The sequence below is a fragment of the Pseudomonas sp. BF-B-30 genome, assembly GCF_019956305.1.
GTDB lineage: Bacteria > Pseudomonadota > Gammaproteobacteria > Pseudomonadales > Pseudomonadaceae > Aquipseudomonas > Aquipseudomonas jessenii.
Window position 1 is genome coordinate 1 of sequence record NZ_JAHBDG010000027.1, and the last position, 57,671, is coordinate 57,671.

43 protein-coding genes, 1 tRNA gene and 1 pseudogene (1 of these 45 running past the window's edge) are annotated in these 57,671 nt (G+C 59.6%); 25 read left to right on the forward strand and 20 right to left on the reverse strand.

Annotated features, from left to right (window positions below; all coding sequences use genetic code 11):
• Window positions 1-177: 177 nt before the first annotated feature.
• The 4 genes from KGB29_RS15455 to KGB29_RS15470 form a co-directional block, all read right to left on the reverse strand.
• A complete protein-coding gene (locus KGB29_RS15455) occupies window positions 178-1,599 on the reverse strand; it encodes an efflux transporter outer membrane subunit (protein ID WP_150812991.1) in 1,422 nt (473 codons plus the stop codon).
• Window positions 1,599-4,778 (reverse strand): efflux RND transporter permease subunit, encoded by a 3,180-nt coding sequence (locus tag KGB29_RS15460; RefSeq protein ID WP_150812992.1) that lies wholly within the window; start codon window positions 4,776-4,778, stop codon window positions 1,599-1,601. Before KGB29_RS15460 ends, KGB29_RS15455 begins: the two co-directional genes overlap by 1 nt.
• A 12-nt stretch (window positions 4,779-4,790) precedes the next feature.
• Window positions 4,791-6,044, reverse strand: coding sequence for a multidrug efflux RND transporter periplasmic adaptor subunit MexE (gene mexE, locus KGB29_RS15465; RefSeq protein ID WP_150812993.1), 1,254 nt, complete (start codon window positions 6,042-6,044; stop codon window positions 4,791-4,793).
• Window positions 6,045-6,364: 320 nt separating this feature from the next.
• Complete coding sequence (locus KGB29_RS15470) at window positions 6,365-7,282, reverse strand: LysR family transcriptional regulator (RefSeq protein WP_150812994.1); 918 nt, start codon at window positions 7,280-7,282, stop codon at window positions 6,365-6,367.
• A gap of 270 nt (window positions 7,283-7,552) precedes the next feature.
• Here KGB29_RS15470 and KGB29_RS15475 point away from each other — a divergent pair, with 270 nt between their 5' ends.
• The 4 genes from KGB29_RS15475 to pgm all read left to right on the forward strand — a co-directional run bounded on the left by KGB29_RS15475 (window position 7,553) and on the right by pgm (window position 13,814).
• Window positions 7,553-8,575 (forward strand): zinc-dependent alcohol dehydrogenase family protein, encoded by a 1,023-nt coding sequence (locus tag KGB29_RS15475; protein WP_057714783.1) that lies wholly within the window; start codon window positions 7,553-7,555, stop codon window positions 8,573-8,575.
• Window positions 8,576-9,122: 547 nt separating this feature from the next.
• The gene (locus tag KGB29_RS15480) at window positions 9,123-10,613 is read left to right on the forward strand and encodes a hypothetical protein (RefSeq protein ID WP_150812995.1); all 1,491 of its coding nucleotides are present in this window, start codon (window positions 9,123-9,125) and stop codon (window positions 10,611-10,613) included.
• A 40-nt stretch (window positions 10,614-10,653) separates the two neighbouring features.
• A complete protein-coding gene (locus KGB29_RS15485; protein ID WP_150812996.1) occupies window positions 10,654-12,054 on the forward strand; it encodes a PLP-dependent aminotransferase family protein in 1,401 nt (466 codons plus the stop codon).
• Between the two features lie 113 nt (window positions 12,055-12,167).
• Window positions 12,168-13,814, forward strand: a complete 1,647-nt coding sequence (gene pgm, locus KGB29_RS15490) for a phosphoglucomutase (alpha-D-glucose-1,6-bisphosphate-dependent) (protein ID WP_150812997.1) — start codon at window positions 12,168-12,170, stop codon at window positions 13,812-13,814.
• Between the two features lie 198 nt (window positions 13,815-14,012).
• Here the strand turns inward: pgm and KGB29_RS15495 are convergent, their stop codons facing one another.
• Window positions 14,013-14,708 (reverse strand): pirin family protein, encoded by a 696-nt coding sequence (locus KGB29_RS15495; protein ID WP_102670283.1) that lies wholly within the window; start codon window positions 14,706-14,708, stop codon window positions 14,013-14,015.
• A gap of 279 nt (window positions 14,709-14,987) precedes the next feature.
• Here KGB29_RS15495 and KGB29_RS15500 point away from each other — a divergent pair, with 279 nt between their 5' ends.
• The gene (locus KGB29_RS15500; RefSeq protein ID WP_150812998.1) at window positions 14,988-17,462 is read left to right on the forward strand and encodes a UvrD-helicase domain-containing protein; all 2,475 of its coding nucleotides are present in this window, start codon (window positions 14,988-14,990) and stop codon (window positions 17,460-17,462) included.
• A gap of 128 nt (window positions 17,463-17,590) precedes the next feature.
• Here the strand turns inward: KGB29_RS15500 and KGB29_RS15505 are convergent, their stop codons facing one another.
• Entirely contained in the window at window positions 17,591-17,863 is a 273-nt protein-coding gene (locus KGB29_RS15505; RefSeq protein ID WP_150813111.1) for a DUF1652 domain-containing protein, read from the reverse strand.
• A 266-nt stretch (window positions 17,864-18,129) separates the two neighbouring features.
• On the opposite strand from KGB29_RS15505, the gene KGB29_RS15510 reads away from it, so the two are divergent.
• From KGB29_RS15510 to KGB29_RS15525, 4 genes are all read left to right on the forward strand, one after another.
• Window positions 18,130-18,945 carry a helix-turn-helix transcriptional regulator gene (locus KGB29_RS15510; protein WP_150812999.1) on the forward strand — a complete coding sequence of 272 codons (816 nt, stop codon included), beginning with the start codon at window positions 18,130-18,132 and terminating at the stop codon, window positions 18,943-18,945.
• A 50-nt stretch (window positions 18,946-18,995) separates the two neighbouring features.
• A complete protein-coding gene (locus KGB29_RS15515; RefSeq protein ID WP_218543863.1) occupies window positions 18,996-20,402 on the forward strand; it encodes an NAD(P)/FAD-dependent oxidoreductase in 1,407 nt (468 codons plus the stop codon).
• A 29-nt stretch (window positions 20,403-20,431) separates the two neighbouring features.
• Complete coding sequence (locus tag KGB29_RS15520; RefSeq protein ID WP_150813001.1) at window positions 20,432-20,773, forward strand: cupin domain-containing protein; 342 nt, start codon at window positions 20,432-20,434, stop codon at window positions 20,771-20,773.
• A gap of 75 nt (window positions 20,774-20,848) precedes the next feature.
• Window positions 20,849-21,934 carry a polyamine ABC transporter substrate-binding protein gene (locus KGB29_RS15525; RefSeq protein WP_150813002.1) on the forward strand — a complete coding sequence of 362 codons (1,086 nt, stop codon included), beginning with the start codon at window positions 20,849-20,851 and terminating at the stop codon, window positions 21,932-21,934.
• A 46-nt stretch (window positions 21,935-21,980) separates the two neighbouring features.
• Here KGB29_RS15525 and KGB29_RS15530 read toward each other — a convergent pair whose 3' ends face one another.
• The gene (locus KGB29_RS15530; RefSeq protein WP_150813003.1) at window positions 21,981-22,652 is read right to left on the reverse strand and encodes an MliC family protein; all 672 of its coding nucleotides are present in this window, start codon (window positions 22,650-22,652) and stop codon (window positions 21,981-21,983) included.
• Window positions 22,653-22,789: 137 nt separating this feature from the next.
• Window positions 22,790-23,014 (reverse strand): YgdI/YgdR family lipoprotein, encoded by a 225-nt coding sequence (locus KGB29_RS15535; protein WP_150813004.1) that lies wholly within the window; start codon window positions 23,012-23,014, stop codon window positions 22,790-22,792.
• A gap of 208 nt (window positions 23,015-23,222) precedes the next feature.
• Here KGB29_RS15535 and KGB29_RS15540 point away from each other — a divergent pair, with 208 nt between their 5' ends.
• The 4 genes from KGB29_RS15540 to KGB29_RS15555 all read left to right on the forward strand — a co-directional run bounded on the left by KGB29_RS15540 (window position 23,223) and on the right by KGB29_RS15555 (window position 30,196).
• The gene (locus KGB29_RS15540; protein ID WP_223616451.1) at window positions 23,223-24,875 is read left to right on the forward strand and encodes a VRR-NUC domain-containing protein; all 1,653 of its coding nucleotides are present in this window, start codon (window positions 23,223-23,225) and stop codon (window positions 24,873-24,875) included.
• Window positions 24,872-27,151 (forward strand): ATP-dependent DNA helicase, encoded by a 2,280-nt coding sequence (locus KGB29_RS15545; protein WP_223616452.1) that lies wholly within the window; start codon window positions 24,872-24,874, stop codon window positions 27,149-27,151. The genes KGB29_RS15540 and KGB29_RS15545 overlap by 4 nt, the downstream gene beginning before the upstream one ends.
• Window positions 27,152-27,276: 125 nt before the next feature.
• The gene (locus KGB29_RS15550) at window positions 27,277-28,179 is read left to right on the forward strand and encodes a zeta toxin family protein (RefSeq protein ID WP_150813007.1); all 903 of its coding nucleotides are present in this window, start codon (window positions 27,277-27,279) and stop codon (window positions 28,177-28,179) included.
• A gap of 100 nt (window positions 28,180-28,279) precedes the next feature.
• On the forward strand, window positions 28,280-30,196 hold the full coding sequence (locus KGB29_RS15555) for a PAS domain-containing sensor histidine kinase (protein ID WP_150813008.1): 1,917 nt from the start codon (window positions 28,280-28,282) through the stop codon (window positions 30,194-30,196).
• Here the strand turns inward: KGB29_RS15555 and KGB29_RS15560 are convergent.
• On the reverse strand, window positions 30,174-31,532 hold the full coding sequence (locus KGB29_RS15560; RefSeq protein WP_150813009.1) for a cation:proton antiporter: 1,359 nt from the start codon (window positions 31,530-31,532) through the stop codon (window positions 30,174-30,176). The two genes, KGB29_RS15555 and KGB29_RS15560, sit on opposite strands and share 23 nt — an antisense overlap.
• A gap of 199 nt (window positions 31,533-31,731) precedes the next feature.
• Window positions 31,732-32,886: a MalY/PatB family protein gene (locus tag KGB29_RS15565; RefSeq protein WP_057714808.1), complete on the reverse strand. Its 1,155-nt coding sequence runs from the start codon at window positions 32,884-32,886 to the stop codon at window positions 31,732-31,734.
• 298 nt (window positions 32,887-33,184) lie between these two features.
• Between KGB29_RS15565 and fdnG the strand changes: the two genes are divergently transcribed.
• The 7 genes from fdnG (at window position 33,185) to KGB29_RS15600 (ending at window position 42,279) form a co-directional block, all read left to right on the forward strand.
• Complete coding sequence (gene fdnG, locus KGB29_RS15570; RefSeq protein ID WP_150813010.1) at window positions 33,185-36,250, forward strand: formate dehydrogenase-N subunit alpha; 3,066 nt, start codon at window positions 33,185-33,187, stop codon at window positions 36,248-36,250.
• Window positions 36,251-37,186: a formate dehydrogenase subunit beta gene (fdxH, locus tag KGB29_RS15575; protein ID WP_057714811.1), complete on the forward strand. Its 936-nt coding sequence runs from the start codon at window positions 36,251-36,253 to the stop codon at window positions 37,184-37,186.
• Window positions 37,183-37,848 (forward strand): formate dehydrogenase subunit gamma, encoded by a 666-nt coding sequence (locus KGB29_RS15580; RefSeq protein WP_057714812.1) that lies wholly within the window; start codon window positions 37,183-37,185, stop codon window positions 37,846-37,848. The genes fdxH and KGB29_RS15580 overlap by 4 nt, the downstream gene beginning before the upstream one ends.
• A 3-nt stretch (window positions 37,849-37,851) precedes the next feature.
• On the forward strand, window positions 37,852-38,778 hold the full coding sequence (fdhE, locus tag KGB29_RS15585; protein WP_150813011.1) for a formate dehydrogenase accessory protein FdhE: 927 nt from the start codon (window positions 37,852-37,854) through the stop codon (window positions 38,776-38,778).
• Window positions 38,779-38,829: 51 nt separating this feature from the next.
• Window positions 38,830-40,260, forward strand: coding sequence for an L-seryl-tRNA(Sec) selenium transferase (gene selA / locus KGB29_RS15590; RefSeq protein ID WP_150813012.1), 1,431 nt, complete (start codon window positions 38,830-38,832; stop codon window positions 40,258-40,260).
• A complete protein-coding gene (selB, locus tag KGB29_RS15595) occupies window positions 40,257-42,164 on the forward strand; it encodes a selenocysteine-specific translation elongation factor (RefSeq protein WP_150813013.1) in 1,908 nt (635 codons plus the stop codon). Before selA ends, selB begins: the two co-directional genes overlap by 4 nt.
• 19 nt (window positions 42,165-42,183) lie before the next feature.
• Window positions 42,184-42,279, forward strand: a tRNA-Sec gene (locus KGB29_RS15600).
• A gap of 143 nt (window positions 42,280-42,422) precedes the next feature.
• On the opposite strand, the pseudogene KGB29_RS15605 reads toward KGB29_RS15600, so the two are convergent.
• The 3 genes and pseudogenes from KGB29_RS15605 to KGB29_RS15615 form a co-directional block, all read right to left on the reverse strand.
• A pseudogene (locus KGB29_RS15605) lies at window positions 42,423-42,518 on the reverse strand (type II toxin-antitoxin system RelE/ParE family toxin); the annotation flags it as partial.
• On the reverse strand, window positions 42,511-42,756 hold the full coding sequence (locus KGB29_RS15610; RefSeq protein ID WP_102670266.1) for a type II toxin-antitoxin system ParD family antitoxin: 246 nt from the start codon (window positions 42,754-42,756) through the stop codon (window positions 42,511-42,513). The pseudogene KGB29_RS15605 and the gene KGB29_RS15610, both read right to left, overlap by 8 nt.
• A gap of 170 nt (window positions 42,757-42,926) precedes the next feature.
• Window positions 42,927-44,246: an OprD family porin gene (locus KGB29_RS15615; RefSeq protein WP_150813014.1), complete on the reverse strand. Its 1,320-nt coding sequence runs from the start codon at window positions 44,244-44,246 to the stop codon at window positions 42,927-42,929.
• Between the two features lie 264 nt (window positions 44,247-44,510).
• Between KGB29_RS15615 and KGB29_RS15620 the strand changes: the two genes are divergently transcribed.
• Window positions 44,511-45,242 carry a hypothetical protein gene (locus KGB29_RS15620; protein ID WP_150813015.1) on the forward strand — a complete coding sequence of 244 codons (732 nt, stop codon included), beginning with the start codon at window positions 44,511-44,513 and terminating at the stop codon, window positions 45,240-45,242.
• Window positions 45,243-45,592: 350 nt separating this feature from the next.
• On the opposite strand, the gene KGB29_RS15625 is transcribed toward KGB29_RS15620, so the two are convergent.
• Together KGB29_RS15625 and KGB29_RS15630 are read right to left on the reverse strand one after the other, a co-directional pair.
• Window positions 45,593-47,083: a DUF1254 domain-containing protein gene (locus KGB29_RS15625; protein ID WP_150813018.1), complete on the reverse strand. Its 1,491-nt coding sequence runs from the start codon at window positions 47,081-47,083 to the stop codon at window positions 45,593-45,595.
• Window positions 47,084-47,193: 110 nt separating this feature from the next.
• Complete coding sequence (locus KGB29_RS15630; protein ID WP_150813019.1) at window positions 47,194-48,261, reverse strand: alpha/beta fold hydrolase; 1,068 nt, start codon at window positions 48,259-48,261, stop codon at window positions 47,194-47,196.
• A gap of 290 nt (window positions 48,262-48,551) precedes the next feature.
• Here KGB29_RS15630 and KGB29_RS15635 point away from each other — a divergent pair, with 290 nt between their 5' ends.
• Window positions 48,552-49,061 (forward strand): cupin domain-containing protein, encoded by a 510-nt coding sequence (locus KGB29_RS15635; protein WP_150813020.1) that lies wholly within the window; start codon window positions 48,552-48,554, stop codon window positions 49,059-49,061.
• 829 nt (window positions 49,062-49,890) lie between these two features.
• Here KGB29_RS15635 and KGB29_RS15640 read toward each other — a convergent pair.
• Together KGB29_RS15640 and KGB29_RS15645 are read right to left on the reverse strand one after the other, a co-directional pair.
• The gene (locus KGB29_RS15640; protein ID WP_223508081.1) at window positions 49,891-50,802 is read right to left on the reverse strand and encodes a 2-hydroxyacid dehydrogenase; all 912 of its coding nucleotides are present in this window, start codon (window positions 50,800-50,802) and stop codon (window positions 49,891-49,893) included.
• 25 nt (window positions 50,803-50,827) lie between these two features.
• Window positions 50,828-51,808, reverse strand: a complete 981-nt coding sequence (locus tag KGB29_RS15645) for an isopenicillin N synthase family dioxygenase (RefSeq protein ID WP_150813130.1) — start codon at window positions 51,806-51,808, stop codon at window positions 50,828-50,830.
• A gap of 192 nt (window positions 51,809-52,000) precedes the next feature.
• On the opposite strand from KGB29_RS15645, the gene KGB29_RS15650 reads away from it, so the two are divergent.
• The 3 genes from KGB29_RS15650 (at window position 52,001) to KGB29_RS15660 (ending at window position 55,664) form a co-directional block, all read left to right on the forward strand.
• Window positions 52,001-54,037 carry an NADH:flavin oxidoreductase gene (locus KGB29_RS15650; protein WP_150813247.1) on the forward strand — a complete coding sequence of 679 codons (2,037 nt, stop codon included), beginning with the start codon at window positions 52,001-52,003 and terminating at the stop codon, window positions 54,035-54,037.
• A 64-nt stretch (window positions 54,038-54,101) separates the two neighbouring features.
• A complete protein-coding gene (locus KGB29_RS15655; protein WP_150813131.1) occupies window positions 54,102-55,217 on the forward strand; it encodes an S-(hydroxymethyl)glutathione dehydrogenase/class III alcohol dehydrogenase in 1,116 nt (371 codons plus the stop codon).
• A gap of 63 nt (window positions 55,218-55,280) precedes the next feature.
• Window positions 55,281-55,664: a VOC family protein gene (locus tag KGB29_RS15660; protein ID WP_150813132.1), complete on the forward strand. Its 384-nt coding sequence runs from the start codon at window positions 55,281-55,283 to the stop codon at window positions 55,662-55,664.
• A gap of 69 nt (window positions 55,665-55,733) precedes the next feature.
• Here the strand turns inward: KGB29_RS15660 and KGB29_RS15665 are convergent, their stop codons facing one another.
• The 3 genes from KGB29_RS15665 to KGB29_RS15675 form a co-directional block, all read right to left on the reverse strand.
• Window positions 55,734-56,510, reverse strand: coding sequence for a pyrroline-5-carboxylate reductase family protein (locus KGB29_RS15665; RefSeq protein WP_150813133.1), 777 nt, complete (start codon window positions 56,508-56,510; stop codon window positions 55,734-55,736).
• Window positions 56,500-57,207, reverse strand: a complete 708-nt coding sequence (locus KGB29_RS15670; protein WP_150813134.1) for a TetR/AcrR family transcriptional regulator — start codon at window positions 57,205-57,207, stop codon at window positions 56,500-56,502. Before KGB29_RS15670 ends, KGB29_RS15665 begins: the two co-directional genes overlap by 11 nt.
• Before the next feature lie 225 nt (window positions 57,208-57,432).
• On the reverse strand, window positions 57,433-57,671 hold the final stretch of the coding sequence (locus tag KGB29_RS15675; RefSeq protein ID WP_191625410.1) for a mandelate racemase/muconate lactonizing enzyme family protein. The gene runs 883 nt beyond the window's last position; the window shows 239 of its 1,122 coding nt (coding positions 884-1,122); its start codon lies beyond the right edge, outside the window — the gene reads right to left on this strand; its stop codon occupies window positions 57,433-57,435.

Consider the following 57,671-nt stretch of genomic DNA (forward strand, 5'->3'; position numbering starts at 1 on the left):
GGCGGTATATCAGTAGACATATGTATTGCCTGACACACCGCCTTCGCGAGCAAGCCCGCTCCCACAAGGGGGATGTGTTGTTTTTGATAGGCAAAAAAAAGCCCCGCGACCGAATGAGACGCAGGGCAAGGAAATTGGTTGGTTGCGGCCAACCAAAGGAGCGCTTTAAAAACCGTACTACTTGCTCGCGACCGTCTCCGGCTGCCAGCCGCCACCGAGGGCCTTGTAGATCGCGACGATGCCGCGATACAGATCAACCTCGGCCTGGGCCTGGGTATCTTCGGCCGCCAGGCGTTCACGCTGGGCGTCGAGCAGTACGAGGAAATCGGACGTGCCTTCGCGGTAGCGGATTTGCGCCAGGTCGGCAGCCGAGCGGCTGGACTCGCTCTGGCGAATCAGCGAGATCAGGCGCTGTTGGCGTTTGCCGTAGTCGCTGAAAGCGTTTTCCGATTCTTCCAGGGCCAGCAACACTTGCTGCTCGTAAGTCGCCAGGGCGCCTTCGGCATCGGCGTCGGCGCCACGTATGCGGGCTTTTACGCTACCCAGGTCAAACGCGGCCCAGGTGATGCTCGGGCCCAGCGCCCAGGCGTTGGCCGCCGAAGAACCGATCTGCGAACCACGTCCGGCAGTCCAGCCGAGGAAGCCGCTGAGGCTGACCCGCGGGAACAGATCCGCCTTGGCCACGCCGATACGCGCGGTGGCCGAGGCCAGTTGGCGTTCGGCACTGCGAATGTCCGGACGGCGTTGCAGCAGTTCACCCGGATCGCCGATCGGCAGGGCCTTGGCAATCGCCGGCAAGTCTTTCGGGCTCAGGTCCACGGTCAGCTTGTCCGGACGCTCACCCAGCAGGGTGGCGATACGGTTTTTCTGCCGAACCTGTTCGGCCTGCAGCTGCGGCACGCTGGCCTCAACCGACGCCAGTCGCGCATCGGCGCGCTCCACATCGAGCTGGTCGCCGACGCCGGCATCACGCAGGCTGATGGTGATCTTGCGCGACTCCTGCTGGTTCTCCAGGTTGGCCAGGGCGATTTTCTCCCGCAACTGCGCACCGCGCAGTTGCCCGTAGGAGTCCACCAGTTCGGCAATCATGGTGACTTGCAGTTGGTACAAATCGGCCTCGAATGCCTGTTGCTCGGCGTTGGCCGACTCCAGGTTGCGCTGGATGCGACCGAACAAGTCAATCTCCCAGGCCATGTCCAGGCCCAGGTCGTAGCGTTCGCTGTTGACCCGGTCGGTGGTCTGGCCCGGAATCTGGCCTTTGCCCAGGTCACTGCTGACGCGGCTGGTGATGGTCGGCATGGCGTCGTTGCTGACGTCATCGCGGATCGCCCGCGCCGCTTTCCAGCGGGCGAAGGCGACGCGCAGATCACGGTTGCCTTGCAGGGATTGCGTCACCAGCTGGTTGAGGGTCGGGTCTTCGAACTGCTGCCACCAGATGCCTTCGAAACGCGAACGGTCAAAGTTCTTCTGGCCGGCGGCGCCATCGGTGGCGGCCGTGATGTTGGCCGCCTCGGTGGTTGGCGTCTTGTAGTCCGGGCCCACGGCACAGGCACCCAGGGCCAGTACCAGCAGGCTCGGCAGGAAGGCTTTCAAACTCATCAGTGCGACTCCAGCTTCAGGGTGGCCTTGGCAGCTTTGCGTGCCTGGCCGCGCTCGACAAAGTTACGGATCAGTACGTAGAACACCGGCGTCAGCAACAGACCGAAGAAGGTCACCCCAAGCATCCCGGAGAACACCGCGACACCCATGGCGTGGCGCATTTCGGCACCGGCGCCGCTGGAGAACACCAGGGGTACCACACCCATGATGAACGCGAAGGAAGTCATCAGGATCGGCCGCAGACGCAGACGGCACGCTTCCAGGACCGCCGCCAGCGGGCTCAAGCCTTCCTCCTGTTTGTCCTTGGCGAACTCGACGATCAGGATCGCGTTCTTGCAGGCAAGCCCCACCAATACGATCAAACCGATCTGGGTAAAGATGTTGTTGTCACCGCCGGAGGCGATTACACCGGTGATGGCCGACAGCAGGGTCATCGGTACGATCAGGATCACCGCCAGTGGCAGGCTCCAGCTTTCGTATTGAGCCGCCAGTACCAGGAACGCCAGCAGCACACAGAGCGGGAACACGAACAGTGCGGTGTTACCGGACAGGATCTGCTGGTAGGTCAGGTCGGTCCATTCGTAGGTCATGCCGTTGGGCAGTTCTTCCTTGAGCAGTTTCTCGATGGCTTTTTCGGCCTGGCCGGAGCTGTAGCCGGGGGCTGCCGCACCGTTGATTTCAGCGGTGATGAAGCCGTTGTAGTGCATCACGCGGTCCGGGCCCGAGGTGTCGCTGACCTTGATGAAGGTCGCCAGCGGGATCATCTCGCCCTTGTTGTTACGCACTTTCAGCTGGCCGATCTGGTCGGATTCGAGGCGGAACTGCTGCTCGGCCTGAACGTTGACCTGATAGGTGCGACCAAAGCGGTTGAAGTCGTTGGCATACAGCGAACCCAGATAGATCTGCAGGGTGTCGAAGATGTCGCTGACGGCCACGCCGTGGGTCTTGGCTTTTTCCCGGTCGATGGCGGCATCGACCTGGGGCACGTTCACGGTGTAGCTGGTGAACAGGCCGGCCAGTTCCGGCACGTTGTGGCTCTTGTTGATGATGTTCATGGTTTCCTTGTACAGCTCTTCGTAGCCCAGGTTGCCCCGGTCTTCGATCTGCAGGCGGAAACCACCGATGGTGCCCAGGCCTTGTACCGGCGGCGGCGGGAAGATCGCCATATAGGCTTCCTGGATATTCGCGTACTGGCCGTTCAAGGCACCGGCAATCGCACCGGCGGACATGCTCGGGTCTTTACGTTCGTCGAACGGTTTGAGGGTCACGAACACGATGCCGGCGTTCGGACTGTTGGTGAAACCGTTGATCGACAGGCCCGGGAAGGCCACGGCGCTTTCCACGCCGGGCTGTTTCAGCGCCAGCTCGGACATGCGCTTGATCACGTCTTCGGTACGGTCCAGGCTCGAGGCATCCGGCAATTGCGCGAAGGCCACCAGGTATTGCTTGTCCTGGCCGGGGACGAAACCGGTCGGGGTGCTGGAGAAACCGAAGAAGGTCAGGACCATCAGGCCGGCGTACAGCAGCAGGGCGATACCGCTTGAGCGGATCACGCGGGCAACGGTGCCGACATAACCATGGCTGGCCTTTTCAAAGAAGCGGTTGAACGGACGGAACAGCCAGCCACCGAAAATCTTGTCCAGCACCTTGGAGAAACGGTCCTTCGGCGCGTCATGGCCCTTGAGCAATACCGCGGCCAGCGCCGGCGACAGGGTCAGGGAGTTGAAGGCCGAGATCACCGTGGAAATCGCGATGGTCAGGGCGAACTGTTTGTAGAACTGGCCGGTCAGGCCGGAAATGAACGCCGCCGGAACGAATACCGCACACAGCACCAGCGCCGTGGCGATGATCGGGCCGGTTACCTCGCCCATGGCTTTTTTGGTCGCTTCAACCGGGGTCAATCCTAGTTCGATGTTCCGCTCGACGTTCTCCACCACCACGATGGCGTCGTCCACCACGATACCGATCGCCAATACCAGGCCGAACAGCGACAGGGCGTTGAGCGAGAAGCCAAACAGATGCATCACGGCAAAGGTACCGATCAGCGATACCGGCACAGCGACCAGCGGAATGATCGACGCGCGCCAGGTTTGCAGGAACAGGATCACCACGAGTACTACGAGGATCAGTGCTTCAAAGAGGGTGTGAACCACCGCCTCGATGGAGCCGCGCACGAAGATCGTCGGGTCATAGACGATGCTGAAGTCCATGCCTTCGGGGAAGCTCTTCTTCAGTTCGGCCATTTTCGACCGCACTTCGTTGGAGATTTCGATGGCGTTGGAACCCGGACGCTGGAAGATCGGGATCGCCACCGCCGGCTGGTTGTTCAGCAACGAACGCAAGGCGTACTGGCTGGAGCCCAGCTCGACGCGAGCGATGTCTTTGAGGCGAGTGATTTCACCGTTGTCGCCAGAGCGAATGATGATGTTCTCGAACTCTTCCTCGGAAACCAGACGGCCCTGGGTGTTGACCGACAACTGGAAGGCCGTGGCATTCGGTGCAGGCGGCGCACCCAAGGCACCGGCCGCCACTTGACGGTTCTGCTCACGAATCGCCGTGACCACATCGGTGGCGGTCAGGTTGCGCGAAGCGGTCTTGTTCGGGTCGAGCCAGACACGCAGGGAGTAATCGCCCATGCCAAACAACTGCACATCGCCAACGCCACCCAGACGCGCCAGCTCATCCTTGATGTTGAGCAAGGCGTAGTTGGACAGGTAGAGCATGTCGTAGCGTTTGTCCGGCGAGGTCAAGTGCACAACCATGGTCAGGTCGGGCGAAGCCTTGTCCACGGTGATACCGATGCGTGTCACTTCCTCGGGAAGTTTTGGCTCGGTCCGCGTCACACGGTTCTGCACCTGCACCTGTGCGTTGTCCAGGTCAGTGCCCAGGGCAAAGGTGATGGTCAGGGTGATCTTGCCGTCAGCGGTGGACTGCGAGGACATGTACAGCATGTTCTCGACACCGGTGATGGCTTGCTCCAGTGGAGCGGCCACGGTTTCACCGATGACTTTTGGGTTGGCACCCGGGAAGTTGGCACGAACCACAACGGTCGGCGGTACCACTTCCGGGTATTCGCTGATCGGCAGCTGGAACAGCGAGATGGCGCCGGCGATCAGGATCAGCAGCGAAAGCACCGCTGCAAAGATCGGCCGTGAAATGAAGAATTGGGAAAAATTCATCGTAAAAATCCCTTAACCGCGTGGGGTCGTGGCAGCCAGTTTCACAGCCGTGCCCGGCGTAACCCTGGCAGGCGCGACTTGGGGCAGGTTGCTGGCTTCCAGCGCTTGGCGTTGTTGTGCGAGTGCCGCGAGGGTTTGTTCGCTGGCCATCGGAATCACTTCAGGGGTGACCGGTGAGCCAGGACGTACCCGTTGCAGGCCCTTGACGATGATGGTGTCGTCCTTGTTCAGGCCATTGCGCACAATGCGCAGACCTTCGATCTTCGGACCCAGCTCCACCGCGCGGTAGGCGGTCTTGTTGTCGGCATCCATCACCAGCACGAACTTCTTGCCCAGGTCGGTGCCGACCGCTTCGTCATTGATCAGCATGGCGCTGTAAGTGCCGCTGCCCACCAGTTTCAGGCGTGCATACAGGCCCGGGGTGTAGCTGCCATCGCTGTTGTCGAACACGGCGCGCCCACGAATGGTGCCGGTCTTCGGGTTGACCTGGTTGTCGACGAAGTTCATCACGCCCTGGTGCGGGTTGCCGTCCTCGTTGGACAGGCCCATGTAGACCGGGGTGGTGGCGCCGCGCTTGCCCTGGCGAGCGAGCTCGGTGTACTTGAGGAACACACGCTCGTCCGCGTCGAAGTAGGCGTACACCTTGTCAGTAGAGACCACGCTGGTCAGCGGGGTGGTGTCGGCAGTCACCAGGTTGCCGGCGGTGATTTCCGCACGGCTGACGCGGCCGCTGATTGGAGCAGTCACACGAGTAAAGCTCAGGTTCAGCCTGGCCAGATCCAGCTGCGCTTGCAGGGCGCCGACCGCGGCGCGGGCTTCCTGGGCGGCGCTGGTCCGCGAGTCGGCCAGTTCGGCGGAAATCGCGTTGCTGGTGCGCAGACGCTCACCACGCTGGGCTTCGTTTTCGCTGCGGGTGGCATTGGCGCGCGATTGTGCAACCAGTGCTTCGAGGCGGCGGACCTCAGCCTGGAACGGACGCGGGTCGATCTGGAACAGCAGGTCGCCTTTCTTGACCAGGGCGCCTTCCGTGAACGCCACTTCATCGATCTGGCCGGAGACCCGTGGACGAATCTCGACGGTTTCCGGCGCTTCGAGACGGCCGGTGAACTCGTCCCATTCGTTGACCGGCTGTTCCAGCACCTTGGCCACGCTGACCTTGGCCGCTGGCATGCTGGCGGCGGTTTCCGGGGCCTTGCCGCAAGCGCTGATCACCACTACGGCCAACAAAGCCAACGGGAAGCGCAAATGTTTGAGTGACTGTTCCATGGATGCATCCGCCAATGTGTTGAGATTGGCGAATGATGCGCGGCGGGTTTGTATCTCACGAATCGAATGGGGCGAAGGTAACTATCATCCGGAATGATATAAGACCCAAGCCAGCCCTCTAGCCTGCGCCTTGTGTTCGGTCGTCATCAACTGGATTGATGACAATTGTGTGTTGCATTGGATGCAATAGTCAGATCTGGAACCGTGTTGCGGCCATCGCGAGCAAGCTCGCTCCCACATTGGATCTTCGTTGTTCCCAAATCCCTGTGGGAGCGAGCCTTGCCCGCGAAGAGGCCAGCAGCCCTCATGCAAAATCCGGATCAGGCCAAGCTGTCCGGATCCCCAAAGAACATCTGAATCCGCGACCGCAACCAACGCTCCCCCGGATCATTATCCTGGGATCCGCGCCACGCCATGTGCAACTCGAAACTGCGCACCGGCAACGGCGGATCTTCGGCCCGCACACCGCCAGCGGCAGTCAGCGCATCGGCCGTGTAGTCCGGCACCGTCGCGACGATGTCGGTGCCCGCGAGCAGGGTGCTCAACCCGTTGAACTGCGGAACGGCGAGCACCACATGCCGTTTGCGCCCGAGCTTTTCCAGCTCTTCATCGATGAAGCCGCTGAGGTCGCCAGCGAACGACACCAGTGCATGGGGGCGAGCGCAGTAATCATCCAGGCTCAACGGCCCCGGCACGGTGTCGGCGCGCAACAGCTTCGGTTGGCTGCGACGCAGTACCTTGCGTTTGGCGTTGGCCGGCAGGTCGGTGGTGTAACTGACACCGATGGATATCTCACCGGATGCCAGCAACCCCGGCATCAGGATGTAGTTGACCCGACGTATCACCAGCACAATCCCCGGCGATTCGGCACGCAGGCGCTTGAGCAGCATTGGCAGCAAGGCGAACTCGACGTCGTCCGAAAGGCCGATGCGGAACACGGCAGTACTTGTGGCAGGATCGAACTCGGCCGCACGGCTGACCGCGGTGGAAATCGAATCCAGTGCCGGGGAGAGCAGGGCGAAGATCTCGACCGCCCTGGCGGACGGTTCCATGCTGCGGCCGGTACGCACAAACAAGGGGTCATCGAACAGGCCGCGCAGGCGCGAGAGCGCCGCACTGATGGCTGGCTGGCCGAGGAACAGTTTTTCCGCAGCACGGGTCACGCTGCGTTCGTGCATCAATGTTTCGAAAACGATCAACAGGTTCAGGTCGACACGACGCAGGTCATTACGATTCATCTGGAGTCCTGGCAGAGTCAGCAAGCTTGACGTGGGCGGCCATATGAGAACAATGGCCAGCAGGAATATTACGGGGAAAGACTGGTACTCTGCACCGGGTAATTCAGTTTTTCCTACATAGGCTGCTTCGGTTTCTTACGACATTTGACGATGTTGCCGCCGCTGCGGAATCAATGACAGGCATGTCGACTATTAATAGCCACAGATAGTGTTGGGTTGAAAGCCCGGCTAGAGTTCATGGCATTAGAGGTTTATTTGGCGAGGTTTGCGATGTCCCGCACGATACGTTTTCACAAGTTTGGTCCAGCCGAGGTGCTCAAATGCGAAGAGCATGCGACGGCTCTGCCTGCACCGGGCGAAGTGCAGGTGCGCGTCGAGGCGATTGGCATCAGTTGGTATGACACTCTCTGGCGTCAGAACCTGGCCCCGTCCCATGCCCGACTGCCTTCAGGCCTTGGCCAGGAGATGGCCGGTATCGTCACCGCTGTCGGTGATGGCGTCGATGACCTGGAGGTCGGTGACAAGGTCGCCAGCTTTCCGGCCCAAAGCCCGAACGACTACCCGGTCTACGGCGAGCAGATCGTTCTGCCGCGCTCGGCAGTCACCCGTTATCCGGATGTGCTTAGCCCGATTGAAGCGAGCGTGCACTACACGCCGTTGTTGATCGCCTATTTCGCCTATGCCGATCTGGCACGGGTCAAGCCCGGGCAATTTGCTCTGGTGACCGACGCGAGTCATTGCGCCGGACCTTCGTTCGTACAACTGGGCAAGGCCTTGGGTGTTCGAGTGATCGCCGCGACCAAGACCGAGGAGGAACGTGAATACCTGCTGTCGCTGGGTGCCGAGAAAGTGATCGTCACCGAGGAAGAAGATCTGCTGATGCGGATCAACAAAATCACCGATAACCGTGGCGTAGATGTGGTGTTCGATGGTTTGGGCGGTCCGCAGATGTCGTTGCTGGGCGATGTGCTGGCGCCTCGCGGCAGCCTGGTGCTGTACGGCCTGCAAGGTGGCAACCAGACACCTTTCCCGGCCTGCGCAGCGTTCCAGAAGAACATTCAGTTCTTCGTGCACTGCATCGGCAACTTCACGGGCAAGCCGGAACTGGGCATCACCCAGGACCAGGCCGCACTGCAACGTGCCTTGCGCGACATCAATCAGTTGACCGCCGACCGCGTTCTGCTGCCGCTCAAGACTCGGGTCTTCCCGTTTGCCGAGTTTGTCGAAGCACACCGCTACATGGACGAATGCCCGTGTCGCGAACGGGTCGCGCTGCAGGTCGAGCCGGCGTAGCACTTACAGTCCTCCCAAGAGTCCGTGCCACACGGACTCTTTCGTTTGAGCCCCCCGAAAGCCGTCGACCCGCAGGCCGGTCCAGCAACTGAACTGGTTTTTGCCCGTAATCTGTAGCTTCTAATCAGCCACTAAGCCCTGATAATTGAATGATTACTTTCATCTCAAGGAATGAGTCATGGCCGGGTGTCAGGCTGAAACTTTTCAATGTGCGCCATCGGTGCAAATCTCCAAATTAGTTGGCCGTTGGCTAGTTGCCAAAAAGACAGCTGCAACTTCCTTCCTTGTTTCTTGTATTAAGTGTCTGTGGGACTTTGTCGGATATTTCCTAGGACTCCGGTTTCAAATCAGCAAACCCTTGCCAGCAGGGCGCTCCAGCCTCACCTCTGTCGTTAAGTCGAGGGGGTGTTGCGATCGTTTCAAATGATTTCAAGAAAATTCAAGTGTTAGCATTTGGCAATAAAGTCCATGACTCCATTCGCGCCGACAGTCCAACGGGATTTGCTGTCTGCACGATATTGAACTTACGAGTATCAGGTAAATAAAGATGACCAGCATCCATGACCAAGCGATGAACTATGTCTATCAACAAGTGCTGCAGCGATTGCTGGGTTTTTTCTCCCGTGCCGAACGCACTGCATTGCAATTGTTGATTCAGCGCCTGGCAGTAGCCGCCGGGGGCATGGAGCACATTGGCGATTACAAGGTGTTGGCGATCCAGTCCGGGGCCCGAGACAACTGCTACACCCTGGCTTTGTTGCGTGCTGCACAGTTGACCATCGCCACGCGGACGCCGGCGACATTCCAGTTGCGCATCGCCTCGTTACGGTTGAACGGCACAAGCGGCGCGGCCGTGGAAAACATGCACCGGACCAACAGCGCATTGTTTGTCTATGACGATCCTCGGGTCGAGGTACTGATGGTCGATGATCGGGAAGTCTTGCCGTTCAACCACCTGACGCCGATCTCCGACGCCGGCCGCGAGTCCAGCCGCCTGAACCTGCTGCTGATCGGCCATCGCCGGGAGTGGCGCGGCGGGTTCGACCTTTGGGATGACGGTTATCTGGCCACGGGAGAGTTCTACGGACAAATCGCTCGCTGGGACGGCGGTGTCGACGCCTTGCTCATCAGTGACACGCCGCGTCAGCAAAAGCAGTTCATCGACGGCTTGAGGCGCGCCGCCACCAAGGCAGGGCTCAAGCCTTCGCCTGCGGGCGAGCCGGGTTATGCGGGGTTGTTTGCATTGCTCGATGAACTGGGCAGCGACTGTTATCACGGGTTCTACGCCGATTACGGCCAGGCCCGGTGGCGTCCGCAAGAGCGCTTCGAAACCTGCCGTCGTACGGCCTGCATCGACATTCACGACCTGCTGGTCAGCAACCTGGAAGAGCGTTGGCCATTGTTGACGGAATTTCTCGGGTTCCAGCCTGACGAACTGTCCGCGCAGATCAGCGACAACGAATTCGTCAGCCCGTCGATCACGGCGCACGTCCGAGGGTTGCATGCGTGCTTCGTACAGAATCGCAATTACGAATCCGGTGTTGCGCAATACCTGCAACGGGCCTTGGTGATGATGCGCCGCAAGCACTTGGCCGAGCGATTGTGCGAGCAGGCCATCGAGGTCTTCGGCAATCCGGCGACACTGGTCGAACTGCGCGCCCGAGCGGCGGCCGAGGCACAAAAGAACCTGGGCCTGAGCGAAGCACAACTGGTGTGCCTGCTGTTTGCGCCCTTTACCGAAAAAGGTGCGGGGCTCGAGCGTTTTCTGCGTCAGTGCCATCCGGGCATGCTAGTGGCCATGCCCGAGTTGCACAAGGCCATGCAGGGGCATCCGGTCGCCGAACAGATCATGCAATGGATGATTGATGTCAGCGGATTGCCCGTCAGCCTGATTGGCCGGCTTTACTGCATGGAGTGGACGCCCGCAGACGCTGGCGGGGCGGCTGAAGCAATCATCCCGAGGGCCGTGTCGCAAAATGCGCTGGACGATCCTGATGCTGACAGCACGTTGGTGGATGAATGGTCAGCGGGTCACTGAACGTGGGTGGATTTTCAGTCAATGCAAATGGCCTTCGCCGATGAAAGGTCCACGAGAAACGGATTTCGCCTATCAAGCGGTTTATCGATACCTGGTCAGCCTGATCAACGAGTCTGAAGGGGATTCGCGCATCCGCCTGCCGTCGCTGCGGCACCTGGCTGAGCGTCTGAATGTGTCGATCTCGACCATTCAGTACGCCTATTCGCTGCTGGAGAAAGAAGGGCGGGTCTATTCGGTGGCCAAGTCCGGTTACTACGCATTGCCAGTGTCCGCAATCAACCTGCAGGACAGCGGCAGCGACCTGCTGGAAGCGGTCTACGTCAATGCCAGGCGCCCGGGGATGCTGGTCATGAGCGCCGATGAACCGGCGTTATTGCAGCCACTGGACAGCCCGTTGTTGCTGCTGGAGCGGGAGTTGCTGCGCCAGTATCCCCGCCAGCCGCAGTCGCCTTCGCAACCCTGCGGCGAACTCGAACTGCGTGCCGCCCTGGCAGCACGCTACACCACGTCTCCCATGCGTTACTGGCACGCCGATGATGTCTACATCGGCGCCGACCTGCGCGGTGTACTGGAAATCCTGATCGCCGTGCTGGGCTTGAAAGACGCCACGGTGGTGGTCGAATCGCCGTGCGACTGGACGATCCTGCGCTTGTTTCAAGCCGCCTGCGTGCGGGTGATCGAGTTGCCCGTGCAAGCCGATGCCTGTCTGGATCCGGAACGTCTTGAAATGCTGCTCGATACCGAACCGGTAAGGCTGGTGATGCTGTCATCGGCCCTGAACATGCCCCGTGGCAGCCTGGCGCCTGACCACAACAGGCAGGCCATTGCCCGGCTGTTGGCCGCGCATGACAGTTGGGTGCTGGAAAACGACTGTTATGGCGAACTCGGATTCGACTTGGGCACCCTGCGCTTTCGAGACTTGCTGGACCCTGAACGGCTGATGGTGTTTTCCACGTTCGAGAAAATCATCGGACCTGAAGCGCCTTACGGTTTTCTGCTTTCAAGGCATTTGAGCGCGGAGTTGCAACGGCACTTTCTGCTGCGGTCCTTCCGACTCTCGCCGATACGCCAGAAAGCCATTGCCCGTTTGTATAGCAGCGGTCGCATTGATCAACACCTGCTGGTGCTGCGGCGGCTGCTCAATGACCGCAAGAATCAAATGACCCTGTTGTTGCAGGAGCGATTGGGTGATGCCTTGCATTTCGTCGAGCCGCAAGGTGGTGCAACGATCTGGATGCGCTCGTTGCGTCGGGTCAATGTCCGTCGTGTGTTCCAGCGCCTGCTGGCGCATCAGGTGGTCATCGCGCCGGGCGAGCTGTTCAGCCTCCACGGTCTGCACGGGCAGCATCTGCGCCTGAGCCATACCTTCGGCGGCGATCACAACCTGGCGGCCGCGCTGGGATTGCTGGGGGATGCGCTGCGCCTGGAATCAATCGAGTGAGTGAGACAAAAAATAACAACTTCCACTGTGCTGGATCGATCCCATCGCCTTGCGGTCAAACTGCCAGTAAACTGCGACCCAATTCCTGAACCACTCTATTCCAGAGGTTTTGCATGACACTCAGTCCTTTTGCGGGTAAACCGGCACCGGCACAATTGTTGGTCGACATCCCGCGACTGGTAACGGCCTATTACACCGGTCAGCCTGATGCCGCGATTTCGACCCAGCGCGTTGCCTTCGGCACGTCGGGGCACCGCGGCAGCTCGTTCGACTTGAGTTTCAATGAATGGCACGTTCTGGCGATCAGCCAGGCGATCTGCCTGTACCGCGAAGCTCAAGGCATCGATGGCCCGCTGTTTGTCGGTATCGACACCCACGCGCTGTCCACGCCGGCCGGCGCCAGTGCCCTCGAGGTACTGGCAGCCAACGGCGTGACCGTGATGATCGCAGAAGGTGACGAGTACACGCCGACACCGGCCATTTCCCATGCGATTCTCTGCTACAACCGTGGACGCACCACCGGCCTGGCGGACGGCATTGTCATCACGCCGTCCCACAACCCGCCGCAAAGCGGTGGCTACAAGTACAACCCAACCAACGGTGGTCCGGCCGATACCCACATCACCAAGTGGATCGAAGCCAAGGCCAACGAACTGCTGGCCAACAAGCTCGCCGGCGTCAAGCGCATCAGCTACGAGCAGGCACTGAAGGCCAGCACTACCCATCGTCACGATTACCTCAACACCTATGTCGCCGACCTGATCAACGTGATCGACTTCGACGCCATCCGCGATGCCAAGCTGCGCCTGGGTGTCGATCCGTTGGGTGGAGCAGGGGTGCGTTACTGGTCGGCGATTGCCGAGCATTACCGCCTGGACCTGGATGTGGTGAACAAAGAGGTCGACCCGACCTTCCGCTTCATGACCGTCGACTGGGACGGCCAGATCCGCATGGACCCATCGTCCAGCCACGCAATGCAAGGCCTGATCGGCCTGAAAGAGCGCTTCGACGTGGCGTTTGCCTGCGATCCGGACCACGACCGCCATGGCATCGTCACGCCGTCCGGTGGCTTGCTGGCACCGAACAACTACCTCGCCGTTGCCATCGACTACCTGTTCCGGAATCGTCCGCAATGGCGCGCCGATGCCGCCGTGGGTAAAACCGTGGTCAGCAGCGGCCTGATCGATCGCGTGGCCAAGCGCCTGGATCGTCGCCTGTACGAAGTGCCGGTGGGTTTCAAATGGTTTGCCGACGGCCTGTTCGATGGCTCCCTGGGTTTCGGCGGCGAAGAAAGCGCCGGTGCCTCGTTCCTGCGCAAGGACGGCGGGGTCTGGAGCACCGACAAGGACGGTTTGATTCCGGCCCTGCTGGCCGCCGAGATGACGGCCCGGACTGGTCGCGACCCGAGTCAGGCGTATCGCGCCTTGACCGATGAACTGGGTGAGCCGTTCTCGGTACGGGTCGACGCCAAGGCCAATCCGGAGCAGAAAGCGCTGCTGAGCAAGCTGTCGCCGCAACAGGTCACCTCGACTCAACTGGCCGGCGAGCCGATCCAGAGCATCCTCAGCCACGCACCGGGCAATGACCAGGCCATTGGCGGTCTCAAGGTCATGACCGAGAACGGCTGGTTTGCGGCGCGTCCGTCGGGCACGGAAGACATCTACAAGATCTACGCCGAAAGCTTTGTCAGCGACGACCACCTCAAGCAACTGGTGGCCGAGGCGCAAACGCTGGTGGATGGTGCCATTTCCGCAAAATAAACGGCGTAATTCCCACTGGAGTTGCATATAACCCTGTGGGAGCGAGCTTGCTCGCGATAGCGGACTGTCAGTCAAAATCAATGTTGGATGCCAGGCCGTCATCGCGAGCAAGCTCGCTCCCACAGGGGTTGGCTGCAGCCACTTAAAGGGGGTGACCAATGCGGTCGCCCCTTTTTATTTGCGATTGCGCTCAGCGAATCAAGCCAGATCCACCAGAACAATCTCGCTGTCCTCGATGGCCGTCACCCGCAGCACCTGCTCATCGGCAACGGCTACACCGTCTCGAGCTTGTGCACGCAAGCCATTGACCTCAATGACCCCCGTGGCCGGTACCAGGTAGGCGCGACGACCGTTGTCCAGGTGATACTCGGCGGATTCGCCGGCCTTGAGGTTCGCGGCCACCAGCCGGGCATCGGCGCGGATGCGCAGGCTCTGATCGTCGCCTTCCTTGCCGCTGGCCAGAGTGACAAAACCTTCGCGGTTACCTTTCGGGAACGGCTTGGCGCCCCAGGACGGCGCCAGGCCGGACTCGTTCGGGATGATCCAGATCTGGAAAATCCTGGTCGGCGTCGCTTCCAGGTTGTACTCGCTGTGGGCAATCCCGGTGCCGGCGCTCATGACCTGGACGTCACCCGCTTCGGTGCGACCCTTGTTGCCAAGGTTGTCCTGGTGGGTAATGGCGCCTTCGCGGACATAGGTGATGATTTCCATGTCGCGGTGCGGGTGTTGCGGGAAACCGGTACCGGGCGCGATCACGTCGTCATTCCAGACCCGCAGGTTGCCCCAGTTCATACGCTTGGGATCGTAGTATTCGGCGAACGAAAAATGATGGTGGGCATCCAACCAGCCGTGGTGAGCACCGCCGAGCGAGTTGAAAGGTCTGAGTTCAAGCATGATCGTCTCCAGAAAAGGTTCGTCATGGGGCCAGGTGCCTGAGCCACGAAGCGAGACCGGTGAGTGATGACGGCCATCATCCAACAGGCAACAATCGATAAAAAGCGTAAAAAATGCAGCATTCCCATCGAATGGATTGATATATAACGAACTCGAAAGTTTCTCATCCAACCTTCACTTCATCGCATAAGCCAATGAGTCATAAGCAATTGACTAGAACTCAACGGCAAATGCAGACACCATAGCGCTCAACAGCCTCACACCCTGGAGTCAGTCCGCGTGCCGCAACACACCCCCGATCTCCCGCCTGAACTTCGCCCACTGGCCGAGATGCCGCTGATCAAGCGATTGCTCGCCCGATTCTTCGGTTACAGCCTGACTCGCCTGCACGCACAGCATCGGGCGTCGTGGTTGCATGGCCAGGCCGACGGTTTTCGCAGCGGTCACAGTGCCGGGGTCGATTACGGCTACAAGGAAGGCAGGCTCGAAGGTCTGGAGGAGGGTCGACAGGTCCTGCTGATCCGCGACTCGCGCTGCACTGAACACCGACCGCCGAATGTCGATGACCTGTTGTTCGACGACTGGCGCCTGCCGTTGAGCGCCGAGCTGAAGAAGCGCATGAAGGCCGATGTCGCCCGATTGTTGCCGGCCCATGCCCAACCCAGTGCCGCACAGTGGAAAATGATCTTCAGCGACACCCCGTCCACTTCGGTGATCGCGGGTGCCGGCGCAGGCAAGTCGACCACGCTGGTGCTGCGTATCCTGCTGCTGACCCATTACCTGGGCTTCGAGCTGAGTTCGATGACGGTGGTGACCTTCACCCGCGAGTCGCGCAAGGACTTCATCAACAAGCTGATCGAACTGTTTGCGCTCTGGGGCCGCGGGATCAGCTTCAAGGAGGCGCGGGACCTGGTGCGCACCTTTCACTCGCGGATCCTGCCGATGGTACGCAGCCTTCCGGGTTTCGAGCGTTTGCAGGCTTTCGAGAACCTCAGCCTGCGGGCTGCACAGGGGGACGAGGAGGTCGACAGCAATCCGTTCGATCTGCGCATCAACGACGCCCAACGCCAACAGCTCAATGCCTGCTATCACCGTCTGCACCGTGACGATGAGCATTTTCGCGAGTTGATCAAGCCATTGTCCCGGCATGCCCTGCAACTCAAGGAGCTGGAGCGCGATCACCCGGATGTGCAAAAACGCATGGGCGTTACCGAGCTTGCGGCCAAACGCGATGAAGAACTGTGCGACGCCATCGAGGACCTGTGGTTTCGCGCCGGTGCCTGGCCTATCAAGGGCATCGAACCGAATCGCCAGTCGTTCGATATCAACGGTTCGACATTCCATTGTCACGGCTACATCCCGTCGCTGGATGCCTGGGTGGTGCTGGGGTTCGATCCTCGGGAGAACCCGCAGGTGACGCGACCAAACGCCAAGCTGACGGTGCGTGCAGAGTGGGCAGTAAAGCGCACACTGTTTCAAGCTTTCTGTCGTAAGCCATTGATATGGCTGGATAGTTATGAATCATCAAGACGTGTTCTGGCCTCACTCGCCGGTGATGCCAGCGCCGGGCCGGGTTTCGATTACAAGGTCAAGGGCGAGCTCGCTTCAGCGCCACTGCTCGATTGTTTTGTCGCCGCCGCCGGGTTCATCGAAAACCTCGGGCTGGACGTGCCGGGCGCCGTGGCCCGGATGAGTTTCGCCAAGGACGATCCCGACCGGTTCTTCTTCGAAGCCTTGAGTCTGTACTGGCGGGCGCTGGAAGATCATTTGCTGGATCAGAAACCGCCGATCATGACCTACAACCGAATGTTCGCCCTGTTCAGCGAACATTCGCCGGAGAACCTCAAATTGCTCGGCGATGAGCTGCTGCGGCCGCTGTCACACCTGATGATCGACGAATTCCAGGATGTCTCGCCGCAGATCGTCTCCTGGATCAGGGCCAGCCTGGCAGAGATCCGCAGTCGCGGGCCGGCCATGCACGTCGGGCGCGCAGCCCAGCGTTCCTCGTTGCTCTGTGTGGGCGATGACTGGCAGTCCATCTATGGTTGGCGCGGCAGTTCGCCGACCTACTTCATGGAGTTCAACAAGGAGTTCCCGTCGCCGAGCACCACCAAGGTCATGCTCAGCGACAACTACCGCAGCCACCAGCACATCATCGATGCCGCCGAGCACATCGTGCGCGCAGCACCGGCGATTGCCGGGAAGAAAGCCAAGGCCAGCGGTGAACCCAAGGCATTGCTGCCGGTGAACGTCCTTGATCGAGATGACCAGGGCATGGCCCAACGCCTGATGGAGCATTACCGAAAGGGCGATTCGATCTTGATGCTTTATCGAAAAAGCAGCGATAAGTCATTGATAGAAGAGCATATTCAATCAGTACTTAATGTTGATTCCAGCTTGCCGTATGAGGCTCGCAGGCTCAAGCAGTTGACGTATCACAGCGCCAAGGGCCTCCAGGCCGATGCGGTGTTTTTGCTGGGCGACTGCCAGCACCTGACCAGTTCACCTTACAAGAATCAGGTTTACCGGATGGCGGGCCTGGGCAAGGCCGGCGACAGTGAGCCCTATGACAATGCCCAGAAGGACGAGATCCTGCGGTTGGCCTACGTGGGTATTACCCGCGCTGTCAGCCATTGCTACTGGTACGTCGACGCACAAGACACCCAGGCCGCGAACATGCCCAAGGCCTCCGACCGGATCGGCAAGGGCAAAGCGTTTTTTGTCGACCATCGTAAAAGCCAAATCACCGCCTGACTTTGTAGGAGCGAGCTTGCTCGCGATGGTCGTTAACGATAACGCGTATTTACTGGCTAAACGCGGCGCTCTTGAGTCCATCGCGAGCAGGCTCGCTCCTACAAGTGGGCTTTTCAGTCAGTGAGCCTTCAGGCATAACTCTTGAAGGCCTCCGGTGGAACGAAGGCTTCAAGCTCGTCCTCCACCGCTTCGATTATTCGTTCTACATCCGCGGCATTCATGACGGTGGCGCACGGAATACCGGCAATGGCGATCATGGTCTCGCCAGTGGCACGATCAAAAAGACGGGCAATCATGCTGCCCGGGGCGTCCATGCTCGCCTCGAAACCCATGGGATGAAAATGCCAGCGCATCAGCTGGCAGGCGTTTGGAAACGTGACCTTGCTAAACCCTATATTCATGTGTTGCCCGCCTTCATTTTCGAGCGCTTCCTTTAGCTCATGGTAGGAGGGAAGAACCTTCATTGGTTCAACCAGTGACAGTGTTTAAAAGTAGCATCCGGATATGAAGAGAATGTGGATTTTTCAGGTCGTTTGGCGATTGCCAGCGCTTTTTTTGATTCAGGTCAGGCTTATCGGCCATTTGCGGGCACAAGCCATCATTGGTTTAGTCGTTGAAGACAAAACGGAAGTTGGGCAAGCTCGGTCTTTTCCCGTCGAGATGTTCAATGCACGCCGATGATGATGGCCCACTGCAAACCCAGGCCACGGGCGAGACGGTCATGCGCTATCACTTGCGCTGGAAGCACCGGGATCTGGATGGCGTCATGGCGCTTTATCACCCTGAAGTCCAGTACAACGACTTTTTCCAGAACCGGGTCATGGGCCTGGCCGAATTGCGCGAATATGTGCGCAGCAGCATGCCCCGGGATCCGGATGAAGCGCTGGAGCACTCCGACCGAATTCGACTGGACGGCAACACTGCGTTCATTCAGTACCGCATCACCTTGCGCGGTGGTGAAGGGTTGGTATCGTTCCGCGCCAGCGAAGCGATCACCGTCAAGGACGGGCTGATCTGGCGGGTCAATGAATATGCTTCATTGGTGCACGAACAACCCGGCAGCAAAACGTCCGGCAACCAGCGCCCGGCGGTCAGCCGGCTCGGCCTGTCGCCTCGCCAATTGAGCTTCATGGCCGATGACCTGCAGCAGTATTTCCAGCGCCAACAGCCTTATCTGGACCCGGAGCTCGATCTGCAACGAGTGGCGAAGGAGTGTGGCTACAGCCGCAACCAGATTTCCTACCTGTTGAATCAGGTGCTGGGCCAGAGCTTCTACCGCTACGTCAACCAGGCGCGCCTGCAACATTTGCTTGCGGCGCTGGATGCCGCCATGCCGCCAGTGCGCATCGACGAACTGGCCTTCGCTGCCGGATTCAATTCGCTGTCGGCGTTCTACAGCTGTTTCCGCCAGCACACCGGCCAGTCCCCCAAGGCTTACGTCAAACAAATTTCTTTGCGTGCACGCGCGCAAGACAGCGCCTGAGCCCACGCACTAGGATCGACGCCATCGAAGTTTGAGTGGCGGAGTCTTGCATGCCGGCGTGGCGCACTATCAGTTTGTGGATGGACCAGCTCGACGAGCCGCTAATGGCGCGTCCAGCGCTGGAGCGGGACCTGGATGTCGACGTGGCGATCATCGGCGCGGGTTATACCGGACTCTGGACCGCGTACTACCTCAAGCGGCACAAACCTGACCTGAACATCGCCATCGTCGAAGCGCAAACCGCCGGTTTCGGCGCGTCGGGGCGCAATGGTGGCTGGCTGATGGGCAATTTGCTGGGAGAAGACCGCCTGCTGGCCAAACTGTCGGCCGAAGCGCGCCGCGCCTCCTACGATTTGTTGCACAGCATTCCGGATGAAGTGGAGATTGTCCTCGAACGTGAGGGAATCGACTGCGATTACCGTAAAGGCGGGGTGCTGTATTGCGCCGCACGCTATCCGGAGCAGGAGGCCAGCTTGCGTCACTACCTGGACGATCTCCACCGCCAGGGCCTCAACGACAGCCACTATCGCTGGCTGACCCCGGAACAACTGGCGCAACAGATCCGCGTCGCCAAACCCTACGGCGGTATCTACGCGCCGCACGTGGCGACCATTCACCCGGCCAGGCTGGTACGGGGGCTGGCCCGGGCGGTGGAGCGACTGGGCGTCGGAATCTACGAAAACAGCCCGGTCACCCATTGGCAATCCGGCAGTCTGCGCACGGCCAAAGCTTCGGTGCGCAGTCGCTGGGTGGTGCCGGCGGTAGAAGGCTACTCCGTGACGCTGCCGCCATTGGGGCGTTATCAAATGCCGGTGCAGAGCCTGATCGTCGCGACCGAGCCCTTGTCGGCGGCCACCTGGGACGAAATCGGCCTGAGTCACGGCCAGGCATTCAGCGAAGCCAGTCGCCAGGTCACCTACGGTCAACGCACCGCTGACAACCGATTGATCTTTGGCGCCCGTGGCGGGTACCAGTTCGCTGGCAAGCTGCGCCACGACTTCGACCTGAGCGCTGACGAAATACACCTGCGGCGTTATCTGTTCGGCGAACTGTTCCCGCAGTTGAAGAACGTGCAGATCACCCATTCCTGGGGCGGCAACCTGGGCATGTCCCGGCATTTCCAGCCACACATGCTTTGCGACCGGGCCAACGGCATTGCCCTGTCGGGCGGTTATGGCGGGGAGGGCGTTGGCGCCAGCAACCTGGGAGGCCGCACGCTGGCCGACCTGATCCTGGGGCGCGACACCGATCTGGTACGCCAACCGTGGGTCATCCCCCAGCGCGGCCTCGATGCACTGCGGGCCTGGGAGCCGGAGCCGATCCGCTGGCTCGGCTACAACGCGATCATCCGCAGCTTTGTCCACGAGGACCAGACCCTGGCCAACCCGGCCACAGCGCCCTGGCGGCGCAGGCTGGCCAGCGGGGTGGCCGGTTTCATGGAAGGTTTCATGCACTAAACAGCGTCTCTACATCGACAGGTATCCCCATGAGCATCACGCAATTCAAGAACACCACAACCCTGAAACTGGACGAATCCAATCCGGTCGCCGTGCCCCTGGGAACGCCCGTGGCCGTGGCTTCGACCACCAGCGTCGAACGCGACGACGGCGTCGAGACCGGTGTCTGGGAATGTACCCCCGGGCGCTGGCGGCGGCAGATCGTCGCCCAGGAATTCTGTCACTTCATTCAGGGCCGCTGCACCTTCACCCCGGACGGCGGCGAGCCCCTGCACATAGAAGCCGGCGACGCACTGATGTTGCCGGCCAACAGCCTCGGCATCTGGGACATCCAGGAAACCGTGCGCAAGACCTACGTGCTGATTTTTTGAGTTTTCAATTCTTTGAAATTTGAAAGCTGATCCTTTGATTGCCTGCCAACAAAAAAAACCTACAGGAATCGACTCATGCTCCGAAAGACACTGACTCTGGCCCCGCTGATGCTGGTTGCATCCATCAGCCAGGCCGCCGAAACCGTCAAGATCTACAACTGGTCGGATTACATCGCGCCAGACACCACGAAAAACTTCCAGAAAGAAACCGGCATCGACGTCACCTATGACGTCTATGACAGCAACGAAACCCTCGATGGCAAGTTGATGACCGGCAAATCCGGCTACGACGTGGTGTTCCCGTCCAACCACTTCATGGCCCGGCAGATTGAAGGCGGCGCCCTGAAGAAACTCGACAAGAGTCAACTTGCGAACTGGAAGAACCTCAACCCTGTGTTGCTCAAGGCGTTGCAGACCAACGATCCGGGCAACGAGCACGGCTTCCCGTACCTGTGGGGCAGCACCGGCATCGGCTACAACCTTGCCAAGGTCAAGGCCGTGCTGGGGGACAACGTCCCGGTGGATTCCTGGGACTTGATCTTCAAGCCCGAGAACATGCAGAAGTTGCACAAGTGCGGCGTGGCCATCCTCGACAACGGTCCCGAACTGCTGCCGGCCGCGTTGAACTACCTCGGGTTGCCCCATCACAGCAAAAACCCGGAAGACTACAAGAAGGCCGAAGCCCTGCTGATGAAAGTGCGGCCGTATGTCAGCTATTTCCACTCGTCCAAGTACACCAGCGACCTGGCCAACGGCGATATCTGCGTCGCGGTCGGCTTCTCCGGTGACATCCTCCAAGCGGAAAACCGCGCCAGGGAAGCCAATAACGGCATCGACATCGGCTACTCGATTCCCAAGGAAGGCGCTGCGATCTGGTTCGACATGGTTGCCATGCCGACCGATGCTCCGGATGAAAAAGCCGGTTACGCCTTCATGAACTACCTGCTGCGCCCGGACGTCATGGCCGGCATCAGCAACCATGTGCATTACGCCAATGGCAATGAACAGGCCGACAGCCTGATCGACCCGGCGATCAAGAACGACACCAAGGTTTACCCAAGCCCGGAAATGATGGGCAAGCTGTTTGCCCTGGAAGCCATGCCCTTGAACATCGACCGGATTCGCACGCGAGTGTGGAACAAGATTCGCACCGGCAGCTGAAGACCTGGTCCGGCGATCGGGACAGGACGTCCCGATGCCATCGTCATCAGCCGACCGGCTCGGCTGCGCAACTCATCTGGCCTGAGCCGGGTATCTGGAAAAAAACGTCATCGTCGATTTGCCAGAAGCTGTAGCTGCCTTTGTAATCCTTGCCCGTGTACTGGGTTCCGGAATTGTTCGGCACCTGGTTCAGCGTCACCGAGGTGTTGGCCCATTTCAGGAACACCACGCCCGGTTCGACCGTAAAGAAGGTGGCGGCAACCAATGCGTTAAACCCTGCGCAACGATAAGCCAACGGGCCTTCCGTGAGCCTGCTGGGGTCCTTGGTTCTCGCAATGGCCGAACCCTGGCGCAGTTGGAACGCACGCTCGGCATAACTTCGCACGATGCACGCCTTGTCTTGAGTCCCGCCACCACACTGGTTGCGGGACTCAATCCAGAACCGCTGATCAATCTCGACTTTATTCGGGCGCGGCACCGAATGGTCGTCGCTGAGGGCCAGGAGATAAAGGCGATTGAGTTCCAGATCCATGCGCGCCAGTTGAGCGTCGTGACAGATTAGGTTTTCGGCGGATGCCTGGGGGGTGGCGCAATCGAAACTGGTTTTGTACGTTGGCAAGGGCTTTGGCTTGGTCTTTGTGGCAGCGTCACACAGGCTCGCCGTCATGCACGCGCTGACGGCGAGCACAGAGGCAAGAAGTGGCATGACCATTTTCATTTCGGCGTCACCTGAGTCTTTGCGTGATGCCCGTATTGCAACGCATGTGTCGAAGCGTTGCACAGTCATTCGGTCGCACGGGGTCTATCGAGTGTAAAGCAGTGCTCGAAACCTGCCACATCGTGCCAGGAGAAACGTCAGTCTTCCTCACGAATCGTCGCCACGTCATCGGCCCTGACTTTCACCATCGCTCCGGAAATGTCCTCAAATTCAAAGAACCCGTCCTTGGTCTTGGTCTTCGGCATGTCCTTGGTCAGGTATTGAGTGCCGTTCTGCAGCGTCACCACCGTTGGCGTCGAGCAACCGGCCAGCGCCAGCAGGGCCGCTGCAGCCAGGGGCAAGCCCAATGTCTTGATGTCCATGATCACCTCCCGTTCGTTTAAAGCAGCGCCATCAGCCCGAGGCTGTCACTGCACCCGTATGGCGGTTGGTGCCGCCAGGGGACAGAAAGTTCTACTGCCCGGGAAAATTCCTTACCGCGCCGCCATTTATCCTTTTCCGATTGCGCCACGCAGGCTAGAACTGGTATCTGTATGCATAACCAGTATCTCTCGCCATGGCCATTTTCCAGTGACCGCAAATCCCCTCGACGATCCGTTCTACTACTTAAACAACTTCATGCAAGTGCTTGATTGGCTTGAGCAGCGCTTTGCCGATGTGCTGAGCGTCGACGAGCAGCGTTTCATTCATGAGTTTAAGCGCTTACCCCGTGAGTCGCAGGCACTGCTGGTCAGAATGGTCATGCGCAAGGGTGTTCATTTCAGGGCGAGCAAACTGCACTATGACGAAATCGGCGATACCGGCTGCGCCGTCGGGCCGCTGTTAGCGCTCGGCTGGGTCGATGAGCGAATGCCGTTGGCGGTCGAAGCGCTGTTCGAGGTGCTGCTCAAGGGTGAAATCCTCCAGGCCTTTGGCCCGGTCATCGATCAACCCAAAGGCAGGAAAGCCGATTGGTTGCCGGCGCTATGCGAGCAGTTTCCCCAGGTGCAAAGCTTCAACGACTGGTGTCCGACCCTGGACGAGCGCCTGTTCAGCCTGACCATCATGCAATTGTGCGATCGCCTGCGCCTGATGTTTTTCGGCAACCTGTATCAGGACTGGTCGGAGTTCGTATTGGCCGACCTCGGTATCTACACCTACGAAAAAGTCGAATTCTGTGCCGAGTTCCGTGGCTTGCGCAGCCGCGAAGACGTGGATGCCTGCGTCCTCCTGCACGCATACCAGCAACAATTCGAGGCCGGTGAAGCGCTGGAAGAGGTGGCCGAGCGGATCAAGGACCTGGCGCTGGACAATCCGTGGTTGCAACGCCGGCGCGGCAAGCTGCTGTTCCAGATGGCCCAGTACTGCGAACGCATCGCGGATTTCTCCATGGCCCTGAACCTGTACCGCGAATGCGCTTTTCCCGGCGCGCGTGCGCGGCTCATTCGCGTGCTGGAACGCAGCGGCCAGTTTGAACAGGCGATGGACCTGGCCGTGGAGGCCGAACAGGCACCGCAAAGCGCCGCGGAACACCAACAGTTGCTCCGCGTCCTGCCACGTCTGCGGCGCAAGCTCGGCGGGCCGCCCATCAAGCGGGCAGCGCCTCGGGAAATGCAGCGCCTGGACCTGCAATTGCCCAGGACAGACCCGGCATTATCGGTGGAGTTCTATGTTCAGGCGCATCTGGCGCAAGATTCGGCGCCGGTGCACTACGTGGAAAACAGCCTGGTCAATTCACTGTTTGGCCTGCTGTGTTGGCCCGCGATCTTCGCGCCTTTGCCGGGGGCTTTTTTTCACCCGTTCCAGCGCGGGCCGGTGGATTTGCTCAGCGAAGACTTCCATGTCCGCCGGGCCGAACCGTTTCAGGCTTGCCTGGCCGAACTCGACGACGGGCGCTACCGGCAGACCATCCGCGAACGTTATGCCGCCAAGTGGGGCGTGCAGTCGCCGTTCGTGTATTGGAGCGTGCTCAGCGAAGAGTTGCTGGAGCAAGCCCTCGATTGCCTCCCGGCCGAGCACCTCAAGCACTGGTTCAACCGCCTCTTGCTGGACATCAAGGCCAATCGCGCCGGCATGCCGGACCTGATCCAGTTCTGGCCGCAGCAAAAGACCTACCGCATGATCGAGGTCAAGGGCCCGGGCGATCGCCTGCAGGACAACCAGTTGCGTTGGCTGGAGTTCTGCCATGAGCACCAGATGCCGATCGCCGTGTGCTACGTGCAATGGGCGGAGCAGGACGATTGAGCTACAGCATTGCGGTGCGGGCGCTGTGCGAGTTCACCGCCAAGGCCGGCGACCTCGACCTGCGCTTCACGCCGTCACCGACCGCGCTGGAAGGTATCGTCGGGCACCGTACGGTGGCCTCGCGGCGCAGCGAGGGTTACCAAAGCGAAATTGCCCTTGAGGGCCAGTATCAAACCTTGACGGTCAAGGGCAGGGCGGATGGCTATGACCCCGGGCAAAACTGCCTGGAGGAGGTCAAGACCTACCGCGGCGACTTGAGCAAACAACCGGCCAACCACCGCCAATTGCATTGGGCCCAGGCCAGGATCTACGGCTGGTTGATGTGTCGGAAACTGGACCTCTCGCGGATCAATCTGGCACTGGTGTATTTCGACATCGTCAGTGAAAAGGAGACCTGCCTGGTCGAGTCTTTCGACGCCATCGAGCTGCAACAGTTCTTCGAACGGCATTGCGCGCAGTTCCTGCAATGGGCCGAACAGGAAGTCGCCCATCGAGAAGGGCGCAATCTGGCTGCGCAGGGCCTGGCCTTTCCCCATGCCGGCTTTCGACCGGGGCAGCGTCATCTGGCCGAATCGGTGTTCAAGGCCGTCAGCACGGGGCGCTGCCTGATGGCCCAGGCGCCCACGGGCATCGGCAAGACCCTGGGTACCTTGTTCCCCATGCTCAAGGCGCTGGCACCGCAGCAACTGGACAAGGTGTTCTTCCTTACGGCGAAAACCCCGGGGCGGCAACTGGCCCTGGATGCCGCGCACGTGATGCTTGCCAGCGCCGATGCGCCGCCGTTGCGGGTGCTGGAGATGATCGCCCGGGACAAGGCCTGCGAACATCCGGACAAAGCCTGCCACGGCGAGTCCTGCCCACTGGCCCGGGGGTTCTACGATCGCCTGCCCGCCGCACGGCAGGCGGCCAGTCAACTGAGCCTGTTGAACCAGAGCGCCTTGCGCGAGGTCGCCCTGGCGCACGATGTCTGCCCGTATTACCTGAGCCAGGAAATGGCGCGTTGGGCCGACGTGGTAGTTGCCGACTACAACTATTATTTCGATTTCAGCGCGTTGCTGTTCGGTCTGACCCAGGCCAACAACTGGAAGATCGCGGTGCTGGTCGACGAAGCCCACAACCTGGTAGAGCGCGGCCGGCAGATGTACAGCGCCAGCCTCGACCAGGCGACCTTCAACGGCGTGCGCAAAACCGCCCCCGAAGTGCTGAAAAAACCGATGCAACGGGTCAACCGCGAGTGGAATGCCCTGCATAACGCGCAAACCGGCGCCTATCAGGCCTATGACAAAGCGCCGGAAAAGCTCCTGCAGGCGCTGTCATCGTCCAGCGCCAACATCGGTGACTACCTCAACGATCACCCTCAAGGCCTGGATAGCGCACTGCAGGGATTTTACTTCGACATGCTGCACTTTTGCCGGGTCGCCGAACTGTTCGATGAGCAGTTCCTGTTCGACATCAGCAAGCGCGACCTCGAGCGCCGGCGCAACCTCTCGCAACTGTGCCTGCGCAATGTAGTCCCCGCCGGCTTCATCCGCCCGCGCCTGACCGCCGCGCGTAGCACGGTGCTGTTTTCCGCGACCCTCAGCCCCCGGCACTATTACGCCGATTTACTGGGAGCGCCGCAGGACACGGTGTGCATCGACGTCGAGTCGCCGTTTCACGCCGATCAACTGCAAGTGCACATCGTCGACCAGATCTCCACGCGGTTCGTTCATCGCCAGTCCTCTCTCGAACCGATCGTGGACTTGATCGCCAGACAGTTCTGCAAGCGCCCCGGCAATTACCTGGCGTTTTTCAGCAGTTTCGATTACTTGCAGCAGGTGGCGCAGTTGTTGGCCGAGCGGCACCCGCGGATCAAACTGTGGTCGCAATCCCGTGGCATGGGCGAGGCACAACGCCAGGACTTTCTCGACAGGTTCACCGAAGACGGCGAGGGCGTCGGCTTTGCAGTGCTCGGCGGTGCGTTCGGCGAAGGCATCGATTTGCCCGGCGCACGGTTGATCGGTGCGTTCATCGCCACCCTGGGGCTGGCCCAACTGAACCCGGTCAACGAGCAGTTGAAACAGCGCATGGCTGCGATTTTCGGCGCTGGCTACGATTACACCTACCTGTTTCCCGGCGTACAGAAAGTGGTTCAGGCCGCTGGACGGGTCATCCGTACGCAACAGGATCAAGGGGTGGTGATGTTGATCGACGACCGTTTTGGAGAGCACAAGGTCAGGCAATTACTGCCGCGCTGGTGGTCGATTGCACCAACGAATTCTCGCTCTGCGCTGTAGGAGCTTTTACCTTTAAAAACAAATACATACCTTGATTAAAACAACGAATTGAACAATCAACGCCAGCACGCTTTATTGGAACGGCTAGATATCACAACCCAATTCTTTGATAAGGAAATCAAGGTATGTCAGAAGCACCGAAATACAACTATTCCTCAGACGACGTGATCAAGGCGTTCGACGAGATCTACCCTACGCTCTTCGTCGGCAAAACTGCTGAAGCCACCCCAAAGTTGCTGATCACCGCCGGAGTGGAGGGCTCGGGCAAGACTTACTTGTTGGAAAAGAGCTTGCTGCCATCCGGGAATTACGGGAACTACATTCGACTGTACCTGCCCGAATATCGAAAAAAACACCCGAATTACGCCGACATGATCAAACTCGGCGTTTTGCACGCCTACGAACATACAGAAGCGTTTGCCAGGGAGCTCGGTGAGAAAATCTTCGCCAACGCGCTTTCTCAAAGATGCAACATCATCATGGAGTGCGCGTTCGATGACATCGGTTTTGCCGGATTGGCAACATTTGTTCCCGGGTATCAACTCGAAGTCCATGTCGTGGGCTGCAATCACGCGTTCGCCCATCTGTCCAGCATCAAAAGAACATTCTCCAGCCTGAAAAATCAGGAGTTGGAACGGTTTGTCAGCTATTCGAGACTCGAGAAGAGCATCAGTAACGCCCCGGCGGTTCTCGTTGCGTTCGAGTTCATCGCAAAGACGGTGAGCGGCTCGCAAATTTTCTTGTACGAGCGTGGTCTGGGCACGCTTAGCGAACGGGTACTGCGCGCTCATAGCGCCTATACCCTGGACGCAAATGGGAATCTGAACGAAGCTTCAACGCTGCAGCCATATGCCTACAGCGCCTATGACACAATCCTCAGGAGGTCCGTCTATTCGAGGGAGGAGCGTGACGAAATGGTCAGGGAATGTCATCTACAGCTGCTTAAAACCAGTCAATATGACAAACAGGTTCCCGATTTCGTCTACAACGAGCTTTATTCCTACATCACCAAATACGTGTATCGCTAAGCCAGGATTGCAGGCGATGAAGCAAACTGCCGCAGTCATGGCTTTCCAAATTGGCAGTTTGTCTCATACTCCAGAAAAACAATCATGACGCGAGAACTCAATGAGCGAGGATCGAAACAGGCCGAATACCGTTGAGGACAAGCGCTTTCGCCTGTTGATCGATGCAGTGATCGACTATGCGATCTACATGATTGATCCCGACGGCATCATTACCAGCTGGAACGCCGGCGCCAGGCGTTTCAAGGGCTACGAGGAGGCCGAGATCCTCGGTCAGCATTTCTCGCGCTTCTACACCGATGACGATCGCCGTGCCGGCTTGCCCCAGAGGGCACTGGACACGGCGATTCGTGAAGGGCGTTTCGAGGGCGAAGGCTGGCGGGTGCGCAAGGACGGCACACATTTCTGGTGCCATGTGGTCATTGATCCGATCTTCGACCCATCGGGTACGTTGCTCGGTTTCGCCAAGATCACCCGGGACCTGACCGATCGCAAAATGGCCGAGGAAATCCTCAAGCAAAGCGAGCAGCAGTTTCGCCTGCTGGTGCAGAGCGTTACCGACTATGCGATCTACATGCTTTCCCCGGACGGCCGGGTGAGCAACTGGAACCCCGGCGCCCAGCGCATCAAGGGTTACTTGCCGGAAGAGGTCATTGGCCGGCATTTTTCGATGTTCTACACCCCGGAGGATCGCGATGCCCGCGAGCCACAACGGACGCTGGATATCGCCGTTCGTGAAGGGCGCTTTGAAAACAAGGGCTGGCGGGTGCGCAAGGATGGTACGCGGTTCCTCGCCCATGTCATCGTCGACCCGATCTGGGGCGACACCGGCACATTGCTCGGTTTTGCCAAGATCACCCGGGACATCACTGAAGTCACCCAGGCGCAGCAGGCGCTGGAGCAAACCCGTGAGGCCTTGTTCCAGGCGCAGAAAATGCAGGCCATCGGCCAGCTCAGCGGCGGGATCGCCCACGACTTCAACAACCTGCTGACGGTGATCCTCGGCAATCTGGAAATCGTGCGCAAACGGGTGACGGATGACCCCAAAATAACCCGCCTGATCGACAACGCCACCCAAGGTGCCTTGCGCGGTGTATCCCTGACCCAGCGCATGCTGGCGTTTGCCCGACGCCAGGAGCTCAAGTCGGTACCTGTGCGGATACCGGCGTTGGTGGAAGGCATTTCCGGGCTATTGCGCAGCTCCCTGGGGCCTTCGGTGAAAGTCGAAACACGCTTTCCCGAGGATCTTGAACCGGTGATGGCGGACATCAATCAACTGGAACTGGCCGTACTGAACCTGGCGACCAATGCCCGCGACGCCATGCCCCACGGCGGGACCATCATCTTCAGTGCCAGGACCGAGGAGGTCACCGGCGGCGCCTCATCCCTGGCCGCGGGGCGTTATGTCTGCCTGAACATTGCCGATACCGGCGAGGGCATGGATGAAACCACGCTGGCCTCGGCGATGGACCCCTTTTTTACCACCAAGGGCGTTGGTAAAGGTACGGGCCTGGGGTTATCGATGGTCCACGGTTTTATCGAGCAATTGGGTGGGCGCTTCATCCTCAAAAGCAACAAGGATCAGGGTACGACGGCCGAGTTGTGGTTGCCGGTTGCCACCCGGGGTTCGGTGGCTGAGCCTGTAGCGCAAACGCAGACCGTGGAAGTGCCCCGCCTGTGCGTACTGGTGGTGGACGATGACAGTCTGGTGTTGACCAGCACCAGTCTGCTGCTCGAGGACCTCGGGCATCGGGTCATCAGTGCGGCTTCCGGAGCCAGGGCGCTGGAGCTGTTCGGCAGTGAACCGGATATCGATCTGGTGATCACCGACATGGCCATGCCACAGATGAGTGGCGCGCAACTGGCCAACGCCATCAGGCTCATGCGACCGAGCGTGCCGATCATCCTCGCCACCGGTTTTGCCGAACGCCTGGAAGGCATTGCCGCGCGTCTACCTCGTTTGTCGAAACCCTTTACCCAGCTCAACCTGGTGGAAGTCATTGCCTTGGCGATGAAGTGACGCGGCGGTTACGCCGTTCATAGCGGGCAAGCATCGGCTGGGTGCTGATTCCGTGGACCAGAATGCTCAGGGCGACCACCGAGAGCGTCAGGTCGGCACACACCGTTGCCACTGAAGGCAGCAGATCGTGGTTCAAGGCATAGAAAAGGTAGTAGAAACTCCCGATGCCGCGAATTCCGAACCAGCCAATCAACCAGCGTTGCGGGCCATTGAGCAGCGAACCCCATGGCATCAGCCAGACCGTCAGCGGGCGAATCATCCCGAACAGCACCAACGCGACCAGCAACGCCCGCCAGTCCCAGTGCGCGATCAGCACAATACCGAGCAAGGTGACCAGAAAAACTTCCATGGCCCGTTCCACCAGGCTGCCGAACGACAGCATGTCGCCCATCATGATCCCGGCGGCGACTTGCGTGTCTTCCAGGTGCTCCACATTGCCGAGCACGGCCGCCTCGGGTTCGACATGCTGATGACCGACCACCGCTTGAACCAGGTGTTCGGCCGGTGTGTGGGCGTCACTGCTTGTCCTGACCTCGGCCCGACGCAAGCCCAGGCCGGCGGCAAACACCGAGAGGAACCCGTAACCGCCGATGGTTTCGGCCATGACGTACGCCAGTGCGATCAAGGCCAGGGCAAGGTAGTCATTGGGGGAAAACGTGCTGTCGGCATTCTTGATGCGCATGAACAACGTCAGGTGACCAATACCGCGCCCCATCCAGTAACCGGTCAGCAGTCCGGCGGGCACGCCCCACAACAGGCGCTTGAAAAACCAGTCATCCAGACCGCTGCCAAAGCTGCCGTTTTGCTGCAAAAACAACAGTCCCAGAATCACGAACGGGAAAGCGATTCCGTCGTTCAGTCCTGCTTCGCCCGAGAGCCCGAACCGCACCGGATCATCCTTGGCGTCATTGACCTGAACCAGCGAGGCCAGGACCGGATCGGTCGGCGCCAGTATCGCCCCGATCAGCAGCGACGGCCCCCACGCCAGTCCGAAAGCGAAATGCAGCAGCAGGCAGACGCCGACAATGGTCAGCACCATCACCGGTCCCGCCAGGACGAACGCCACTCGCCATCGGCGATCACGAAGAGGAGGTCGCAGCTTGAGCCCGCAGACAAACAATGAAAACAGCACCGCGACTTCCGTCAGGTGCTCGATCCAGAACGCTGCCTCCTTGATATCCAGCCTGAGCATACCCAGGCCCGCCGGCCCGATGGCGATGCCCAGGACCAGGCACACCGCCGAAGTGGTGACCGGCATCCAGCGCAGGTACGACGAAGTCAGTGCCAGGGTCAGCAACACCGCGCCCAACACCGCCACCCAGGCAACGAAACTCATGGCTCAGATCCCGAAACAACCGTCAGTGCAGGGCTATAGGCTGTTGAGCATTGAAGGGCTGCATCGGTTCAATTATTACCTGCAGGAGTGAGACTGCTCGCGATAGCGCCGTGTCAGGCAACATCATTGCCGACTGACAGGACGCCATCGCGAGCAGGGTCACGCCCACAAGGGGATAGGCTATGGCTAGAGGGGCGGGTCAGGCCTTGAGATGGCGCAAACTGCGCTCCATCCGCGCAATGCCTTCTTCCAGCAGCGACCGTGGGCAGCCGAAGTTCAGGCGAACGAACTGCTTGCAGCCATCGCCGAAGTCCAGGCCGGCGCTCAAACCCACCTTGGCCTGTTCGAGGAAAAACTGCTGCGGGTCGTCCAGCCCCAGTGCCGTGCAGTCGAGCCACGCCAGGTAGGTGCTTTGCGGCAGGTTCATGGTGATGCCCGGCAGGCGGGTGTGTACGGCCTCGGCCAGGTAATCCCGGTTGCCTTGCAGGTAGACCTTCAGCTCGGCAAGCCATGGTGCGGCTTCGCTGTAGGCGACGCGGGTGGCTTCCATGCCCAGCGGATTGACGCTGTCGACCATGCCGCAACGGGCGTGGTTGACCTTCTCGCGCAGGTGGCGGTCCTGGATGATCATGAACGAGGTCTTCAGGCCGGCGATGTTGTAGGCCTTGCTCGCCGACATCAAGGTGATGGTGCGCTGGGCGACCTGTGGGCTCAGGGTCGCCATCGGAATGTGCTGGCGACCGTCGAAGCACAACTCGGCGTGGATCTCGTCGGAAATGATCCAGGCATCATGCTCAAGGCAAATGTCGGCAATGGCTTGCAGCTCTGTGCGGGGGAAGGCCTTGCCCAGCGGGTTATGCGGGTTGCTCAGCAGCAGTGCGCCACCACCTTGCAGCGACTGGCTCAGGGTATCCAGCGGCGTGGTGTAGGTGCCGTCGGCTTGCGCATCGAAATTCAGTTCGACCTTGTTCAGCCCCCAATGCCCGGGCGCATGACGCAGCGGTGGGTAGTTCGGCACCTGCACAACGACATTCTGTGGCGCCTGCACCAGTGCCTTCAGTGCCATGTTGAAGCCGGACTCGACGCCCGGCAGGAAAATCAGCTCCTGGGGCTCGACGCGCCAGGCGTACTTGTTCCAGAGGTCGGCAACGATTGCCTCGCGCAGGTCATCCTGGGCCACGCTGTAGCCGACCATCGGGTGTTCCAGTCGTTTTTGCAGGGCCTGGATGATCATCGGCGGCGCGGCGAAATCCATGTCGGCGACCCACATCGGCAACACATCGGCGGGGTAGCGGCTCCACTTGGTGCTGCCGGTGTTGTGGCGGTCGAACACCTGATCAAAATCGAAAGTCATGCGGGGTCTCGTAACGGCAGGGTTAATCATGCCCGCCATGATAAGCGCCAATCCTTGTAGGAGCGAGCCTGCTCGCGAAGGTGTGTCAGATACGGTGATGTCTACTGACACACCATCGCGAGCAGGCTCGCTCCTACAAGGATCTTCACCGCCCGATGGATTTGCCCGACGGTCGGTTTTCACACAGAACGTCAACCGGTTGACTACAGTTTCAAGTGTCGGCAGCCAGACTGCCCAGACCGTGGTTGTTCGAAAAAGCCCGGCCATGTACCGGGTTCCACCTGATCAGGAGTGCACGATGGATCTCAGCCGTCGTCAGTTCTTCAAGGTCGCCGGCATCGGCCTTGCAGGCTCTAGCCTGGGTGCGTTGGGCATGGCCCCGACGCTTGCCTTTGCCGAACAGGTGCGTCACTTCAAGCTCGCCCACACCCATGAAACCCGCAACACCTGCCCGTATTGCTCGGTCGGTTGCGGCTTGATCATGTACAGCCAGGGCGATATGGCGAAGAATGTCGCGCAAAACATCATCCACATCGAAGGTGACGCCGACCACCCGGTCAACCGCGGCACCCTTTGCCCTAAAGGCGCAGGCCTGCTGGACTTCATTCACAGCCCCGGCCGCCTGCAATACCCGCAGGTGCGCAAACCCGGCAGCACCGAATGGACCCGCATCTCCTGGGATGAAGCCCTCGATCGCGTCGCCGACCTGATGAAGGCCGACCGCGACGCCAACTTCATCGAGAAGAACGCCCAGGGCCAAACGGTGAACCGCTGGCTGACCACCGGTTTCCTCGCGGCATCGGCGGCGTCCAACGAAGCCGGCTACATCACCCACAAGGTGGTGCGCAGTCTCGGCATGCTGGGGTTCGATAACCAGGCGCGTGTCTGACACGGCCCGACGGTGGCAAGTCTTGCCCCGACGTACGGCCGTGGTGCCATGACCAATACCTGGACCGATATCGCCAACGCGAATCTGGTCCTGGTGATGGGCGGCAACGCAGCAGAAGCGCACCCGTGCGGCTTCAAATGGGTGACCGAAGCCAAGGCGCACAACAAGGCGCGGCTGATCGTGGTCGACCCGCGTTTTACCCGGACCGCCTCGGTGGCCGACTATTACGCGCCGATTCGCACCGGCACCGACATTGCCTTCATGGGCGGGCTGATCAATTACCTGCTGACCGAGGACAAGATCCAGCACGAATACGTGCGCAACTACACCGACGTGTCGTTCATCGTCAAAGCCGGCTATGGCTTCGAGGACGGGATCTTCAGCGGCTACGACGCGGCCAAGCGCCTCTACACCGACAAGTCCGGCTGGGGCTATGAACTCGGTGAAGACGGTTTTGCCAAAGTCGACCCGACCCTGCAGGACCCACGTTGCGTCTATCAATTGATGAAGCAGCATTACAGCCGTTACACCAAGGAACTGGCGAGCCAGATCTGCGGCATGCCGGTCGATGCCATGCAGAAAATCTGGGAGGAGATCGCCACTTGCTCGATACCGGGCAAGACCATGACCATCCTCTATGCCCTGGGCTGGACCCAGCACTCGATTGGCGCGCAGATGATTCGCAGCGCGGCGATGGTGCAACTGCTGCTGGGCAACGTCGGCATGCCGGGCGGCGGCGTGAACGCCTTGCGCGGGCACTCCAACATCCAGGGGCTGACCGATCTGGGCCTGTTGTCCAACTCACTGCCGGGCTACCTCACGCTACCCGGCGATGCCGAACAGGACTACAACGCCTACATCCTCAAGCGCACGCAAAAGCCGCTGCGTCCGGGGCAACTGTCCTACTGGCAGAACTACGGCAAATTCCACGTCAGCCTGATGAAAGCCTGGTACGGCGCCAACGCCACGGCCGAGAACAACTGGGCCTACGACTACCTGCCGAAACTGGACATTCCCCAATACGACATCCTCAAGGTGTTCGACCTGATGGGGCAGGGCAAGGTCAACGGCTACCTGTGCCAGGGCTTCAATCCTATCGCTGCACTACCCGACAAGAACCGGGTGATGGTGGCGCTGGCCAAGCTGAAATGGCTGGTGGTGATGGATCCGCTGGCCACCGAAACCTCGGAGTTCTGGCAAAAGGTCGGGCCGTATAACGACGTGAACAGCGCCGACATCCAGACCGAAGTCATTCGCCTGCCCACCACCTGCTTTGCCGAAGAGGACGGTTCGCTGGTCAACAGCAGTCGCTGGCTGCAATGGCACTGGAAGGGCGCCGACGGACCGGGTGAAGCGCAGACCGATATCCGCATCATGAGCGAGCTGTTCATACGTCTGCGTCAGCGTTATCAGGCCAGTGGCGGCAAATACCCCGACCCGATGCTCAAACTGTCGTGGCCGTACAAGATCCCCGAGGAACCTTCGCCGGAAGAGCTGGCCAAGGAAATCAACGGCTCCGCCACCACGGACTTCGCCGACGCGACGGGCGCGGCGATCAAGGCCAATGCGCAACTGGCCGGGTTCGGCCAGCTCAAGGACGATGGCAGTACCGCGTCCGGTTGCTGGATTTTCTGTGGCAGCTGGACCGAACTGGGCAACCAGATGGCGCGGCGCGACAACAACGATCCGTTCGGCATGCACCAGCATCAAGGCTGGGCCTGGGCCTGGCCGGCCAACCGGCGGATCCTTTACAACCGCGCCTCGGCGGACCTGCAAGGCAAGCCGTGGGATCCGAAAAAACGCCTGGTGTGGTGGAATGGCAAAACCTGGGCCGGCACCGATGTGCCGGACTACAAGGCCGACGTGCCGCCGGAAGCGGGGATGAATCCGTTCATCATGAACCCCGAGGGCGTGGCACGATTCTTCGCCGTCGACAAGATGAACGAAGGCCCGTTCCCCGAGCACTACGAGCCGTTCGAGACGCCGATCGGCATCAACCCGCTGCACCCGCAAAACAAGAAAGCCACCAGCAACCCGGCGGCGCGGATCTTCGATTCGGTGTGGGATTCCCTCGGCGTGGCCAAGGATTACCCGTACGCCGCGACCAGTTACCGGCTGACCGAGCATTTCCACTTCTGGAGCAAGCATTGCAAGCTCAACTCGATTACCCAACCGGAGCAGTTCGTCGAGATCGGCGAAGTGCTGGCCAAGGAAAAAGGCATCGTCGCCGGCGACCGGGTGCGGGTCAGCAGCAAGCGTGGCTTCATCGAAGCGGTAGCGGTGGTGACCAAGCGGATTCGTCCGCTGCAGGTCAACAACCAGGTGGTGCACCAGATCGGCATTCCGTTGCACTGGGGGTTCACCGGCCTTACGCGCCACGGTTACCTGACCAACACCCTGGTGCCGTTCCTCGGCGATGGCAACACCCAGACCCCGGAATCCAAGTCATTCCTGGTCAACGTGGAGAAAGTCTAAATGGCCAGCCAAGACATCATTGCCCGCTCGGCCACCACCACACCTGCGCCCTCGGTGCGCGGCATGGAGGAAGTCGCCAAGCTGATCGACACCACCAAATGCATCGGCTGCAAGGCCTGTCAGGTCGCCTGCTCGGAATGGAACGAGTTGCGTGACGAGGTCGGCCATAACCATGGCACCTACGACAATCCTCAGGATCTCACCGCAGAAACCTGGACATTGATGCGTTTCACCGAGCACGAGACCGACGCCGGCAATCTGGAATGGCTGATCCGCAAGGACGGCTGCATGCATTGCGCCGAGCCCGGCTGCCTGGCGGCATGCCCCAGCCCGGGGGCGATCATCAAGCACGCCAATGGCATCGTCGATTTCGATCAGGATCATTGCATCGGTTGCGGCTATTGCATCACCGGGTGTCCGTTCAACATTCCACGAATCTCGCAAAAGGATCACAAGGCCTACAAATGCACCTTGTGCTCGGACCGGGTGGCGGTAGGGCTGGAGCCGGCCTGCGTGAAAACCTGCCCGACCGGTGCCATCGTGTTCGGCTCCAAGGACGACATGAAGGAACATGCGGCCGAGCGTATCGTCGACCTCAAGAGCCGGGGTTTTGAAAACGCCGGCCTGTACGACCCCGAAGGCGTTGGCGGTACCCACGTGATGTACGTGTTGCACCACGCCGATACGCCAAGACTGTACGCCGGCTTGCCCGATCACCCGGCGATCAGTCCGTTGGTAGGGCTGTGGAAGGGCATCAGCAAACCCCTGGCACTGTTGGCCATGGGCGCGGCGGTGCTGGCCGGGTTCTTCCACTACGTGCGCGTCGGTCCGCAAATCGTCGAAGAGGATGAACATCCGGAGCCGCCGGACAACGCCGTGCACGAAGTCGATCCATCGGTGCACACCTTCGATCCCCGAGGGGAGGGCAGGCCATGAGCGACAAGACGATCCTGCGCTACACCAGCAACCAGCGCACCAATCACTGGCTGGTGGCGATTCTGTTCCTCATGGCCGGGTTGTCAGGGCTGGCGCTGTTCCACCCGGCATTGTTCTGGCTGAGCAACCTGTTCGGCGGCGGGCCATGGACGCGCATCCTGCACCCGTTCATGGGCGTGCTGATGTTCGTGCTGTTCCTCGGCCTGGTGTTTCGCTTCTGGCGCGCCAACTACTTCATCGCCAATGATCGCCTGTGGCTAAGGCGCATCGACCGGGTGATGAAAAATGAAGAGGAGGGCGTCCCGCCCATCGGCAAATACAACCCCGGGCAGAAGCTGCTGTTCTGGACTTTACTGCTGTGCATGCTGGTGCTGTTGTTCAGCGGGCTGGTGATCTGGCGTGCGTACTTCAGCGAGTATTTCGGCATCACCACGATACGCTGGGCGATGTTGCTGCATGCGCTGGCCGGTTTCGTGCTGATCCTGAGCATCATCGTGCACATCTACGCCGGCATCTGGATCAAGGGTTCGGTCAGCGCCATGTTGCACGGCAGGGTCAGCCGCGGCTGGGCCAGGAAACACCACGAACTCTGGTATCGCCAAGTGACTCAAGATGAGACCCGCGGCGAAGCGCCCAAACGACCGATCACCAAAAAGGGCTGACATTTGCCAACCATCCTTGAACCCGGAGAAATCGAAGCGGCGGCCAGTTCGCCGCCGTTTCTGTACATGCCACCGCATAACCTGTTCAGCCTGCGTGCCCAGCGCCTGGAAACGCTGGCCGAAGGGCACCCGATGGCCGATTACCTGCGCCTGATCGCCGGGTTGTGCCGGGTGCAGCAACAGGTGCTGGACGACCCGCCGCCAAGCGACCCCCTTGACCGACAACGCATCGAGTTGTGCCAGCAACACGGCTTGCCGCCGTTCGCGGCCGACAGCCTGGCGCGCGAAGACGATTGGCAGCCATACCTCGATGCCTTGCTGCAGTGCTATAGCGCGCCGTCACAATCCGCCGTGGCCGATGCCGTGGACACCTTGCGCCTGGCCGGTGCCGGGCAACGTCGCGCCTGGGCGGTGGCGCTGGTCAGTGGCCAGTATTCGCTGGTGCCGGCGGCGCTGGTGCCGTTTCTCGGTGCGGCGCTTCAAACAGCCTGGAGCCACTGGCTGTTGAGTACGCCGAACCTCGCGCTAACTCCGGGCGACAGCCTCAGCCAGTGCCCGGCCTGCGGCTCGCCGGCCATGGCCGGGGTCATCCGTCATCGCGGCAAGCACAACGGCTTGCGTTATCTGGTCTGCTCGCTGTGTGCCTGCGAGTGGCATGTGGTGCGGGTCAAATGCGTGTATTGCGAACAGAGCAAAGGCCTGGAATACCTCAGCCTTGAAGATGATCGCCATGCCGCCAACCAGGCGCCGTTGCGCGCCGAAGTCTGCCCCGGTTGCAACAGTTATCTGAAGTTGCTCTATCTGGAGAACGATGCGGACGCCGAAGCGTTGTCGGCAGACCTGTCCAGCCTGATGCTCGACATGCGCCTGACCCAGGACGGTTATCAGCGTCTGGCACCCAATCTGTTGCTGGCGCCGGGAGACGAGTAACCGCAGCGTCTACACTCTGGCGCGAGGGCCATTCGTTTTCAGGAGCGCCAGATGTCTGCACGCAGTGCCAGCCAACCCCTGCGTCTACCTTCCATCGACAGTTTGTTGCGTCACCCGGCGTGCCGGCCGTTGGCCGAGCGCTATGGACGCGACGCCTTGCTGGGCGCCTTGCGGCAATTGCTGGATGAACTGCGCGAAGGCGTACGGCAGGGTTTGCTCGAACCTGTGGAAGTCAGCGACGACGTGCTGGCGGGCAGGGTCGGCGAGCGATTGGCAACCGAGCATCGCAGCCATGTGCGTCGGGTGTTCAACCTCACCGGCACGGTCTTGCACACCAATCTCGGCCGGGCGCTATTGCCCGAGGAAGCGATTGAGGCGGTGCAAATGGCCGCGCGCTATCCGCTCAACCTTGAGTTCGACCTGCGCAGCGGCAAGCGCGGAGATCGCGACGACCTGATCGAAGGCTTGATCCGCGAATTGACCGGCGCCGAAGCGGTGACCGTGGTCAACAACAATGCCGCAGCAGTGCTCTTGACCCTTAACAGCCTGGGCGCGCGCAAGGAAGGGATTATTTCCCGGGGCGAACTCATTGAAATCGGCGGTGCCTTCCGCATTCCCGACATCATGGCCCGCGCCGGGGTAAAGCTGGTTGAGGTCGGCACTACCAACCGCACCCATGCCCGTGACTACGAGACTGCCATCGGCCCGCGCAGCGGCTTGATCATGCGCGTGCATGCAAGCAACTACAGCATTCAAGGCTTCACCACGAGTGTGGCGACGGCTGAACTGGCGCAAATTGCCCACCAACATGGACTGCCGTTGCTCGAAGACCTCGGCAGCGGCAGTCTGCTGGACTTGACCCGCTGGGGTTTACCGGCAGAGCCGACGGTGCGTCAGGCCCTGCTCGATGGCGCGGACATCGTCACCTTCAGTGGCGACAAGCTGCTCGGCGGACCACAGGCCGGGTTGATTGTCGGCCGCAAGGAATTGATCGCCAGGATCAAGAAAAACCCGCTCAAACGTGCGCTGCGTGTCGACAAAATGACCCTGGCGGCCCTGGAAGCGGTGCTGGGTTTGTACCGAAACCCGGACCGACTGGCCGAGCGTTTGCCGAGCCTGCGCCTGTTGACCCGGCCACAGGCCGAGATTCTCGCCCAGGCCGAGCGTTTGCGGCCGGCGCTTGCCCAAGTGCTGGGTGACGGCTGGAGCGTCAGTGCCATGCCGGCACTGGGCATGATCGGCAGCGGCAGCCAACCGGTGGCGAGGCTGGCCAGCGCAGCGCTGTGTCTGCGCCCGCTGACGTCCAAGCGCTTGCGCGGGCGCTCGCTGTTGACGCTGGAAGAAGCCTTTCGCGACTTGCCGATTGCGGTCCTGGGGCGCATCGACGATGACGCCCTGTGGCTGGACCTGCGGCAACTGGACGACGAGCCGGCATGGCTGGCGCAACTCGGACAATTACACGTGGAGGGCCGGGCAGGGTGATTGTCGGCACCGCAGGGCATATCGACCATGGCAAGACAGCGCTGCTCCAGGCGCTGACCGGTCAGGCGGGTGACCGGCGCCGCGAAGAGCGTGAGCGCGGCATGACCATCGACCTTGGCTACCTGTATGCCGAGCTGGAGGCGGATGCGCAGCTGACCGGATTCATCGACGTTCCCGGCCATGAGCGCTTCACCCACAACATGCTGGCCGGAGCGCAGGGCATCGATCTGGTGTTGCTGGTGGTGGCCGCCGATGACGGGGTGATGCCGCAGACCCACGAGCACCTGGCGATTGTCCAGTTGCTGGGCATCCCCCGGGCACTGGTGGCGATCAGTAAGTGCGACCGGGTCGACAGCGCCCGGGTGCAGATCGTGCGTGAGCAGGTCCGTACCTTGCTGGCGCCCGGAGCGTATGCCGATGCGCCGCTGATTGCGCTGTCGAGCGTGACCGGCGAGGGCATCGAAACCTTGCGCCAACAATTGCTGCAAGCCCAGCGTGAAGTACAGCAGCGCAGCACCGAAGGCGGTTTTCGCCTGGCGATCGATCGGGCTTTCAGCGTGGCCGGGGCCGGTATCGTGGTGACCGGCACGGCACTGTCCGGCCAGGTCGCGGTGGGCGATACCCTGCTGTTGGGGCCACAGGGCAAACCGGTGCGCATTCGCGGCCTGCACGCGCAAAACCAGGCTGCCGACCACGCTTTCGCCGGCCAGCGCGTGGCCTTGAACCTGAGTGCCGAACGGCTGGCCCTGGAACACATCCATCGCGGCCACTGGTTACTCGCCGAAGGCCTGTATGCGCCCACCCGGCGCCTGGACATCGACATGCAACTGCTGGCCGGCGAACCCCGGGCTTTCGAACACTTTCAACCGGTGCACGTGCACCTCGGCACCCAGGACGTGACCGGGCGCGTCGCCTTGCTGGAAGGCACCAGCCTGGCGCCCGGTGGACGGATGTTTGCGCAACTGCTGCTCAACACAGCGGTGCATGCAGTGAAGGGTGATCCGCTGATCCTGCGTGACCAGAGTGCCCAACGAACCCTGGGTGGCGGCCAGGTGCTCGATCCGTTTGCCCCGGATCGGCAACGCCGCAGCCCCGAACGTCTGGCGCAACTGGGTGCGCTGGCGAACAGTGCCGGGCTAGAACATGTTTTGCCGGCGTTGCTGGCCCACAGCGACACCGGACTCGATCCGCAGCGTCTGGAGCGGCAGTTCAACCGATCGCGCAGCAGTTGGGTGTTGCCCGCTGACGTGCGCCTGATCGATACCCGTCAAGGCCCATTGCTGTTCAGTGCAAGTCGCTGGGAATCCTTGAAAGCGCCCTTAGTGGATCAGCTCGCGCATTTCCATCAACTCGAACCGGATCAGATGGGGCCGGACCGGGATCGCTTGCGTCGATTCATCGGCAGGTCGCTGGAACGCCCAACGTTTATCAGCCTGCTCGACGAGTTGTTGGCCAGCGGCGACATCGCCAGCAGTGGCCCGTGGTTGCACCTGCCCGAACATCAGGTGCGTTTGAGCGAAGAGGACGAAACCCTGTGGCTACAATTGCAGCCGCTATTCGAACAGGCCGGATTCGACCCGCCCTGGGTGCGCAACCTGGGACATGACGAAGCCAGCGTCCGCGCACTGCTACGCAAGATGGCGCGCCTGGGCTTGTTGCACCAGGTGGTACGCGACCTGTTTTACACCGACAGCATGATTCGCCGATTGGCGGCTATGCTGTTGCAACTGGCGGACGCCAACCCGGTGATTCAGGTGACGGCGTTTCGTGATGCGGTGGGCCTGGGGCGCAAGCGCAGCATTCAGATACTGGAGTATTTTGACCGTGTCGGCCTGACCCGGCGCTTTGGCGATCGTCGGCAGATTCGCCTGGACAGTGCGCTGGCCCAGCGAAATGAGCTTTGATTCAGAGGCAATCATTCAAGGAAGGCAATCGCGCCCGGTGGCGCGGCCGGGCTTCAAACCCGGTTGGGGACGGCATCCGTTCCCGGGCAGGTTCGACTCCGGCTGCCTTCCGCCAATCAACCCCACACGTTCTGACTCAACCGAATCCCCTGTGGGAGCGAGCCTGCTTGCGATGGCAGTTGGTCGAAGCAACACATTCGTCCAGTTTTTACACGGGGGTTGTGAAATGGATCGTCAGAAATTGCGCTGCGCTTCCATGCGATTGGCCTGATCCAGGCCCCACTGGCGAGCGGTATAACTCCAGATTGCCTCAAGGTCACCCTCTGCGGCAGGCGTCAGACGATATTCAGCCATGCGCGGTTAACATTCTCTGTTTGAATGCAACAGGATCGAATGGGCGAGGCTTTCCGCTGGATTCACCTTCCCGAAGGGCGGAACGGATCGTTTCGAGTTCAGCGCTGCGCTCCTGTTCACGACGGATCAGATCGCGAATGTATTCGCTGTCGTTGGTGTAATGGCCCGCTTCTATCTGCGCTTTGATCCAGTTGTCTTGCTGGTCAGTCACGGTGATGGTTTTTCGTACGGTTCCCATGAATGTGCCTCCACGGAGATGGTCGACTGCGTGCAAGCCATCATACTATTGATGCGGTTTCGAGCAGCCGGGGCACTATTGCAAACCTTCCAATCCGAACAGAATTTACAGCTTTGCGGCAAGCCCGCTCCAACAATTGAATACATTCCAAACATTGCCGCGTGGTTTGCTCAGAACTCCAGCGGGTACTCAATCACTACATATATCCGGTCTATGTCATCACCCGCCTGCGCCTCATTGGCCCGATGCGAAACGTGTGACACCTGTACCGACAGGTCCTTCGCCGCCCCCGTTTGGACGATGTACTTCAAATCAATGTCCCGTTCCCAATGCTTGCCGCCATCCCCTTGTTGCGGCACGAAGGCGCCGGTCGCCGGGTCGAACGGGTTGTAGGCCCCGCCTTGTGGTGCATGGGTGCCGTCGATCTGGTCGCCGGTGACGTAGCGGGTCATGAACTTCAGGCCGGGTATCCCGAAGGCAGTCAGGTCCAGTTCGTAACGAACCTGCCAGGAGCGTTCGTGGGCGCCGTTGAAGTCGGCGTACTTGATCGAGTTGGCCAGGTAGATGGAATCGCCACCGACGAAATCGAATGGCGTATCACCGTCGACTTTCTGATACGCCAGGGTGAAACCATGGGCGCCCAGCGCGTATTTACCGGACAGGCTGTACGCCGTGTTGTCGATGGCGCCGGCCAGCGCCTGACCAGTGTCCCTGGTGTGATAGAGGTTGGCGTCGAGGAACACCCCGGACTGCTTGAAGTGCAGGTTGCCGTAGTACTGATGCCAGGTGTCGGTCAGATCCGAGGCATACAGGGCGCCGCCAACCGGGCTTTGGGTAAACAGATCGGCGCCGACAAACGAAATGCCGCCGGCCTCGGTATTGGCGCCATAACCGAAAAAGTTGCCCTTGCCTGAAGCACTGTCCTGATTCTTGAATGCCGTGAAGTGACCGGCTTGCAGGTTCATGCCGTCGATTTCGCGGCTGTTGAGCAGAAAACCTGTGGCGTACTCCGGTTGCAGGCGTTTGTCCGCGGTATCGAACACCGGGGATTCGACCTCCATTTCGCCAAACGCCAGGGTGGTGTTCGATGCCTTGAGCTTGATCGCGCCGCCACCGCTGGAGTAATTGCTTTCGCTACGACCGTCACTGCCCACGGGCAGCAGACCGGTTCCGGAATGGCCTTTGCCACCGTCGAGTTTCAATCCAGCAAAGGCATGGGCATCGAGACCGAAACCAACTGTCCCCGGCGTGAAACCGGATTCAAAAGCGCTGATAAAACCTTGAGCCCATTCGGCTTTGTAGCTTTTTCCGGTCGGCAAGGGGGATCGATAGTCGCTATTCAGATAAAAGTTTCGACTGAGCACGCCAAGGGTTGAGCCCTCGAAAAATCCTTCTGCGCCTTGCGCCGATTCCTCGGCCGGTGCGTGGTTGGCCAGCAGGCAGAAAAACAGGGCAACAGGCGCCCTGAAGTCTTGCAGGGAAAGGATCATCAATGGGTCACCAAAGGGGCAGGGTTATGCCAGGTTCTGCCTTTGCAATGGCCATGACACTGTCCTTACTTGGGGGGAGTGAGGTGGTCATGGTCACGTAGATCGGGTCGGGAGTATTGAATCGGTGTGCTGTCTTTGATACCTGGTGCGCAAAGTGGCTAGAACCCCCAATTGGGCTGTCCATCGGCACGGCCCTGCAAGCGGTCGGCTATCGATTATTCTGGTAATGAGGCAAGCGCTGCCGGCCGAGGAGGGGACGCAATCATGTCTGCACAGGATCGAGAACTGCTGGACCAGGTGCTTGCCGCCCATGGCGGCCTGATGCGCTGGAACAGTTTCAATAAGGTCTGCGCCACGATCGTCACCGGCGGCTCGCTCTGGGGCATGAAAGGGTTGACCCAGGACAGCGCGCCACGCCAGATGACCGCGTGGCTGCATGAACAAAGAGCCTCGGTGAAACCCTTCGGCGCACCGGAGCAATTCACGGCCTATACGCCGAACCGAATCGCTATCGAGAATACCGCGGGCAAGGTGATTGCCGAGCGCCATGCGCCCCGGGCATCCTTCAAGGGCCATGGGGAACACACGGCGTGGGACCCGTTGCACCGGGCCTACTTCAACGGCTATGCGATGTGGTCCTACCTGACCATGCCCTTCCTGTTCACCTTGCCGGGAGTAACCTGCGAGGAAATCGAGCCCCTGCAAGAGGGGGCCGAACTCTGGCGGCATTTGCGGGTGCATTTTCCCGACAGCATCGCAACCCACAGCACCATCCAGGACTTCTATTTCGGCGATGACTTTCTGCTGCGCCGCCACGACTACAACGTCGATGTGAGCGGCGGCATGCCCGCAACCCAACTGGTTGGTGACTACGTCGAAGCCGACGGATTGCGCATGCCGGGCAAGCGGCGAGCCTATCGACGCAAGATCGATGGGCAGGTCAACAAGGAGGCGTTGCTGGTGTCGATCGACTTGAGTGAGATCCATTACTCGTAGCAAAAAGTCGTGTCTTGGCGTAAACCGGCGGAGCGCGAAGCCAGCCATCGTGTCCTGTGGGAGCGAGCTTGCTCGCGATAAGGCCGGCACATCCAGCATTGATACTGGCTGACACTCCGCCATCGCGAGCGAGCTCGCTCCCACCTTTGTTTTGTGGTGTGACAAGCATTTGTGGGCGTCACTGAAACCTGTGGGAGCGAGCTTGCTCGCGATGAGGCCGGCACGTCCAACATTGATATCGGCTGACACTCTGCCATCGCGAGCAGGCTCGCTCCAACAGGGTTTAGGGGGTTTCCATGCCGCCAAAATGAAATGAGCGCCACCCGGACGCTCATTTTTTCAGATCCTGTTCATTTGGTTTTCACCACCGCCGGTGGGGTCCAGTCACCGTCGAGGACATCGGCTTGCGGCCAGTAGGCGCGGATGTACAGCGAGAATTCGGCACCTTTGGGCGAGGGCAGCCAGTTGCTTTCCTTGTCCTTGCCCGGTGATTCACTTTGCACGTAGATGGTCAGCGAGCCGTCAGGATTGGTTTGCAGGGATTTGTTCTTGGTGCCGATGGAGTAACGCTTGAGCTCGTTCGGCGAGAAGAAGTGCTGTTCGTTGTACAGCGTCAGCGACCAGAACCCCCTGACTGGCGGCAGCTTGCCTTTGGCGAACGTGACGCTGTAGCCGTACCGGCCGTTGAGGCGCAGGCCGTTCTCATCCAGGTCCTGGTAGAAGTATTTGGTCTCTTTCTGCTGGTTCACGAATATGTTCGAACGCGCGACGGCGGTACGGGTGAAATAGTCGGTGCCGAACGCTGCACCGTTGCTCACGGTGCTCCAGTGATTGGGCAATTGCAGACCGTAGTTGCGGAACTGCAACAGCGGGTCGATCACTTCGCTGTCGGCCTTTTTCGCCTCGTCGATCATCGCGGCGCGAAGTTGCGGGTCGGCCTTGGCGATAGCCGCGAGGGCGGCCATTTGCGCGTAGCGGGCTTCTTCCCCCGGCAATGGCTTGGCGTCCTTGAGCAGGGCCGGCAGCTCATCGAAGAACTTCTCCGGCACCACCCACCTGGTTTCGGCATTGCCTTCAGAAGCCTGGGCCGGGAATTTCGGCAGCCTGGCCCAGTTGCGCTTCTTCATCTTGCCGTCGTATTGCGACAGCGGGTACATGTCGATGCCCGACAATGCGGGTTGCACAGCCTGACGATCGGCGGCGGTATCGTCCTGAAATACCCGAGGGATCACGAACCCGGTGTTCGTACGCGCCCGGTACACCCGCTTGATGCCGGGCGGCACCTTGCCGTTCCAGTCCGGGCCGACCAACAGGTAGAAACCCGGTTGGGTGTTATACATTTTGCCCATCTCGACGAAGCTGTCCGAACGCAGGTCCACCACCTGATACACCCAGAATCGGCCGTCGAAGTCCGGCACTTGCAGCACCACCGGCTCAATGTCCAGGGCGATGCTGCCGGCGCCGTACACCACGTCCTGGTTCTGACAGGCCACCAGCCGCTCGGCCGGGTCGATGTAGTCGCTGAGCATCGACAGCCGATTGATCGGGGCCACGGGTACGATGCCGCCCATCAAGCCGGGTTCCGGCAAGTTCTTGAAGGCCTGGCGACGATTGAAGATATTGGCCATCGGCCAGGCCCAGAAATACGCCTCGCGCGCCATCATGCGCACATACGGTTCGGTTACTTTGGTGCCGGCGACAGGGCCTGAGACAGGGCTGGCGACCGGAGCGGCAACAGTGACTTGCGCTGCGTAACCCGGCGTACTCAACAGGGCTGCGGTTGTGACCGTACTGGCGAAAGTCAAGGCGAGGAGGGCATGACACCGGGGTAAACGATTCATGAAGCGTCCTTACTTGTCGGCAGTCACCGAATGCAGGTGATTCGCTCTCAAGATAGCTCATCCTTTACCCCAGTGCTGTTCAGCGCAGGCGCGAGGGCCTCAGATCGACCTCAAAGATGATCGGCATCAATCACCGCCTTGGCGAACGCCTGCGGATCTTCCTGCGGCAGATTGTGGCCGATGCCACCATTGATCAACCGGAACTCGTATTTGCCGGTGAAGCGCTTGGCATAGTCTTCAGGTGCCGGGTGCGGTGCGCCGTTGGCATCGCCTTCAAGGGTGATGGTCGGCACGCTGATGGACGGCGCCGTGGCCAGTTTCTGCTCCAACGCTTCGTACCGACTTTCGCCCTGGACCAGGCCCAGGCGCCAGCGGTAGTTGAACACGGTGATGTCGACATGGTCGGGGTTGTCCAGCGCCTTGGCACTGCGGTCGAAGGTGGCGTCATCGAACGCCCATTTCGGCGAGGCCAGTTGCCAGATCAGCTTGGCGAAGTCATGGGTGTTCTTCTCGTAACCGGCGCGACCACGGTCAGTGGCGAAGTAGAACTGATACCACCACTGCAATTCCGCCTTGGGTGGCAGCGGGTTCTTGCCGGCCGCCTGGTTGCCGATCAAATAACCGCTGACCGAAACCAGCGCCTTGACCCGTTCCGGCCACAGTGCCGAGACAATGCCGGCCGAACGCGCACCCCAGTCGTAGCCACCGAGCACCGCTTGCTTGATCTTCAGGGCATCCATGAAGTCGATGACATCACTGGCCAGTGCAGCCGGTTGGCCATTGCGCAGGGTTTTGTCGGACAGGAAATGCGTATCGCCATAACCCCGGGCATACGGCATCAGCACCCGATAACCCTTGGCGGCCAGCAACGGCGCAACCTCATCATAGCTATGAATGTCGTACGGCCAGCCGTGCAGCAGGATCACCACCGGCCCGTTGGCCGGGCCTGTTTCTGCGTACGCCACGTCCAGCAGCCCGGCGTTGACATGCTTGAGCGGGCCGAAGGGCGAGGGCGCCGCCTGGGTGGTACCGGCAGGGACCACGGCTGGCTGCGCGGTGGCGGCCGTTTGCGCGTGGGCCGCACCGAGCACGCCGAACAGCGTCAGCGCGAGGATCGAAGGGCCGACCAGGTGGCGGCGAGTCTTGCCGGATTTGCTGTTGCGCAGTGCCATCTTCATGGGATGTCTCCATTACCAGCCGTGGGTCAGGGGTTCCGTCCGAACCCCTTCAAACCTTACGTGTATTCAAGCGCGGCAACGTATCTGGCCTGTGTCCAATTGCGGGCCGGATGAAAGTCTGTGTATCGAGGTGTCACGCCGATACACTGTGATACACAAAAGGTCAGACACTGGAGGGGGGGCAGGATCAGCATGAAGGCTAACTCGACTAAAGCACTATTTAGTCGAGTTATGTTGGCAAATGCTTCGATTATGCCAATAACGTTGCGATTTAAAGGCAGGGAGACAAAATGAATCCAAGCACCACGAAAATTGCAGAGCTGATCAAAACCCTGGCCCTTGATCCCCATATCGAAGGTGGTTTCTTTCGCAGAACCTACCAGTCGGACGACCAGAACATGATTCTGACGTCCGCTGGCCAACGGCATTGCATGACGTCGATTTTCTATCTGCTGACCCAGGACGCTCCAATAGGTCATTTCCATCTGAACCGGTCAGACATCGTTCATTACTATCATCTGGGCGATCCGATTCAGTACACGCTGATTTTTCCGGACGGCACATTGAAAACCATTGTGATGGGTCACGACGTTCTCGCCGGACAATGCTTGCAACTGCATGTGCCCGGTGGCATCTGGAAAGCTTCGCAGGTGATGCACGGTGCAGCAGGATTCGGCTTGATCAGTGAAGCGGTTACGCCAGGCTTTGATTTCGCGGATATGGAAATGGGTGACCGGCAAAAGCTCGGTCAGCAGTTTCCTGAGCATTGGGCATTGATCGAAAGGCTGACGCGAGGATGAGCTTGCTTCAAGATCTGTGAGAGTCTGGGCCAATCTGGGCATATCTCATTACGTGTAATGTATATTATGTTAAACGATGTATTGAAGCAGATCCCCGCCTAAGTCCTGAGCTCCACGTACTACCCGGAAGTAATTCTGAGAAATCCATGCTAGTAATTATCCTGTTTTCCGCACCGCTGTACCGTCCGCTTCGGCTGTCATCGGTGTCGAGTGGCTCACCATTCATAGGCAACGAAAGCAGCCCGAACCAACTCCACCGTGAACTACACTGAGTTAAGTTTCATTAGAGCTGCGAAATGTTGATGACAAGACTCCAAAGCCCGTTTCCGATATTTCCACCGATGTCTGATTTTTTCCGGTGCATTACCGTTTAATGAAGGTGCTGTCAGCCTAAAAAGGCAGGTTTTTGCCCATCCCAGAAGCTGTAAAAACAGCTTTGACGTGTTCCAGGTCACGACTAATGCGACCCGCGGCGTTGACTGCGCATTCGCTCAGTCAACGAACATCGATGATCGAAAGCGGTGAGTTCTTGACCGTTTTTACACACCCAGGGCCACAAGCGGACATTCAAAGGGCTCGATAACCAACCATGATAGCCGCCATCTATACAACTTAAGCTCATCCAAACGCCCTATCACAAACAAGCTGACAATCAGGTCCAGGTGCGCACCACCCGCATTCTTGTACACGGTGATCTCCTCCTCACCCCGCTCAAAGGCCAGCAATTGACTCAGATCGAAAAGATCCCCCTCGATTAGAGGAAAAGTAGGCAGATTTGGCCTACGCCAGTCAGGCCGCTATCAGCATGGTGCTGTCGCAGGCGGAACATCTAATAGCCTTTAGACCGATCAACTACATTCAAGAGAGGCACTCCCTCACACTCTCTTCGGAGATTCTCAACAATCACAGCCACACTACCTTCAATCTGCACATCGCTTGCAATATGTGGGGTCAGGAGCACTTGAGGGTGTTTCCAGAGTGGGTTGTCTTGAGTGGGAGGCTCTTGTACCAAAACATCCAGTACGGCACCTCCAAGACGGCCTTCATCCAACGCAGAAAGCAGATCCGCTTCTACAACGTGGGCGCCACGTCCCACGTTAATCAGTCCAGCGCCATGAGGGAGACAATCGAGCCTTGCTCCATTGAGTATCCGGTCTGTTTCGGGTGTCAGCGGCAACATGTTCACAAGGATGTCGCACTGCCCTAAAAACTCCTCTAATTCGTCCGGGCCGACGTAACAGCGACCACCTGGCACCTCCTTCGAAGAACGATTCCAGCCACTGAGCTGAAATCCCGATGGCTGAAGGCGATCAAGCGCGGCACGTCCGAGATTGCCAACCCCCATGACACCAACACGCCGCTGTGAAGCATGCACGATTGGTCGAGGTTGCCAGCGAGCACTTCGCTGATCCTCTTGGTAAGCAAGGATGTTTCGATGCAAGGCAAGAACACCAAACAGAACATACTCAGCCATGATGTCAGCCATCGAGCTGTCTACCAGCCGTATTAGCGACACGTGAGCAGGCAAACTAGCCAAATCGAACTGATCAACTCCAGCCCCGGCAGCGTAGATGAGCCGAAGATTACCAAACTGCTCCGAAAGTTTGGCAAGAGGCTCCCAAGCCAGGATGTAATGCACCTCTGCCGGGTCACCGATATCAGGCCATTGGCGGAACTCTAGTTCAGGGGCGAGCGTTGACAGGCAATCTCGCCATTTCTGCGCATCGGCGGGGTCGGCCATGTATAGGATGCACATAGAAAACTCCCTATTCGCCTTTCAGATGCGCATAGCTATCAACGAAACGCTTAAATTTGTGTTTGCCACAAGTGTACGCTTCATACTTTGCGGGTAAAGCCTCACTCACGCAGGTTGGCACAGGCTCAACAACCGCATCAAAATCCAAATCAATAAAGAAAGGTATTGAATAGCGCTCTAGACCGCTAGTATTTATGACGCGATGCATTGTCGATGTGTAGCGATCGTTGGTGAGGGTTTGAACTAGATCACCAATGTTGACGATAAAAGTGCCTTCAACGGGTGGGGCGGTAACCCACTCCCCTGCCCGGTTCTTGACTTGTAAACCGCCAACTGTGTCTTGAGACAGGACTGTCAGGAAGCCGTAATCCGTGTGAGCACCAATACCGATCTCTTCCAGGGAGACCTTTCCTGTCTGAGGCGGATAACGCAAAACTCGCTGAATAGTGATGGGTTTGCGTTGGCGTTGTTCAAAATAATTTTGCGGCAAGTCCAGACTCAGCGCGATGCCGCCGATGAGCATTCTCGCAAGCGCCAATACAGCTGAATGATAAGCCTCGGCAACCGTTTCGAATTGCGGCAGTCCGGATGGCATTTGATTAGGGCCAAAAAACGGAGAAACCTCATCGTAATGGGCTCCGTAATCAAAGCACTCTTTGAAGTCGCGCGTATTAGCAGGGTCTACGTTTTCCGCATACATCGGGATGTAACCACGTAGCGTAAGCCCGGAGTTCACGATGTTAAGTGTGTTCTTCTCCTCGGATGGAAGCTTGAAAAAAAGTTTGGTGAGCCTGTACATCTCATCTATCAGTTGCTGCGAAACGCCATGGTTTTTTATATAAAAAAAACCCACTTTTTCGCACGCTTCACCTATCTGGCTTGCCACCCGCAGCGGATTTTCGCCGTTTATGAGTGGCGAAATATCTATGACCGGGATTTCAGTGAACGCAGTTTGTTTGCTGGCCAAACGAACATCAAATAACTCAGTCACGCTTCTCTCCTTTCTAAATGGATGACAGACGCGGACGAGCCACACTCGTCCTTGTTTTGACGGATGTTAATCCTGGTTTTTTTGGCACGCAAGCAAAATGTACACCTGTGTCATAGATCGTTGACATAGGTGTACATTTATCCTAATTTTAAGTCACCGAGTCTGATGAAGCCCACTTTGGAGCGCACCACGATGTCCAGCGATCCCTTGCTGCAACCCTATAAAATCAAGAATCTGACCCTCAGAAACCGGATCATGACCACCTCCCATGAACCGGCCTACCCTGTGGACGGCATGCCCAAGGATCTCTACCGCGCCTACCACGTGGAGCGCGCCAAAGCCGGTGTCGCCCTGACCATGACTGCCGGTTCCGCTGCCGTATCCCGAGACAGCCCGCCGGTGTTCAACAATGTGCTCGCCTACAAGGACGAAGTAGTCGGATGGTTGAAGGACCTGACCGATGAATGCCACGAACATGGCGCGGCTGTGATGATCCAGTTGACTCACCTGGGCCGTCGCACCCGCTGGGACAAGGCCGACTGGTTACCGGTGGTGTCGCCATCACATCGGCGGGAGGCTTCACACCGCTCCTTCCCGAAGAAAATGGAGGAATGGGACATCGAGCGGATCATCAAGGACTATGTAGATGCTGCGGAGCGCATGAAGGCAGCAGGTCTCGATGGCCTGGAGCTTCAAGCTTACGGGCATTTGATGGACCAGTTCTGGTCGCCGTTGACCAATGACCTCGACGGCCCTTACGGCGGGTCGCTGGAAAACCGCATGCGCTTTACCTTCGACATCCTGCGTGGCATCCGCCAGCGGGTCGGCGAAGATTTCCTGCTTGGGGTTCGCTACACCGGTGATGAAGAATTGCCCGGTGGCTTTACTGCCAGTGAGGGCATGCAGGTTTCTCACATGCTCAAGGACAGCGGACTGGTCGACTTCCTGAACGTAGTGCGCGGTCACATTGATACGGATGCCGGCCTGACTGATGTCATCCCGATTCAGGGTATGCGCAACTCGCCCCATCTCGACTTCGCTGGCGAGATCCGCTCCTCAACTGGCTTCCCGACCTTCCACGCAGCGAAGATTCCCGATGTCGCCACCGCGCGCTACGCGATCGCCTCGGGCAAAGTGGACATGGTGGGCATGACTCGCGCGCACATGACCGATCCGCACATCGTGCGCAAAATCATCGAGAGGCGCGAAGAAGACATTCGCCCGTGCGTGGGCGCCAACTACTGTCTGGATCGCATCTACCAGGGCGGCGCGGCCTACTGCATCCACAACGCAGCGACGGGTCGGGAAACCACCATGCCTCATGACATTCCCAAAGCCGCAGTCAAGCGCAAGGTGCTGGTGGTCGGTACCGGCCCTGCTGGGCTGGAAGCGGCGCGGGTCGCCGGTGAGCGTGGCCATGACGTGACGGTGCTTGAAGCCGCTGACCAACCCGGCGGGCAGATTCGTCTGACTGCGCTGAGTGAGCGGCGTCGTGAGATGATCAGCATCATTGATTGGCGCATGGCGCAATGCGAACGGCTGGGGGTGAAGTTTCACTTCAATACCTGGGCCGAAGCCGACACCGTGCAAGCCTTCGAGCCAGACGTGGTCATCGTTGCGACCGGCGGCCTGCCGGATACCGAGGTGCTCCGCAAAGGTAACGAACTCGTGGTTTCAACCTGGGACATCATTTCCGGTGACATCAAGCCCGGTCGCAACGTACTGATCTTCGACGATGCTGGGGATCATGCCGCCCTGCAGGCTGCCGAGGTCATCGCGCAAAGCGGTGCGAGAGTCGAAATCGTCACCCCTGACCGCTCGTTTGCACCTGAAGTCATGGCCATGAACCTGGTGCCCTACATGCGCAGCCTGCAGGACCTGGAGGTCACCTTCACCGTCACCTACCGGGTCGATACCGTGGAAAAACGTGATGGCGGGCTCGTTGCAACCTTTGGCAGCGATTACGGACAGGTTCACAAGCAGCGCGTGGTCGATCAGGTGGTCGTCAACCATGGCACCCTTCCCCTGGACGACTTGTACTTCGAATTGCGTCCTCTCTCCACCAATGGCGGCGCGGTAGAACAGCATGACCTGATCGCCGGCACGGCACAGAACATCGTCACCAACCCCGAAGGACGCTTCCAGCTGTTCCGGATCGGTGACGCCGTGTCTGCTCGCAACACCCACGCTGCCATCTACGATGCTTTGCGCCTGGTGAAAGAAATCTGAATCCGAGCCTCCATTCTTGATGGAGCGGAGGCTCGCCATGAACAAGAGGGAAACCATGTCAGCAATGACCATTAAATCGAAGGCGGCAGTCGCTTTCGGCCCAGGACAGCCGTTACAGTTGGTGGACATCGATGTCGCACCGCCCAAGGCTGGTGAAGTACGGGTACGAATCGTGGCAACCGGTGTCTGCCACACGGATGCTTTTACCCTGTCGGGCGACGATCCCGAGGGGATCTTTCCTGCCGTGCTGGGTCATGAGGGCGGAGGGATCGTCGAGTCAATAGGCGAAGGCGTTACGTCATTGTCGGTCGGCGACCATGTGATTCCGCTGTACACGGCCGAGTGCCGGCAATGCAAATTCTGTCTGTCGGGCAAGACCAACCTGTGCCAGGCAGTCAGAGCGACACAGGGCAAGGGCCTGATGCCTGACGGAACATCGCGCTTCTCCTTTCAGGGCCAGCCGGTGTTCCACTACATGGGTTGCTCGACCTTTTCCGAGTACACGGTACTGCCGGAGATCTCCCTGGCCAAAATCCCCAAGGATGCGCCGCTAGAACAGGTGTGCTTGTTGGGCTGTGGCGTGACCACAGGCATTGGTGCCGTACTCAATACCGCCAAGGTCGAGGCCGGGGCGAGCGTAGCGATATTCGGGCTCGGTGGGATCGGGTTAGCGGCCATCATCGGCGCGAAAATGGCCAACGCCGGGCGAGTCATCGCCATTGATATCAACCCGGCCAAGCGGGACGTCGCCCTATCGCTCGGTGCAACCGATTTCATAAATCCCAAGGACTATGACAAGCCCATCCAGGACGTGATTGTCGAGCTCACCGACGGTGGCGTGGACTATTCGTTTGAATGCGTCGGCAACGTCAAGTTGATGCGAGCTGCTCTGGAGTGCTGCCACAAGGGCTGGGGTGAATCGATCATCATCGGTGTCGCCGGCGCAGGCCAGGAAATCAGCACCCGCCCTTTCCAACTGGTGACCGGGCGCGTCTGGCGCGGCAGCGCGTTTGGCGGGGTCAAGGGCCGCACGGAACTTCCCAGCTACGTTGAAAAAGCGAGCACCGGCGAAATTCCGCTGGAAACCTTCATCACCCATAACCTTGGCCTTGAAGACATCAACAAGGCTTTTGAATTGATGCATGCCGGGCAAAGCATTCGCACCGTCATTCATTTCTGACCAAGGCACTGCCGTGATATCGGCCAGCGCTCACACCCGCATCACAACCCAAAGGAAATCAGAATGTCTGTTTTTACCCATGTCACTGTCGGTACCAATGACCTCGCCAAAGCACGGAATTTCTATGATGGCGTTCTCAAAGAAATTGGTCTCAACCGTGTTGCCGACCTCGATGAATCCGGCTCCATCTGGGGCGTGGATAAACCGTCGTTCTTCGTGCTGAAACCCGCCAATGGCAATCCTGCCAACGTTGGCAATGGCGTGACTGTCAGCTTCGAAGCGCCAAATCGCGCGGCGGTACATGCATTCCACGAAACCGCACTCGCCGCCGGTGGTACCTGTGAAGGCCAACCGGGTTCGCGTAACTGGGCAGAAAATGCCTATGCCGCTTACGCTCGGGACCTTGATGGCAACAAACTGGCTGTCTATTGCTTCAAGGCCGAATAATCGCAACCGTCTGACGCCTTCTGCAGTGAAGGCCCTTCAGCGGGCCTTCACTGTAATCCCCTGCCCTGGCTACATTCCCCGCCGCGCAACCTCAGCGCCTGCCTTCACTGCCTGCCCCACAATGGACTCGATGTTCTGATCGGCCATCGACTGCAGCGCTGCCGCCGTCACGCCACGGTAAGCCATCAACGACTCAATCATTTGCCGCGGATCGCGGCTGGCAAGCATCTGGCCACCCCCCACTACTACGCCTTGTGCAGCGCGCTGCGCGATGACAAGGGGAATTCCCGCAGCCACCGCCTGATTAGTCAGTGCCATTTGCAACATTGCCGGGAAAGCCGGCCCAGTCCCGGACAATGCGCTGAGGTAATCGATACAGTCTTCATTAGGCACTTCGTCCGCTGAACCTACGCACTCGAACAGTCGCTGCACCCACTTGCGGTCGCGCTCTAGAAGGTTTCCGGCACTGTACCAAGGCGTGAACGACTGCCTGATTTCCACGACTGCATTCGGCATGGCCCGCACCACTGCATCCGCACCGGTGGCTGCGCTGATGGCTGCCGCCGGTACTCCAGCCATCAGGGAAATCACCAACTTGCCGCGGGCGTTGATCTGCAGTTCACGAAACTGCTCCGGCCGGATGGACAGCACGACAATATCGCTGAGGTCCACCAACTGCTGGTTGTCGGCCAGCAGTCTCACGCCTGGCTCGAAGGTACTGACGCCGGAGCGGTTCGAGATCAACAAATGGTCAGGCTTGATGAAACCGCTATCAAGGAGCGCCTCGGCGATTGCACGCCCGAGCCAGCCGGTGCCCCCAATGATGCCCAGGGTTCTATTCTCCATCGGCAGGAGACTCCTCGAATGTATCGACCAAGGGAACGAAAACACCGGGCTCTTTTTCTGCGTAGCCGAACTTTCCATAAAAGCGGTCCAGCTCGCGCCGCTTCGGTACTTTGCCGGTAAACACGCTCACGTACTGAGGAATCCGTCGAAATCGAACGACGATATCTTCATTGGTTTTCATGGAGATGTAGCCGATCTGCGTGAGGTAGATCGTCCTGGCCCGAACGTCGGCCCCCTCTGCGTCGTAGCCAAACCGTCGGAACATCGCGGCCAGGGCATTCATCCGTGCTTCATCGGCTAAAGCGATTTCAGCTGTGACCTCGTCCGATTGCAGCGCCCAACTGCGCACGGCAAATTCGAATTGCGAGTCGAACAGCTCAGGGTTCACCCAGCACTCAAAGACGTTGAGAATCGCTTCGGAAATACTTTCTGCGTAACTCTCGCATTGGCTGACCATACCGCCGGTGTTCTTATCCCGCCATCGAGCCAGGAGTGCCGCGAGCAGCTGTTCCCGATCTTCATAGAACCAGTAGAAGCTGGTACGAGACAAATTCAAGCGTTTGGCCAGCGGCATCACCCGCACAGCATCCACACCCGACTCTTTAAGAGCATCGTAGGCCGCGTCCAGCCAAACATCGACAGAGCCTCGCCAGCCTGCGTCCTGCGCTTTGGTTTTCGCCCTTCCTGTCTGTGACATTCGGGTGCACCTTCAATTTAAGAATTCTTCTCCACTGTACACCGCAGGATCCGTGGCGTACACGGTATGTACATAGGCGTACATTTTCGAGACGCTCGTTCGCCAAATCAAGTGAGCATGCCATCAATGGACCCGAATCAATTCACTGGTCAAAAAAACGCGGATTCCACATAAAAAAAACGCGGCGCACGAAGTACTTCATGCGCCGCGCTGCTGTAGATCAACTCAGCGATATACCGCTACGGGTTCACCGATGACGTCCCGATTGATCGTGAGGCCCAATCCTGGGGCCTGCGGGGCACGGATACGTCCATCCACCACGGGAATGTCGACGTGCGCCGTGATCGGAGGGTACATATCGCGCGTATCAAGCACGCAGCGCAGATTTCGGTGTGGGATTGATTGCCCGAGGTGAGTCAGCGCAGCGAACGCTACCTGTGAGCCAGCGGTCTCCTGGACGCTCA

Bases quoted from the DNA above. Each gene is read 5' to 3' on its own strand.
- mexE (WP_150812993.1), bottom strand. From the start codon at position 6,044: ATGGAACAGTCACTCAAACATTTGCGCTTCCCGTTGGCTTTGTTGGCC.
- KGB29_RS15495 (WP_102670283.1), bottom strand. From the start codon at position 14,708: ATGCTTGAACTCAGACCTTTCAACTCGCTCGGCGGTGCTCACCACGGC.
- KGB29_RS15620 (WP_150813015.1), top strand. From the start codon at position 44,511: ATGTCTGCACAGGATCGAGAACTGCTGGACCAGGTGCTTGCCGCCCAT.
- KGB29_RS15650 (WP_150813247.1), top strand. From the start codon at position 52,001: ATGTCCAGCGATCCCTTGCTGCAACCCTATAAAATCAAGAATCTGACC.
- KGB29_RS15520 (WP_150813001.1), top strand. From the start codon at position 20,432: ATGAGCATCACGCAATTCAAGAACACCACAACCCTGAAACTGGACGAA.
- KGB29_RS15485 (WP_150812996.1), top strand. From the start codon at position 10,654: ATGAAAGGTCCACGAGAAACGGATTTCGCCTATCAAGCGGTTTATCGA.
- KGB29_RS15455 (WP_150812991.1), bottom strand. From the start codon at position 1,599: ATGAGTTTGAAAGCCTTCCTGCCGAGCCTGCTGGTACTGGCCCTGGGT.
- KGB29_RS15610 (WP_102670266.1), bottom strand. From the start codon at position 42,756: ATGGGAACCGTACGAAAAACCATCACCGTGACTGACCAGCAAGACAAC.
- KGB29_RS15460 (WP_150812992.1), bottom strand. From the start codon at position 4,778: ATGAATTTTTCCCAATTCTTCATTTCACGGCCGATCTTTGCAGCGGTG.
- KGB29_RS15615 (WP_150813014.1), bottom strand. From the start codon at position 44,246: ATGATCCTTTCCCTGCAAGACTTCAGGGCGCCTGTTGCCCTGTTTTTC.
- KGB29_RS15665 (WP_150813133.1), bottom strand. From the start codon at position 56,510: ATGGAGAATAGAACCCTGGGCATCATTGGGGGCACCGGCTGGCTCGGG.
- KGB29_RS15515 (WP_218543863.1), top strand. From the start codon at position 18,996: ATGCCGGCGTGGCGCACTATCAGTTTGTGGATGGACCAGCTCGACGAG.
- KGB29_RS15510 (WP_150812999.1), top strand. From the start codon at position 18,130: ATGCACGCCGATGATGATGGCCCACTGCAAACCCAGGCCACGGGCGAG.
- KGB29_RS15475 (WP_057714783.1), top strand. From the start codon at position 7,553: ATGTCCCGCACGATACGTTTTCACAAGTTTGGTCCAGCCGAGGTGCTC.
- pgm (WP_150812997.1), top strand. From the start codon at position 12,168: ATGACACTCAGTCCTTTTGCGGGTAAACCGGCACCGGCACAATTGTTG.
- KGB29_RS15555 (WP_150813008.1), top strand. From the start codon at position 28,280: ATGAGCGAGGATCGAAACAGGCCGAATACCGTTGAGGACAAGCGCTTT.
- KGB29_RS15630 (WP_150813019.1), bottom strand. From the start codon at position 48,261: ATGAAGATGGCACTGCGCAACAGCAAATCCGGCAAGACTCGCCGCCAC.
- KGB29_RS15525 (WP_150813002.1), top strand. From the start codon at position 20,849: ATGCTCCGAAAGACACTGACTCTGGCCCCGCTGATGCTGGTTGCATCC.
- KGB29_RS15550 (WP_150813007.1), top strand. From the start codon at position 27,277: ATGTCAGAAGCACCGAAATACAACTATTCCTCAGACGACGTGATCAAG.
- KGB29_RS15535 (WP_150813004.1), bottom strand. From the start codon at position 23,014: ATGGACATCAAGACATTGGGCTTGCCCCTGGCTGCAGCGGCCCTGCTG.
- KGB29_RS15505 (WP_150813111.1), bottom strand. From the start codon at position 17,863: ATGAATATAGGGTTTAGCAAGGTCACGTTTCCAAACGCCTGCCAGCTG.
- KGB29_RS15560 (WP_150813009.1), bottom strand. From the start codon at position 31,532: ATGAGTTTCGTTGCCTGGGTGGCGGTGTTGGGCGCGGTGTTGCTGACC.
- KGB29_RS15640 (WP_223508081.1), bottom strand. From the start codon at position 50,802: ATGGCCGACCCCGCCGATGCGCAGAAATGGCGAGATTGCCTGTCAACG.
- KGB29_RS15480 (WP_150812995.1), top strand. From the start codon at position 9,123: ATGACCAGCATCCATGACCAAGCGATGAACTATGTCTATCAACAAGTG.
- KGB29_RS15470 (WP_150812994.1), bottom strand. From the start codon at position 7,282: ATGAATCGTAATGACCTGCGTCGTGTCGACCTGAACCTGTTGATCGTT.
- KGB29_RS15660 (WP_150813132.1), top strand. From the start codon at position 55,281: ATGTCTGTTTTTACCCATGTCACTGTCGGTACCAATGACCTCGCCAAA.
- fdxH (WP_057714811.1), top strand. From the start codon at position 36,251: ATGGCCAGCCAAGACATCATTGCCCGCTCGGCCACCACCACACCTGCG.
- KGB29_RS15635 (WP_150813020.1), top strand. From the start codon at position 48,552: ATGAATCCAAGCACCACGAAAATTGCAGAGCTGATCAAAACCCTGGCC.
- KGB29_RS15530 (WP_150813003.1), bottom strand. From the start codon at position 22,652: ATGAAAATGGTCATGCCACTTCTTGCCTCTGTGCTCGCCGTCAGCGCG.
- KGB29_RS15580 (WP_057714812.1), top strand. From the start codon at position 37,183: ATGAGCGACAAGACGATCCTGCGCTACACCAGCAACCAGCGCACCAAT.
- KGB29_RS15625 (WP_150813018.1), bottom strand. From the start codon at position 47,083: ATGAATCGTTTACCCCGGTGTCATGCCCTCCTCGCCTTGACTTTCGCC.
- KGB29_RS15565 (WP_057714808.1), bottom strand. From the start codon at position 32,886: ATGACTTTCGATTTTGATCAGGTGTTCGACCGCCACAACACCGGCAGC.
- KGB29_RS15655 (WP_150813131.1), top strand. From the start codon at position 54,102: ATGACCATTAAATCGAAGGCGGCAGTCGCTTTCGGCCCAGGACAGCCG.
- selA (WP_150813012.1), top strand. From the start codon at position 38,830: ATGTCTGCACGCAGTGCCAGCCAACCCCTGCGTCTACCTTCCATCGAC.
- KGB29_RS15670 (WP_150813134.1), bottom strand. From the start codon at position 57,207: ATGTCACAGACAGGAAGGGCGAAAACCAAAGCGCAGGACGCAGGCTGG.